Raw genomic sequence first — 45,551 nt, 5'->3', positions numbered from 1 at the left:
AATCCAGTCCGGCTTGCGCTCCACCGGGACAGCCGCATTACGCTGCTCGATCCGCAGCATCTTCCGGCCTTCAGGTGCCAATGTCACAGGAGAGCTCCTTCGGGGCTTGAAACGAGTGCTTCTTCATGCTTGCGGAACTCTTCCACAAGGCGGTCGACGATCCGGGCGGGGCGGATGTCCCGCCCGGTTTCCAGGGACATCGTGGTCACGCCGGCATCGGTAATTCCGCAGGCGATAATCTGGGCGTAGGGCGCGAGGTCATTGCTGCAGTTGATGGCAATCCCGTGCATGGTGACGCCGTTCAGGACGCGAATGCCGATGGCGGCAATTTTCCGGTCCGGGCCTTTGTCATCGGCCTTGATCCAGACTCCGGCCCTGCCCTTGATGCGTTCTGCCTTGATGCCGTAGTCCGCCATGACGGCGATCATGATGGCTTCCAGTCGCTCAACGTAGTCACGGATACCGGAGCGGTTCTTCAATTTCACGATGGGGTAGGCGATCAGCTGGCCGGGTCCGTGCCAGGTGAGCTTTCCACCGCGGTCCACGGCAACCACGGGGGTGCCGTCGAAAGGCCGCTCGTGGTCTTCGGTGAGCTTGCCGGCTGTGTATACGGCAGCGTGCTCCAACAGCAGCACCGTGCTCGGCGCTTCACCTGCGACCACTTTGCCGTGCAGCTCGCGCTGGCTGTCCCAGGCCTGCTGGTAGTCGACATAGTCGGGGGCGAGACCGAGCCTTGAAAACTCAAGAGTCATGCCTTCCAGCTTAGACCGTGGAGCGCTTCCGGCCGGGTTTAGTGCTTAAGCTCACCACTCTCCACGGGATGTGACCGGCGCGCGCCGGGTACCTGTGGATAACTTCTGCAGACCGTGGCGGATTCGGCTAGACATAGGGGATGGAAGATGCGAAGACTCCAGAGGTTTCCGGATACACCGTCGGGCGCCTGCTGGGCGAGGGTGGTACCGCTTCGGTCTGGTTGGCAACAGAGCAGCGCACGGGCCGCAACGTCGCGCTGAAGTGTTTCCGCGCAGGACCGGGCGGCGCCCATGGCAGCGAAGGCCTGGAGGACGAGGCGATCCGGCGCGAAATCCGCATCCTCTCCGTCCTTGACCACGAGCACCTGGTGAAGGCACACCAGGCCGTCCGGTACGAAGGAGGTCCCGGGGGCGCCGCCCTGGTCATGGACTACGCCTCCGGGGGCTCCCTCGCGGACCTCGTTGCCGCCCGCGGGAGACTCACCGTGGGGGAGACGGTCACGGTGCTGACCCCCATCGCCCAGGCGCTGAACTACCTGCATAACAACGGCTTCACCCACGCCGACGTCTCCCCGGGCAACGTTCTGTTCACCGGCCAGGGCAAAGCCCTGCTGTCCGATGTTGGCATTGCCAGGATGGCAGGTGAGGCCGGGCGTGCTGGAAGTTGGGGAACGGCCGGTTTCCTGGATCCCGCCCCGGTGGATGCGGTGCGGGCGGGGCTGCAGCCGGAACGTGATGTCTACTCGGCCGCCGCCCTCGGCTGGTATTGCCTCACCGGGGAAGTACCTGCGCGGACGGCCGACCGCCCGCCGCTCACCCTGCTCGTCCCGGAGGTTCCCAGGGACCTGGCCGCTGCCCTCGAATCCGGGCTCGCCGAAGACCGGCGGCTTCGACCCACCGCGGCTGCTTTGGCCACTGCCGTCTACCGCAGCGCACCACCCCGTCCGCTTGACCTGGCTGCTGCCGTCCATCCCACCGTCATGCCGGAGCTTGTGACGCGGAGGCACGTGCCGCCGTCGTCCGCTCTGGACAGGATGAACCAAAAGCTTGGCGTCGGGGAGAAACTCGCCGGCTTTCGCCGGCGCCTCCACACTGCCGGTGGGCAGCGCGCGCATCGGCTCCCGTTTCCCGCAGCCGGGGACGCCCCCGCCCACGGGAAACACGCGCTGAAGCCCGGAGCTTCTGCAATGGGCGGAAAAGCGCAGCGTTGGGCCCTTCCTGCAATGGCAGTACTGGCCGCAGCAGCGGCTCTGTGGGGGCTTGCGGGAACGCGGGACCCGCTGCCGCCTGCCTTGGGCAATGCAACCGCGTCCGCGGGAGCGCCGCCGGCGGCCACGGAAGCGCCGGCAGAAGAAGCGGACGCCACCGGGGCTGCCCGCGGGCAGGCTGCGGACAAAGATCCTGCCCGCGCGCTGGCCGGACTTGCAGCCCTGCGGAACCTGGCTTTCGCCAGCGGGAAGCTTGACCTCCTGGAAGAGGTGAACGCTGCAGGGTCACCGGCAGCGCAAGCGGACAAACGGACCGGAGACCGGCTGCGCGATGCCGGCCTTGTGCTGGGCGGTCTCTCAAGCACGCTGTCCGGCGTGGCCACCGAGGACGGGGCCACCGCTGACCGGGCAGTGGTCCGTGCTACCGCCGCTACGTCCGCCTACCAGGAACTGGATGCCCGGGGATCTGTGGTGGCCACAGGGGCGGCCAGTGCCGGCCGGCCCCTCCGGCTGGTCCTCGTGTCCGTGAACGGGGCGTGGCGGATCAGCGAGATCCTCCCGGGGTCGTGAGCGCAGCGTGGGACACCTGTCAGCTGAGCGCGTCCGCGCCTTCCCTGCCTGCCACCCACTGTGCCGCAGCCGCCAAAGTTGGATGCTGCCACCTGAAACCGGCAGCGGCCAGGACTGCCGGTTCCATCCGCTGGCTCGACAACAGCAACTCCTCGGCCAGGTTGCGCATCACCAGCCGGAGCACCGGCGCCGGAACCCTCAGCACGGCCGGGCGGTGCAGGGCGCGGGCAAGGGCAGCAACGATAGCGTTGACATCCCCATCTTCCGGCGCGCAGAGGTTGACGGGCCCGCTGATCCCTGATTCCAACAGGAAGAGAAAGGCAGCGGAAACGTCGGGCAGCGTGACCCACGGCCAGAATTGCCTGCCGTTGCCAAGGGGGCCGCCAACGCCGAGCTTCAGCAGCGGAAGCAGCCGGCCCAGGGCGCCACCGGTGCGGCTGAACACCACACCGGTGCGCGGAACCACCAGCTGCACCCCCGCAGGAACCGTGGCTGCAGCGGCCTCCCACTCCATGCAGATACGGGACAGGACGCCTGATCCTGCCGGCGCTGACTCGCGCAGGACGGTGTTTCCGGCATCGCCGTAATACCCGGAACCGGACTGGCTGATGAAGACCGCGGGGGGAACATCCAACTGCCACATGGCGTTGGCAAGCGTTACGGTGGGGCCCACACGCGAGCTGAACAGCTCCTCAACGCGCTTCCGCGTCCACGGCCGGTCCCCGATGCCGGCGCCAGAGAGATTCACGACGGCGTCCGCCCCGGCGAGGGCGCCTGGGTCCAGCCGCCCGGCCCCCGGGTCCCAGCTGATTTCATCCGCTGAGGCCGCCCCGCGGCGCACCAGGGAGACGACGTCGTGTCCGGCGTTGCGGAAGGTTTCGGACATGGAGGTGCCGAGCAGGCCGGAGGCTCCTGCGATGACGATGCGCATGGTCTATCTCACCACGGACCCGTGCTTCGGTACCTCCCGCAGGGCCGCAGGACGGTTGACTATGATCGAACGATGACCTCTTCGAGCTACTTACGTTTCCCGCATCTGCACGGCGATCTGGTCACATTCGTGGCCGAGGACGACGTGTGGGTCGCGCCCCTCGGCGGGGGCCGCGCCTGGCGCGTCTCCTCGCTGCAGCTGCCCGCCCGCAATCCCCGCTTCACCCCCGACGGAAAGAAGCTGGTGTGGACGGTGGTACAGGGGACGGCGCCGGAAGTGGTGGCAGCGGACGTCGACGGCGGAAACTACCGGCAGTTAACGTACTTCGGGCACAGCACCACCCGGGTCAAGGGCTTCACAGCCGGTGGGGCGGTCCTGGTGACCAGTGCCTTCCGGCAGGCTGAGAGCCGCCACACGCACGCCTACAGCGTTCCGGTGGAGGGCGGGTGGGCCGAAGAGCTGCCGTTTGGACCCGTGGAATCGGTGGCCTTCGGTCCCGAAGTAGGGGACGAGCGGCCCGTGGTGGTGGGCAGCGTACTGTCCCGCGAACCCGCGTGGTGGAAGCGGTACCGGGGCGGCACCGCCGGGAAACTGTGGATCGACACGGATGGCAACGGGGAGTTCGAGCGCCTGCTGCCCGACCTTGACGGCAACCTCGCCGATCCCATGTGGGTGGACGGCCGCATCGCCTTCCTGTCCGACCATGAGGGCTACGGGAACCTTTACTCGGTCCTTCCCGACGGGAAGGACCTGCGCCGGCACACGGACCATGAGGACTTCTACGTCCGTCATGCCGCCACTGATGGGAAGCGCGTCATCTTTGAGTCCGCCGGTGAGCTGTGGGTCCTGCATGACCTTAACTCGGAAGCCGTGCGCCTGGACATCACGCTGGGTTCCGCCTCGCAGTCCCGCCGGCCCGCCCTCCTGAAGGTTGCAAAGCACCTGGGCGCCGTGGTGCCGAATACTGCCGGTACCGCCAGCGCGGTGGAGGCGCACGGCACCATCCACTGGTTGCGCCACAAGGACGGTCCCTCCCGGATCATCGAGGCAACTCCCGGCGTCCGCGGCCGCCTGCCCAGGCCGCTGGCCGACGGCAGGATCGCCTACATTGCCGACCACGGCGGTGTTGAAGCCCTGCACATCCGGGACATTGTGGCGCCGGTGCCGCACACCGCCCCGGCCGCTCCCGGAAAGGACTCTGGTGGGGCTGCAGGCATGCCCGCAACCGAAGCCGACGCAGCCGATGCTCCGCTCCTGCCGCAGCCCGTCCCGGCTGCCGGTGCTGCCGTCCTGGCCGGGGGTGCTGCCTTTGTTCCAGCTGACGACCAGCACGCCGCCCAGGCAGCGGATGCCGGCCAGGCGGACGTTGCTCCGGAAGGTGCTGCGTCCGCGGCGGATGCCCAGTCTGTAGCGGAAGCGGCAGTTGTGGTCCCCCTGTCGTCGCGCGCGAGCTCGCTGGAGACCAGCCCGGACGGACGCTGGGTGGCGGCAGGCACGTCCTTCGGCGAGGTGCAGCTGGTGGACAGCCGGACAGGGGACGTGACGCTTCTGGCCAGCATTGGCGAAGGCACCATTGGGAACCTGGCCTGGTCCGCGGATTCACGGTGGCTGGCATGGTCCGAGCCCGTCACCTCCTTTGGCTCGCGCAGCAGGCTTCGAATGGCGAACGTCGGGCAACCCGGCGCGGACCCCGTGGACGTCACCGACGGACGGTTCTGCGACACGTCGCCGACCTTCACCCCTGACGGCAAGTACCTCGCCTTCCTGTCCAACCGCAGCTTCGACCCGGTGTACGACGGCCATTCGTTCGACCTGTCCTTCCCCAGCCCCATCAAGCCGTACCTTGTGGCACTCGCCGCCGGGACGCCGTCGCCCTTCGGCCCGTCGGTGGCACCGGACGGCGACGAAGCACCCGCCGGCGGCGAAGACGAGGGCACGCCGGAACCGTCCCCGGAAGTGGTGGTTGACCGGGACGGGCTGGCCCACCGCGTCATCAGCGTCCCGGTGCCCCAGGGTAACTACACGTCGCTGGAGGCTACGGACGGAGCCCTGCTGTGGCTGGACCGTCCCCTCGCCGGTGTCACCGGCGACGGCAAGGCGAGCCAGGAGGACAAGGACACCCGTCCCGGCCTTGTCCGGTACGACCTTGGCCGGCGGAAGAAATTCACGCTCGTGGAGGCGCTGGACAGCTACCGCCTCTCGGGCGACAGGGCAACCGTGGTTCTGGTGAACGACAAGCAGGTCACCGCCGTCCCTGCCGATGCCAAGGCGGACGAAGAGTCCGGAAAGCTCGTCAAGGTGGATCTCGGCCGGATCCGGGTGATGATGGATCCGCTCAGCGTCTGGGGCCAGGCCTTTGACGAGGCATGGCGGCTGCAGCGGGACTTCTTCTGGGCCGAGGACATGGCCGGCCAGGACTGGGAGTCAGTCCATCGGCGCTACCGCCCCCTGGTTGACCGCCTCGGCTCGCACGACGACCTGGTGGACCTCCTCTGGGAGATGCACGGTGAGCTGGGTACCTCACACGCGTATGTCCGTCCCGCGCCGGTAACGGAGAACGGCAGCCAGGGCCAGGGACGGCTCGGCGCAGACCTGTCCCACACCCCGGCCGGGTGGGAAATCACCCGCATCCTGGCCGGTGAATCCTCCGATCCGTTGGCTGACTCGCCCCTCGCCCGGCCCGGAGTGGATGCGAAGGCCGGCGACATCCTGCTGGCCATCGACGGCGTCCCGCTCTCCGCGTCCGTCACCCCGGCAATGCAGCTGGTCGGGTCGGCGGGCCGCGCCGTCGAGCTGACCCTACTCAACGGGCCGGGACACGGCGGGGCGGCGGGCACCCGCCGCCGTGTCGCCGTCGTGCCTGTCAAGGATGAGGAACGCCTGCGGTACCAGGAGTGGGTTGCCGCCAACCGCCGGACCGTCCGGGAAGCCTCGGGCGGAACGTTCGGCTACCTGCACGTTCCGGACATGATGGCCAACGGCTGGGCGCAGCTGCACCGGGACCTGGACACGGAGACGGCGCTGGACGGACTCATCGTGGACGTGCGGCGGAACCGCGGCGGCCATACGTCGCAGCTGGTGGCGGAACTGATCGGTCGCAAGGTGACGGGCTGGAGCATGCCGCGCGGGGAGAAACCGCGCACCTACCCGCACCACGCGCCGCGGGGCCCGGTGGTTGTCCTCGCTGACGAGTTTGCCGGCTCGGACGGTGACATCATCACCCAGGTTTCCAAGCTGCGGGGGATCGGGCCTGTTATCGGAACGCGGACATGGGGCGGCGTGGTGGGCATCGACAACAGGTTCTCACTGGCTGACGGCACCGGCGTCACCCAGCCGCGATATGCCAACTGGTTCAGCGGCGGCGTGGGATGGAGCGTCGAAAACTATGGCGTGGACCCGGACATTGAAGTGACCTTCCCGCCGCACGCCTACGCAGCCGGACGGGACCCGCAGCTGGAGTACGGCATCGGCGCGCTGAAGGAGATGATCCAGGAACTGCCCACCGACCGCCCCCCTGCCCGCGAAGGGTACCGGCGGCTGCGTCCGGCGCCGCTGCCTGCCCGCCGCCAGGGGAGCTAGGCCGCCGGTCTTAACGGAAAAGGCCCTGCGTGACCGGACAGACTCCGGCCAGGCAGGGCCTTCTAGGTGTCCGGCAACAGCCGGATCAGGACTGCAGCGTGGCGTCCAGGGTGATGTCGATGCTGGCCAGGGCACCGGAAACCGGGCAGCCCACCTTGGCTTCCGCCGCGATCTTCTGGAACTCCTCCTCGGAGATGCCGGGGATCTTTGCGGACATGGTCAGGTGGCTGCCCGTGATGCCGGTCCCGGGTACGAAGGTGACGTCAGCCTTGGTGTTGACCTCCTCGGGAGCGTGGCCGGCCTGCGCCAGCGCGTGGCTGAATGCCATGGAGAAGCAGGCCGAGTGGGCGGCGGCGATCAGTTCCTCGGGGCTGGTCTTGCCGTTGGCAGCCTCGGTGCGCGCCTTCCAGGTGACGTCGTAGGTGCCCAGGCCGGAGCTGTCGAGCGTAGTGTTACCCGAGCCCGACATCAGGTCGCCGTTCCAGACGGTGTGTGCGGTGCGTGTTGCTGCCATGTCCACTCCTCAAATCGATTTCTACCGGGGCCGGCTGCTGCCACACCCCGCCGTCTCCCATCCTAGGGACTTCACCGGGGGCGTGCATCCGGCATCCGCCGCTGGTGGATTATGACTCCGCAGCCCCGGGAAACGGCGGCGCTGTGTCAGTCCCAGATGGTGGCGATGGCAATGTTCAACAGCGCCAGGCCGCCCACCGCGTGTGCCAGGCCTGGGCTGACCGCCTCTCCCGCCTTGTACTTCCGGCGGCCGATGAAGGCCAGGACGCCGACAACCACGGCAATGACCAGCTTAATGCCGAGCTTGGCGTAGTTGGCGTCCATATCCAGTGCGGGGATGAGCCCCATCAGGACGACGCCGGTGAGGAGCTGCGTCATGGCGCCGTCGAACTGCCGGGGGTGGACTGTGGGCTTCTTCATTTGCCCGATCCAGATGCCCACGATCATTGCCGCGCCGACGATGTGCAGGAAGACCACAATGTTGTAGAGGATGTTCATGGGACCAGTCTAGCCAGTAGTTCTACAGCCTGTAGTAAGGCGCCGGGTGCCTCGGCGACTGGTGGTTAATTAACGACGGCGGCACGCACCGCAGGTGGTTTTCCCACCATTGGCGCGCACCGCCGTCGTCCGTGGCCGGCTGTTACAAACCGAGGTCCGCCTCGAAGGCGCCCTCTTCCAGGCGGGCCTTGAGGGTCTGGAGGAAACGGCCGGCGTCCGCGCCGTCCACCAGGCGGTGGTCGTACGTCAGCGACAGGTACATCATGGAGCGGATGGCGATCGAGTCGTCACCGTTCTCATCCGACACCACAACGGCGCGCTTGACGATGGCGCCGGTGCCGAGGATACCCACCTGCGGCTGGTTGATGATCGGGGTGTCGAACAGGGCGCCCACGGAGCCGATGTTGGTGATGCTGAAGGTGCCGCCGGACAGCTCGTCCGGGCCGATCTTCCCGTCACGGGTGCGTGCCGCGACGTCAGCGATCTTGCCCGCCAGGCCGGCAAGGTTCAGGTTGCCGGCATCGGAGATGACCGGGACCAGCAGGCCCTTATCCGTGTCGACGGCGATCGCCAGGTGCTCGGCGTTGTGGTAAGTGATCTCCTGCTTGTCCTCGTCGTACGCAGCGTTGAGCTTGGGGTGCTGCTTGAGGGCTTCGGCCACCGCCTTGGCGATGAACGGAAGGAACGTCAGCTTGGTGCCGTTCTGGGCCTGGAACGTGTTCTTGGCCCGGGCGCGCAGCTTGGCGATCTTGGTCATGTCCACTTCGTGGACCTGCGTCAGCTGGGTGGAGATTTCGAGGGATTCGCGCATACGGCGGGCAATGACCTGGCGGATGCGCGGTGCCTTCTGGGTGGTGCCGCGGAGCGGGGACGCTGCGGCGGAGGCTGCAGGGGCAGCAGCAGACGGTGCGGAGGCGGCCGGAGCAGCGGAGGCAGGTGCTGCCTTCGCTTCGGCAGCGGCCATGACATCCTGCTTGCGGATGCGGCCGCCGACGCCGGTGCCCGACAGCGACGCAATGTCCACGCCGTGCTGGTTGGCCAGTTTGCGGACCAGCGGGGTCACGTAGCCGGAGTCGGAACCTGCTGCCGGGGCGGCCTGCGGAGCAGACGGTGCTGCCGGAGCCGGAGCAGCCTGCGGCGCGGGGGCCGGAGCTGCAGCCGGAGCGGGGGCTTCCTGCTTGGGAGCTTCAGCCTTCGGGGCTTCCTGCGCGGGGGCAGGAGCGGGTGCTTCCTGCGCCGGCGCGGCCGGGGCGGGCGCCTCGGCCGGAGCAGCGGCGGCACCGGAACCAATGACGGCCAGGACGGAACCGACCTCGGCGGTCTCGTCCTCGCTGACGCGGATTTCCTGGAGCGTGCCGGCAACCGGCGACGGGATCTCGGTGTCCACCTTGTCCGTGGAGACCTCGAGCAGGGGTTCGTCCACCTCAACAGTGTCGCCAACGGCCTTGAGCCAGCGGGTAACGGTTCCCTCGGTCACGCTCTCGCCAAGGGCGGGGAGGGTGACTTCGTGGCCTTCACCGCCGCCGGCTGCAGGGGCTGACGGGGCGGGAGCTTCTTCAGCCGGTGCGGCGGCCGGTGCTTCCTGTGCCGGTGCTTCCGGGGCGGGAGCGGCTGCCGGTGCTTCTGCTGCCGGGGCGGAACCGCCGCCGGAGCCGTCGCCGATGCGCACCAGGGGTGCGCCGACCTCGGCCGTCTCGTCTTCGGCGACCAGGATTTCCTCAATCACGCCAGCTACAGGAGAGGGGATTTCAGTGTCTACTTTGTCGGTGGAAACCTCGAGCAGCGGTTCGTCCACCTCTACCCGGTCACCTACCTGCTTAAGCCAGCGGGTGACGGTTCCTTCGGTGACGCTCTCACCGAGGGCGGGCAAGTTAACGGATTCAGACATGTCGTCCCCGTTCTCCTTATTGGTCTTTAGTGCGATTGAATGCTGCCTGAGGGTATGCATGGTGCACCCGGCCAGCGGCGCCGGGGCACCATGCACGGTGGTGCTGGGGGAGACTAGCCGTGCAGCGGCTTGCCCGCGAGTGCCAGGTGGGCTTCGCCCAGGGCCTCGTTCTGGGTGGGGTGGGCGTGTACCAGCTGGGCCACGTCCTCCGGGTAGGCTTCCCAGTTCACGATCAGCTGGGCCTCGCCCACCTGCTCGCCCATGCGGGCGCCGATCATGTGGACGCCCACCACGGGGCCGTCCTTCTGGCGGACCAGCTTCACCAGGCCGGAGGTGCCCAGGATGGAGCTCTTGCCGTTGCCGGCGAGGTTGTATTCCTGAATCTGCACCTGGTCTTCGCCGAACTTCTCCTTGGCGGCCTTTTCGGTGTAGCCGACGGTGGCGATTTCAGGGTCGGAGTAGGTGACCTTGGGGATGTTGATGTCCTCGACGATCACGGGCTTCAGGCCGGCGATCTCTTCGGCCACGAAAATGCCCTGCTGGTAACCGCGGTGGGCCAGCTGGACGCCCGGGACGATGTCGCCCAGGGCGTAAATGTTGCCCACGCCGGTGTGCAGGCGCTCGTTGGTGATCACGAAGCCGCGGTCGATGGTGATGCCGGCTTCCTCGTACCCGAGGTTGGCGGTGACGGGCCCGCGGCCTACGGCCACCAGGAGGAGGTCTGCTTCGAACGTCTTGCCGTCCACGAGGGTGACCTTGACCCCGTTGTCGTTCTGCTCGACGCCCTGGAAGAAGACACCGGTGGAGAACTTGATGCCGCGCTTCTTGAAGGCGCGCTCAAAGTTCTTGACGATGGTGGCGTCCTCGTTCGGAACGAGGGAGGGCAGGCCTTCAACGATGGTGACGTCGACGCCGAAGGACTTCCAGACGGAGGCGAACTCGACGCCGATCACGCCGCCGCCCAGGATGATGGCGCTCTTGGGGATCGACTCCATGGTCAGCGCCTGGTCCGAGGTGATGACCTTGCCGCCGATTTCGAGGCCGGGCAGCGTGCGGGAGTAGGAGCCGGTGGCCAGGATGATGTTCTTGCCCTTGTAGGCGGTGCCGTTCACCACGATGGTGTCGGTGCCCTGCAGCTTGCCCTCACCTTCGATGACGGTGATGCCCTTGGACTTGATGAGGCCCTGGAGGCCCTTGTACTTGCCGGCGATGATGCCGTCCTTGTACGCGTTGACGGCCGTGATGTCGATGCCGTCGAGGGTGACGTTCACGCCGTACTTGGCGGAGTCACGGGCGTGGTCGGCCAGTTCGGCCGAGTGGAGCAGGGCCTTGGTGGGGATGCAGCCGTTGTGGAGGCAGGTGCCGCCCAGCTTTGCCTTCTCCACGAGGCCGACGGTGAAGCCAAGCTGTACCGCCCGCAGCGCGGCGGCGTATCCGCCGCTTCCGCCGCCGAGTACCAGGATGTCGAATTCTTGCGCAGTTGCCTGATCGGCCACTTAAACGCTCCCTCGCGTGAACGATGACGCGTTTCTGCCGCGCATCATCTGGTCTTGGATCTTGCCCTGCCGTGATTATGTCAGCAGGCCAATTCTCTTGCATTTGTGACTATCGTGGTTCACCTTAGCGAACCACCTATCCATGCTCCACCTTGGCACAGCGTTTGTGGAGCGCTTTGTGTCGAGTGTCACGCCGCTTAGTGGCGGAGGGATCACCCCCGCCACCAGGCGCGCGCACCGGCCGCAGCCTGCCTCAGGCGGCGGCGGCGATGACGTCCTCCACATAGGCCACCAGCGTGCGGACAGTGCACCCCGTTCCCTGCTTGTGGGTGTAGCCGTAGGGGCTTCCGGTGTTAAAGGAAGGGCCGGCGATGTCGATGTGGGCCCACGGGATCCGGCCGCCGTCCTTGTCCTTGCCCACGAACTCCTGCAGGAAGACGGCGGCCGTCATCATGCCGCCGTGGCGTTCGCCGATGTTGGCCAGGTCCGCCACCTGCGAGTCCAGGCTCGGGCGGAGCTCCTCCGGAAGCGGCATGGGCCATACCAGTTCGCCCGCACGGTCTGCGGCAGCCTTGAGGGCGGCAGTGACGGAGTCCGCACCCATGACGCCCGCGGTCCGGTTGCCGAGCGCGATCAGCTGGGCGCCGGTCAGCGTGGCCACGTCGATGATTGCATCCGGGTATTCCTGGCTTGCCGCCACGATGCCGTCGGCCATGACCAGGCGGCCCTCGGCGTCGGTGTTAAGCACCTCGACGGTCTTGCCGCCGAACATCGTGAGGACGTCGGCCGGGCGGGATGCGGCTCCCGAGGGCATGTTCTCGGCGATGCAGAGCCAGGCGGTCGCCTTGACCGGCAGGCCCAGGCCGGCGAGGGCAAGGACAGTATTAAGGACGACGGCGGCACCGGCCATGTCGCTCTTCATGTCGCCCATGCCCAGGGCCGGCTTGATGGAAATGCCGCCGGTGTCGAAGGTGATGCCCTTGCCCACCAGGGCGATTTTGGTGACCGGCCGGGCGGGGGAGTACTCCACCTTGACCAGGCGGGGCTGGCGGGCTGACCCCTTGCCAACACCCATGATGCCGCCAAAGCCTTCCTTTTCGAGCCGCTTCTCGTCCCAGACTGTCACCTTGACGGGAAGGCCCTTGGCCAGGTCCTTGGCGGCCTCCGCGAACGTCTCCGGGTAAAGGTGGCTGGGCGGGGTGTTGACCAGGGAGCGCGTGGCGTTGACCGCCTTGCCCACCAGGGCTGCGCGTTTCAGGGCCGCGGCGGTTTCCTGATGGTCAGCGACATCGGTGAAGATGATGGCCTTGCGGACGGGATCCTTCAGCCCTTCCTTTGACGAACGGAACTCGGTGAAGGAGTAGGCGCCCAGCGCGGCACCTTCGGCGACTGCCGCGACGTCGGCGGCGGACGCCGTCGGGAAGGCGAGCACGACGGTGCCCAGGCCGGCCAGCTGGCGGATGGCGGATCCGGCGGCCCGGCGGAGCGCTTCGCCGGTGGGCGGGGCGGCGTTGACCTTACCCACTCCGGCAAGGACCAGGATGCCCGCGCCGGTCTCGGGGAGGCCGGGCAGGCGGACGATCTGGTCCGCGGCGCCGGTGACGCCCAGTGCTTTGAGCGAGTCGGTGAGTGCTTCGGCGGACTTTGCTGCGAGCGGGTTGGCCAGCAGTACCGGTCCGTCGGTTCCCTGCCCCACGCCGACGACAACGGCGTCGCTTGGGCTCTTCTTCAGGTCGCGGGAGAGGGTACTAAGGTTGATTTCAGTATTCTTGACCACAGGGATGAGTCCTCAATTCTCGAGAGCTGGTACGGGCAGGGCTGCATGTTCGGCGCGCTGCCCCGGCTGCCGGGCACGGCCGTTCCGGACGCCGTCCGGGAATGTTCAGCCCGTGCGGCAGGCCAGTTCCGATCGTAGTCCCATGGCGCCCCGGCGGAAGAATCTTCTGAGATGTGCGCCACACCGCGCGGTGGAATGCCCTGCCGCCGGACCGCGTTGTAATTGATGTCCACCCGCATCCATGAAAGGAACATGCCGTGCTTGAACGGATCTCCGGCTCCCTGCTGGACCCTGACGCGCTCTACGCGAGCAACATTGAGCTGTTCCACAGCCCGGAACTCCGCGGGCTGAACCTGGTGATGGGTTTCACCGGTTTCGCCGACGCCGGGCACGTGGTGAAACAGATTAATGCCGAGTTGCTGGACTCCCTTGACGCCAAGCCCGTAGCTGTGTTTGATGCGGACCAGCTGATCGACTACCGGTCACGGCGGCCGCACCTGACGTTCGTCGAGGACCACCTGCAGGACTACCAGGAGCCGCGGCTGGCGCTATACCGGCTTGTTGACGGCCTGGGCAAACCCTTCCTGCTGCTGGCGGGATTCGAGCCGGACCTGCAGTGGGAGCGGTTCGCCCGTGCCGTGGTTGGCATCGTCGAGAAACTGGACGTCAACCTGGTTACCTGGATCCACTCCATCCCGATGCCGGTGCCGCACACCCGTCCCGTTGGCGTGACGGTGCACGGCAACCGTCCCGAGCTGATCGAGGGCATTTCCGTCTGGAAGCCTACCGTGGAGGTTCCCGCCGCCGTGGGCCACATCCTGGAGTTGCGGCTGGTCGAGGCCGGCCGGAACGTGGCCGGCTATGTTATCCACGTCCCGCACTATCTGGCCGAAGCCGAGTACCCCACGGCCGCCGTTGCCGGCCTTGAATACCTGGGCGCAGCGACCTCGCTGATGCTGCCCACCGACCGGCTCCGCGAGGCCGGCCGCGAAGTGACCCGGCAGATCGCCGAACAGATCGACGCGTCCGACGAAGTGCAGCAGGTGGTGTCCCGGCTCGAGACCCGCTACGACGAAAAGGCCGACGGCATTGTGCGCCGCTCGCTGCTCGCAAACGAAAACGACGAGCTTCCCGACGCCGACGACCTGGGGGCCGCCGTCGAGGCGTACCTGGCCCGGGAGAACCCGGCGCAGTAGGGCATTGCTGCCTGTTCCCCGCCCCGGGCTCAAGGGCGGGGGGAGGCATCCGGGCATAATGAAGACGTGACTGCACCCCGCGCTTGGCTTATCTGGACCGTTGGGATTTTCGGGTACCTGGTGGCGGTGTCGCAGCGGACGTCCTTCGGCGTCGTGGGCCTTGAGGCCACTGAGCGCTTCCATGCCACCGCCTCCGCGATCTCCTTCTTCACTGTCCTCCAGCTCCTTGTCTATGCGGGGCTGCAGATCCCCGTGGGGCTCCTGGTGGACAGGTTTGGTTCGCGGGCCATGATCGCGGGCGGTGCCGTCCTGATGGGCCTCGGCCAGCTCCAGCTCGCCTTTGCCGAGAGCGTCCCCGGCGGCATCCTGGGCCGGGTCCTCGTCGGCGCCGGCGACGCCATGACCTTTATCTCGGTGATCCGCCTGATTCCGCTGTGGTTCGCTCCGGCCCGCGTACCCCTCGTTACCCAGCTGACGGGCATGACCGGCCAGCTGGGACAGCTGGTCAGCGTGATCCCGTTCGCGTTCGTCCTGCACTCGGCCGGCTGGACCCCAGCGTTCCTGATGCTGGCAGGGATGTCTGCCGTGGCGGTGGTCCTGGTGGTCCTGCTCCTCAAGGACGTCCCGCCGGGCACCGACCGGCCGCAGGCGCAGCAGGGGCTGAAAGCTACCGGAGTCTCGCTTGCCCGGGCGTGGCGCCAGCCCGGTACCCGGCTGGGCATGTGGAGCCACTTCACCATCCAGTTCAGCGGCACGGTGTTCGCCATGACCTGGGGATACCCCTTCCTTATTTCCGGCCAGGGGCTGGACGGCGGGACGGTGGCCGCCCTCATGGGGCTGTACGTTGCCGCCGGGATGGCCGTGGGGCCGTTTATCGGACGCTTTGTGTCGCGGCATCCGCTGCGTCGTTCCACCATGGTCCTCCTGATCGCTGCAATCACTGCCGGAGCGTGGGCCGCCGTCCTGTTGATGCCCGGCCGGGCACCGCTGTGGCTGCTGGCGGGCCTGGTGGTAGCCCTTGCCATTGGTGGGCCGGGCTCAATGATCGGTTTCGACTTCGCCCGGACGTTCAACCCTGCGCACCGGATTGGAACTGCCACCGGCATCGTCAACGTGGGCGGCTTCATTGCCGCCCTGATCGCGATCTTCCTGATCGGGCTGGTACTGGACGTCCTTTACGCCAGCGGCTTTTCCAATGCCCTGTATGGCCTTGACCCGTTCCGCATCGCCCTGAGCGTCCAGTTCGTGCTGCTCGGCTCCGGAGCGGCCGCCGTTTTCGCCACCCGGCGCAAGGTACGCCGCCAGATGGCAGCCCAGGGCGTGGTGGTCCCGCCCTTGCGGACCGCCCTGGCCCGGCAACGCCGTGAAAACCTCGCGCGCCGCCGGCAGGCAACTCCTATCGACGGCGACTAGCCCTCCACAGGGCGGGTTGCGCACATAGCGGAATCTGCCGGGGACTGCCCGTAACGGCGGGGCGGAAGCTGGAGCCATGACAGCTCCAGAACGGCTTCGGATATCCGGGCCTGAAGACATCCTCGGGTTCATACCCCACTCGCTGGGCTACTGGCCAGAGTCCAGCCTCGTGGCCATCACGATGCACGGCAACCTGCTCGGCGCAACCCTGCGGCTGGACCTTCCGGGACCGGAGGTCCTGGCCGACCCCTGTAAGTACGTCCGCCTGGTCCTCGGGTACCTCGATGCGGACAAGCAGGCCGACGGCACGCTGCTGGCCTTCTTCACCAGTAAGGGCGGTTCGTCCCCCGGTCCCAAGGTGGTGGACTTCGAGTACGACGCGTTGCTGTCCGGGCTGGACTGCGTTTTGGAAGAGGCGGGTTTGCCCGTTCGGGAGGCCTGGTACATCGGCGATGATTACTGGCGGGACGCCTACTGCACTGACGCTTCCTGCTGTCCGCCCCAGGGAAGGCCGCTGCAGGCAATCCTGGACAGCACCCTGAATGCGGAGATGGTCTACCGGGGCAGCAGCGTGGGCCCTGCACCGGGCGCAAAGGGCGGACCTGTCCCTCCCGTTTCGAGCCTTTACCGGTCCGCCGTCCTGGAAGCACAGGAAGGATGGCGGAAAGTCCTGGACTGCCGCCGGGACAGCCGCGCGCAGTTTGTTGCTGTCCTGGAGGCGTGGGAAGTCCTGCTGTGCCGGCGGAGCGGAGAGCCTTGGCCTCCGGGCGTGGAACGTGACGCCTTCCTGCGGGCGTCCCTGTTGATTCCGGCCTGGCGGGATGCCCTGCTGGTCATGGCCGCGGCCGGAAAGCACGCCGCGGAAGCTGGTGCTGACCAGTTCGGGATCCTCCATGCCGGCACGGGCCCACACCCTGTTGCGCCTCCCGGCGAGCCCCTGGCGGGCAACAGGGCGAACCTCGATGCAGCGGATGCTTGCGCGGGGGACAGCCCTGGTCCCGGGTACGCGGAAGTGCTGATGGGTGTGGCCCCCGCTGTCCCTGACTGGGAACGGCTGAACGCACTGGATCTGGTCCTGGAGCAACTCGCGGCGCTCGGCGGTCCGGCCTCCGCAGCGTCATTGACGCTTCGCGGCTGGATCGCATGGAGCCGCGGCCGGGGATCGTACGCCGCCGCGCATCTGTCCGAAGCCCTTGACGTTGAGCCCGGCTACCGGTTGGCGGAACTGCTGCTGGAACTGGTGGGCCGCGGGGCCATTTGCGGCTGGGCGGCCAGGAAGGACGCAGCCTGGCACAAGTTCTGAGGTGGCCTTATCCGGAGTTGGGGCTACGGCACGTGCCGGCTAAAGAGGTGGCGCCGGGGCGGTCATGCCCGCGGCCGCAGCAGCAGCCGTAGCGGTAGTAATTGAAAGGCGGGGAGGCCCGCCGGGGCGAAAACATGAGACAATGGATGCCGAGACCCGGTTGGGTCCGTGTATCGGGTGCCTGCGAATGAGCCTTTCCGGGAACATTGCAGCCGCACCGGCAGTTGTCTTAACAGACTCTGCCGGCCGTGGTGGCGCCTGGTTTTCACCACGGACTTGACAGGGTCATAGTGGTGTTGCCCGTATGGTGATTCCACAGACCACCGCTAGAAAGGTTTTCTGTGACCCCGTCTTCCACGAAGAAGGACCCCGCCGCCCAGGACGAGCTGTCCGCCGAGGACAAGCAGGCTGCGACCAGCGCCAAGCGGGCGGCCACCAAGGCACCTGCCGGCGCGGACGGCAAGCGCGAGCCGAAGAAGCGCGGCCCGAAGCCGGGCGCCAAGGCAGCAGCGGAAGCCGCCAACAAGGCTTCCGCAGATGACGTTGACGCCGACGATGTCGAAGAGGATTTTGACGAGGCTGTCCTCGACGGGCCGGACTCGGTGGAGGACGCCGATGCGGACGTCGAGGGTGAAGCTGACGCTGACCCCGCCAAGGCCGTAGCCGGCAGCGGCAAGGGTTTCGTCTACTCTGACGCCGACGATGACGACGCCCCGGTGCAGCAGGTCATGTCTGCCGGCGCCACCGCTGACCCCGTCAAGGACTACCTGAAGCAGATCGGCAAGGTGGCACTGCTCAACGCCGAGCAGGAAGTGGACCTTGCGCTGCGGATCGAAGCCGGGCTGTTCGCCGAGGAAAAGATCGCCGCTGACGACGGATCCATGGATCCGAAGTACAAGCGGGAGCTCGAATTCATCATCCACGACGGCAAGCGCGCCAAGAACCACCTGCTGGAGGCAAACCTCCGCCTGGTGGTTTCGCTGGCCAAGCGTTATACCGGCCGCGGCATGCTGTTCCTGGATCTCATCCAGGAAGGCAACCTGGGCCTGATCCGCGCCGTGGAGAAGTTCGACTACACCAAGGGCTTCAAGTTCTCCACGTACGCCACCTGGTGGATCCGCCAGGCGATCACCCGCGCCATGGCCGACCAGGCGCGCACCATCCGTATTCCGGTGCACATGGTGGAAGTCATCAACAAACTGGCCCGTGTCCAGCGGCAGATGCTGCAGGACCTCGGCCGCGAACCCACGCCCGAAGAGCTGGCGCTCGAGCTGGACATGACCCCCGAAAAGGTCGTGGAGGTCCAGAAGTACGGCCGCGAGCCCATCTCGCTCCATACCCCCCTGGGTGAGGACGGCGACTCCGAGTTCGGCGACCTGATTGAGGACTCCGAGGCCGTGGTTCCGGCTGACGCCGTCAGCTTCACCCTGCTGCAGGAACAGCTGCACTCGGTGCTGGACACCCTGTCCGAGCGCGAGGCCGGCGTGGTGGCCATGCGCTTCGGGCTCACCGACGGACAGCCGAAGACTTTAGACGAAATTGGCAAGGTCTACGGCGTAACGCGTGAGCGCATCCGGCAGATCGAATCCAAGACCATGTCCAAGCTCCGCCACCCCTCGCGGTCGCAGGTTCTGCGGGACTACCTGGACTAGTCGAGGGCGAGCTCCACGAACAGGGGTTGTCCGCGGCGCATCGGAAGGATGGGCCGCGGATAACCCCTCCCTCGTTAAGCGGCGGCGTCAATAAACGAAGGTTTCGTTAACGAAGGATGGGACCCCTCCGGGCGGAGGGGTCCCATCCTTTACTGGTCCTGGTGAACCTAGTCGACGTCTACGGCGGCCTTTTCGTGAAGCTTGGCCGACTCATCGTGCCAGTCCGAGGCCAACGGCTTCAACGTGGCCTCCACCGCACGTGCGTGGTGGGCGCAGAACAGCAGCTCACCGCCGGAGGACTCGAGTACAACCCGGACATATGCCTGGGCTCCGCAACGGTCGCAACGGTCCAGTGCGTTGAGTGTGCGGTCTGCCACTGCTGTTGTCATATCGGCCTCCCTAGTAGATCTGTACGTCTATATAACCAGTATTCGTAACAAAACAATCGCAAGGATGGGGCAAGTTCGCTGTGCGCGTATCCACAAGGTTCAGTCAAGATCTGCCCGCGCCACGGACGGACAGCGGTGAGTGGCGCGGTGCACACTGCCTCCAGGGTGTGGCAGACCGTCCTCCGCGCCGGGGCCGATTACCCTAGAGGGAGCGCTTTCGGCGCCTGTTTCACCTGAAGGAGTTCAACACCCGTGGCACCAAGTTCTGAGTACACCGCCCGGCACCTTTCCGTGCTGGAGGGCCTTGAAGCCGTCCGTAAGCGCCCGGGCATGTACATCGGTTCCACCGACTCCCGGGGGCTCATGCACTGCCTCTGGGAGATCATCGACAACTCCGTGGACGAGGCATTGGCCGGGTTCGGCCATGACATCAAAGTCATCCTGCATGCGGACAACTCCGTGGAAATCCACGACGACGGCCGCGGCATCCCCATCGACAAGGAACCGAAGACCGGACTCACCGGCGTCGAAGTGGTCTTCACCAAGCTGCATGCCGGCGGCAAGTTCGGCGGCGGCTCCTACACCGCCTCCGGAGGCCTGCACGGCGTGGGCGCTTCAGTGGTGAACGCCCTGTCCTCGCGCCTGGACGTGGAAGTGGACCGCGGCGGCAAGACCTACAAGATGTCCTTCCGCCGCGGTGAGCCCGGCCGGTTCCAGGACGGCAGCCGGCCTGACCCGGCTGCGTCCTTCAGTCCGTTCATCGAGGACTCGGTCCTGGACGTCGTGGGCAAGGCCAAGAGGGGCATCACCGGTACCCGGATCCGGTACTGGGCAGACCGGCAGATCTTCACCCCGGACGCGAAGTTCCAGTACGACGAACTCGTTTCCCGCGCCCGGCAGACCTCGTTCCTGGTCCCCGGACTCAAGATCACCGTCCGCGACGAGCGCAGGATCGCCGGCACGCCCGGCGAGTCCGGCCCCCACGAGGAAGTGTTCCACCACGACGGCGGCATCTCCGAGTTCGTGGAATTCCTGGCGGCCGATCCCGCCGTCACCGATGTGTGGCGGCTGCACGGCTCGGGCAAGTTCAAGGAAACGGTCCCGGTCCTCGATGAGCGCGGGCACAGCCAGCTCGCCGAGGTGGAGCGCGACTGCGAAGTGGACGTCGCCCTGCGCTGGGGCATCGGCTACGACAGCACCGTCCGTAGCTTCGTCAACATCATCTCCACACCCAAGGGCGGAACGCACCAGTCCGGCTTCGAACAGGCCCTGGTGAAGACCTTCCGGAAGGCCGTGGAGAGCAACGCCCGCAAGCTGAAGGCCGGCAACGACAAGATCGAAAAGGACGACATCTTCGCCGGGCTCACGGCCGTGCTCACGGTCCGGCTGGCCGAGCCGCAGTTCGAGGGGCAGACCAAGGAGATCCTGGGCACTTCGGCTGTCCGCGCCATCGTTGCCAGGGTGGTGGAGCGCGAAATCACGGCCAAGCTCACCTCGTCGAACAAAAACGACAAGTCGCAGACCGCGCTGCTGCTCGAAAAGATCGTCAGCGAAATGAAGTCGCGGATCTCGGCCCGCGTGCACAAGGAGACCCAGCGGCGCAAGAACGCGCTGGAGACCTCCTCGATGCCCACCAAGCTGGCCGACTGCCGCACGGACGACGTCGAACGCTCCGAATTGTTCATCGTGGAAGGCGACTCGGCGCTGGGAACCGCCAAGCTCGCCCGGTCCTCCGACTTCCAGGCCCTGTTGCCCATCCGCGGCAAGATCCTGAACGTCCAGAAGGCATCGGTGGGAGATATGCTCTCCAACGCCGAGTGCGCCGCGCTGATCCAGGTGGTGGGGGCGGGATCGGGGCGCAGCTTCGACATCAGCGCCGCACGCTACGGCAAGGTCATCCTGATGACCGACGCCGACGTGGATGGCGCGCACATCCGCACGCTCCTGCTGACCCTGTTCTTCCGGTACATGCGCCCCATGATCGACGAGGGCAGGGTCTTCGCCGCCGTGCCCCCGCTGCACCGGGTGGAGGTGATCAACCCGGGCCAGAAGGCCAACGAGATGATTTACACCTACTCCGAGGCCGAACTGCACGCGCTGCTGGCGCGGCTGGCCAAGGAGGGCAAGCGGTACAAGGAACCCATCCAGCGCTACAAGGGTTTGGGGGAAATGGACGCCGAGCAGCTGGCGGAGACCACCATGGATCCGCGGCACCGCACCTTGCGAAAGGTGGGCATTGAGAACGCCAAGCAGGCGGAGGAGATCTTCGACCTGCTGATGGGCTCCGACGTGTCCCCGCGCAAGGACTTCATCATTGCTGGCGCCTCCAGCCTGGACCGGGAGCGCATCGACGCCTAGCCCGACGGCGGGGCGTCACCCGAGGAGGCCGGGCACCACCAGCAGGGCCGTCGGCAGCGCCAGCAGCAGGATGCAGCCGGCAAGGACAAGGTTCCGCAGTGCCGCCGGAAGCTGGGGCTGGGGCGACAGGAGCCGGCTGACCCTTGAGGCGGTGGTCCGGGCCGAATCCGAGCCTGCCCCGCCCGTCCCGTTGTCGAGCCCGGACAGTACAAGGCTGGACGTTGCCGGCTGCAGCCCGGTCGAACCGGCAGGTGCCGACCCGCTGGCCACGATGGCAATCGCCTTGATCAGCGTGGCCTTGCTCTCGGTCTTCAGCGCCACGTCGTCGGCGAGCATCTCAATAAGCGAGTTCACGGATTCCTGGGCAAGCCGCGTGGTGGGCAGCCAGGGCAGGGCCTGCCGCCAGGCCGCGAAAGCCCACAGGAGGAGATGGTGCCGCTGGCTGAGGTGGGCATTTTCGTGAATCAACACGGCGCGCAGCTCCGCCGGCTCCAGTGCCGCCATCAGGCCGTCGGACAGGACGGTCACCGAGCGGGAACCTCCGGGCAGGCAGTACGCGACGGGGGAGTCGTGGCTGATGACGAGGGTTGCGGCGTCCTGCCCCGAAGGCGAGGCGAGCAGGGCCAGCAGTTCGCGGTGCCGCCGCCGCTGGCGTTCGATTTTGTAATAGGTCAGCAGCAGCGTGAAAACCAGGTGGGCCGTCAGCAGCGCGGCTGCCGACAACGCAAAGATATGCCAGAACCCCAGCGCCGTGGTGGGGGCATTGAAGAGCACCATGCCGGCGAGGGCCCGGAGCCCGGCGATCAGGTTGTCGCCGATCGGCTCGAGTCCGTACACCAGCATGGCGCCAATCATTGACAGCCCGCCGGCAAGGGCGATGGCCTGCCAGAGCAGCATGGCGGTGAAAGGGGAACGTGCGGGCCATTGTGCACGCGAAAGCAGGATGGGTACCGGCCAGGCCAGTACTACCGCCAGGACCGCCAGCAGGTAAGAGGCCCAGAACATGGGTGGCTAGAGGTGGCCAAGCAGCTTGCGCAGTGTCTCGGCTTCACCCTCGGAAACGGAACCGATAAAGCGTGCCAGCACGGCTTCTCGGTCCGGAGCCGAACCCAGGACTTCATGCATCAGCTCCGCGGTGTGCTCTTCGCGGCTGGACACCGCCTGGTAGCGGTGCGGACGGGTGCCGCGTTCGCGCTCCACCAGCCCCTTCTTCTCCAGCCGGGACAGCACCGTGAGCACGGTAGTGACGGCGAGTTCCTTGCCCTCGTGGCCGGAGCCCGCGGAGGCCAACCGGTCCCGGAGGGTGTTCGCCGTAGCCGCTTCCTGGCCCGCCCAGAGCAGATCCATTACTGCCCGTTCCAGTTCACCAAGACTCGCCATTGCACTTTTCCTTTGTTTCCCCGCACCATGCGCCCTGTGGCACCGGTGACTGCACGCGGTTTCTTCAACTACAAGTACAAATCTACCGCGAATCCGCCGCACTTTCTACATGGAGTAGAACATGTCCCAAAGTTGTTCTACACTCGGTAGAAGTTGGAGTTCTACGAAGCGTAGAAGACCGCATCGGCTAACAGTAGGGACTGCCTTGGACGCCTTGGAAATCGCACGGTGGCAATTCGGTATCACCACGGTCTACCACTTCATGATGGTTCCGCTGACTATCGGCCTTGGCCTGGTGGTGGCCATCATCCAGACCGCCTGGCACCGCACCGGCAGACCCGAGTACCTGCGCATGACCAAGTTCTGGGGAAAGCTGTTCCTCATCAACTTCATCATGGGCGTGGCCACCGGCATTGTGCAGGAGTTCCAGTTCGGGATGGCCTGGAGCGAGTACAGCCGGTTCGTGGGCGACGTCTTCGGCGCCCCGCTGGCGTTGGAGGCCCTCCTGGCGTTCTTTGTCGAGTCCACCTTCCTGGGCCTGTGGATCTTCGGCTGGAAGCAGCTGAAGCCGGCCATCCACCTCGCCTGCCTTTGGGTGGCCGTCATCGGTTCGGTTTTTTCCGCCTACTTCATCATCGTGGCGAACAGCTGGATGCAGCACCCGGTGGGTGTGGAGATGGTGGACGGCCGCCCCGTAATGACCGACGCCTGGGCAGTCTTCACCAACAACACCGCACTGGTGGCCGTGCCGCACACCCTCTTCGGCGCGCTGGCGGTGGCCGGCGGTTTCCTGCTCGGCATTGCGTGGTACCACCTCTGGCGGCGCCGGCGCGACGGCGTCGACACCGTGGGTGCCGACGGCAGAGTGGTCCCCGGCGAGTCGGCAACCATCCCCGGCCGCGACCGCGGCGACCACACCGTCTGGATCCGTTCACTGCGGATCGGAGCCGTGGTGGCGATGATCTCCTTCGCCGGCACCGCCGTCACGGGCGACCTCCAGGGCAAGCTGATGTTCGAACAGCAGCCCATGAAGATGGCGGCGGCTGAAGCAGCCTGCCATGACGGTACCGGGTTCTCCGTCCTGAGCATCGGCAACCTGGGCGCACAGAACTGCGACGACATCGTGGCATTGATCGAAGTCCCCGGCATCCTCTCCTACCTCGCGAAGGGCGACTTCACCACCGAGGTCAAGGGCGTCAACACCCTGCTGCCCGAGTACAAGGAAAACTACGGCACCCACCTTCCCGACAACCCGATTTACGGCGAACGGGCCGGGCAGGAAATTGACTACCTTCCGGTCATGGAAGTCACCTACTGGGGCTTCCGCATGATGATCGGCTTCGGCGGCCTGGCCGCGCTGGCCGCGTTCGGGGCACTCTGGCTCACCCGGAGCGGAACCGTTCCCGAATCACGCTGGCTCATGCGCCTGGCCGTCCTGGGAATCATGGCTCCGTTTGGCGCCAACGCCGCCGGCTGGATCTTCACTGAAATGGGCCGGCAGCCCTTCGTGGTGGCACCCAACCCGGACCCCAACGGCATCGACCAGGTATTCATGTTCACCGCCGCAGCAGTTTCCCCCGGAGTCTCGGCCGGTGAACTGCTGGCCTCGCTCGTCACCCTGACTGGGGTCTACGCCGTCCTGCTGGTGGTCGAGGTCAAGCTGCTGGTGAAGTACGTCCGCGGCGGCGTCGTCTCCGCCATGCCGGAACTCGCGCATGCCCCGGCGGACGAAAACGAGGACCAGGCGCCCGCGGACAAGGGCGGCAACGGCAAACCCGCAGACGACGTCCTGGCATTCGCCTACTAAGAGCAGAGGAACTCGACAATGGAACTGCTGCCTACCATCTGGTTCATCGCCATCGCGGTCCTGTGGACCGGGTACCTCTTCCTTGAGGGCTTCGACCTGGGCGTCGGAATGCTGATGAAGGCCTTTGCCCGCAACAACACCGAGCGCCGCGTGCTCCTCAACACCATCGGACCCGTCTGGGACGGCAATGAAGTATGGCTGCTCACGGCAGGCGGCGCCACGTTCGCGGCCTTCCCGCTCTGGTACGCCTCACTGTTTTCCGCCCTCTACCTGCCGCTGCTGGTGGTGCTGGTGGCCCTGATCTTCCGCGCCGTGGCGTTCGAATACCGCGGCAAGGGGGACACCGACCGCTGGCGTGCCCGCTGGGACTGGGCCATCGCGCTGGGTTCCTTCTTCGCTGCCTTCGGCGTGGGCGCCGCACTGGCCCTGACCACCACCGGACTGCCCCTCAACGCCAACGGCGACCGCGAAGGCGGACCGTTCGCCTGGTTCAGCGGCTACGCCGTCCTCGGCGGGCTCGCCGTGGTGGGCTTCTCGCTGCTCCACGCCCTGGCGTTCCTGGCGTTGAAGACCGACGGCGACGTGCGGCACCGGGCACGCCGGTGGTTCGTCCGCCTCCTTCCGGTCCTGCTGCTTCCCATCGCGGCCTGGGCGCTCACCATCCAGGCACTGGACGGGAAGCCATGGACCTGGGCGGCCGTCCTGCTCGCCGTCACAGCAGCGGCAGCGGCGTGGACGCTGGCCCGTGCCGGAGCCGAAGGAAAAGCGTTTGTGGCCCTCGGTGCGTTCCTTGTGCTGGGCACCACGTCCATCTTCGGCGCCGTGTTCCCCGTGGTGCTGCCGTCCACCCTGGACGGGGCGTTCGACCTCACCATTTCGAACGCCTCCTCGTCCGACTACACTTTGGGCCTTATGAGCATTGCGGCCGCGTTCGGCCTGCCGCTGGTAATTGCCTACCAGGCCTGGACCTACTGGGTGTTCCGCCGGCGCGTCAGCGCCGCTTCCATCCCGGACGCCCACAGCTTCCTGCCCGCCGTCGCCGCCAAGGCGTTCACCACGAAGGGCTGACGTGCGGCCATCCTTCCCCGCAGGCCCGGCCACCCGGTCCGCCATCTATTGGCTTGGCTTTCTGGCGGCGCTCAAGGCGCTGTCGCTGGTGCTCATGGGCCAGGCCGTCGCCTCCGTCCTGGCCGGACTGGCCGCCGGGGAACAGGAGTGGGCCGGACAGCTGATTCCGGGGCTGGCCGGCGTCGTCCTCCGCTCGCTCACCGTGTGGGGCCAGGCGGTCGCCGCCCGGCGCGCCGCCCTGGGCATCAAGGAGGAACTGCGCTCCGGACTGCTGGAGCGCGCACTCCGGAACGGTGCCAGGGGCGCCGGCCCCGCGGACGGCGGCCTTGCCGTCCTGGCCACCCGCGGCCTGGACGCCCTGGACAGCTACTACACCCAGTTCCTGCCCGCCCTGGTCAACTGCGCCGCCATCCCGCTGCTGCTGGGCGCCCGGATCCTGTTCGCCGACTGGGTCAGCGCCGTGGTGATCGTCCTTACCGTGCCGCTGGTGCCGTTGTTCATGGTGCTGATCGGCCGGTACACGGAGGACAAGGTGCGCGAGGCGCAGTCCACCCTTGCCCGGCTTTCCGCCCATATGCTGGAACTCGCAAAAGGCCTGCCGGTCCTGGTGGGACTCGGCCGCGCCACGGCACAACGCAAGGCACTGGAGGAGATCTCCGAGGAATACCGCGCCCGCACCATGGGCACGCTCCGCACAGCGTTTATGTCCGCCCTGGCGCTGGAACTGATCGCCACGATTTCGGTGGCCGTGGTGGCCGTGTTCATCGGCGTGCGCCTGGTTCACGGCGGCATGCCGCTTGAGGCCGGGCTGCTGGCCCTGATCCTTGCCCCGGACTGCTACCTGCCCCTGCGCGAGCTGGGCACCGCGCACCACGCCAGCGACGACGGCCGCGTCGCCTTCGCAGAGGTCACCTCGGTCACTGAAGCGCCCGGGCCGCAGCCGCTGGCCGTTGTCCCGGCCGGCCGTCCCGGCGCCCCCATCACCGTCACCGGGCTTACAGTCAGCTACAGCGGAAGGTCGCACGCCGCCGTCGGGCCCCTTACCTTCGAGGCGCCGCAGAGCAGGATCACAGCCCTGGACGGCCCCAGCGGCGCCGGAAAGAGCACGGTTCTCGGAGTCCTGGCCGGAACCATCGGATCTGGTGGCGGAACGGAGACCACCGGCACGGTCAAGGGCCTGGACCGCAGCGCCGTGGCATGGGTTCCGCAGCATCCGGTGATGGTGGCCGGGACGGTCCTGGACGAAGTGCTGCTCTATCTCGCTGCACATGCCCGCAATTCCCGTGACCGCGCCCGGACAGAGGAGATTGCCCGGTCCTGCCTGGCCCGCGCCGCAGCCGTCCACCTGGCCGGAAAGCACCCGGCCGAACTGAGCCCGGGCGAACTCCGCCGTGTCGCCGTGGCCCGCGGACTGGCCCGGATCGAGGCCGGCGCCACCGTCCTGCTGCTTGACGAACCCACCGCACACCTGGATGACGGGTCCGCGATGCTGGTGGAGGACACCGTCCGCAGGCTGCGCGGCCAGGTGACCGTGATCCTGGTGGCGCACGGGGAACGCACCCGGAACCTGGCCGACCACGTGGTGAAGGTCGGACACGGTACAGAGGAGGGGCAGGAAGCAGCAGCCCCGGTGCTGCCTGCCGCCGTCACCGGTGCGGATGCGGCACCCGGACAGGATGCCGGCACTGGCAGCGCACACGCCGGGGCCCACAGCATGCCCGATGCCGCGCCGGCGCCACGGCACGGCCCCGCGCGGCTCCTGCGATCGCTCCTCGCCCCGGTGCAGGGCAAGTTTGCCGCCGCCGCGGTGGTCGGCACGCTGGCGGCCGTTTTCGCCGTCGCCTTGTCCGGCCTTTCGGGCTGGCTGATCATACGCGCCAGCGAGCAGCCGCCCATCCTGTACCTGCTCTCGGCGATTGTGGGCGTGCGGTTCTTTGGCATCGGCCGCGCCGTGTTCCGTTACTGCGAACGGCTCCTGCTGCACGACGCCGTCTTCGCGGCCCTGACCCGGCTGCGGGGCCGGCTCTGGGAGTCGCTGAGCCGGCGCGCCCTCTCGCTCCGGCGACTGCTGCAGGGCGGCAACGTGCTGGGGACCGTGATTGACGACGTCGATACCGTCCGTGACCTCCTGCCCCGCGTGGTCCTGCCGCCGGTCACCGCAGCGGCCGTTGCGGTGCTTGCCGTCACCACCACCTGGCTGCTGGTGCCCGCCGTGCTGCCGGCCGTTATCGCGGCAGGCATTGCCGGTGTTGTCGTAGCCCCGGCCGCTGCCCTGTGGGGCGACCGGAAGTCGGCCACCGCCGAGCGGCTCCTGCGCTCGGGGGTGCTGCGCAGCGTCGCGGCCGCGCTCGATGCCCGGGCGGAACTGCACGCCAACGGTGTGGCGCCCCTCGTGCTTGCAGACCTGAAGGCACAGGACCGCAGTGCCACCGCGGCATCGCAGCGGTCCGCGTGGGCAGACGGGCTGGGACATGCCATCACCACCGCAGCGTGCGGTGCCGCGGCCCTCGCGGGTGCCTGGCTGGCGGCACCGGCGGTGCTGGACGGACGCATCGCGCCGGCCACGGCGGCCGTGGTGGTCCTGCTGCTCCTGGCGCTGGTGGAACCTTTCGCGGCCATGACGACGGCGGTACGGCAGTTCCCCGCGCTGCGGACAGTCCTGCAGCGGGTGGGGGAGTCCGGCGCCCTGGACGCCGGGAATGCAGAGCAGGACAGCCGCGACGGGCTGCATGCGGTCCCCGCGCGCAGCGGCGGCCGGCCCGGCGTCGAACTCGAGGCCCTGGCAGCCGCCTGGCCGGGAGGAGCACCCGTATTCTCAGGCCTGGACGCCGTGGCGGAGCCTGGCCGCTGGCTGGCCGTCACCGGCCCCTCGGGCTCCGGAAAATCCACCCTGCTCTCGGTCCTCCTTGGCTTCCTTCCGCCGGCGGCGGGGAAGGCGCGCGTTACCGGCCCGGCTGCCTGGTGCCCGCAGGAGGCCCACCTTTTCGACTCGACCTTCCGAGGCAACCTGCTGCTGGGCCGGCCGGCAGCCGGAAACGGCAGTGGGGACGGTGCCGAGGCGGACATGCGGGCCGTCCTAAATGCCGTGGGCCTCGACGCCCTGCTGGAGCGGCTGCCCGCTGGCCTCGACACCCGGATCGGCCCCGGCGGCGCCTTCCTCAGCGGGGGAGAGCGCCAGCGCCTCGCCGTGGCACGGACCCTGATGACCGGGGCGGAAGTAATCCTGCTGGACGAACCCACGGCGCACCTGGACGCCGGCTCCGCCCGCCACATGCTGGCGGACCTGCGAACCGGCCTCAAGGACCGGACCGTGGTGCTGGTAACGCACAACCCGGACGACATCCATCCGGAAGACGCACGGCTCGTCCTGCCGGCCGGCGTCGAACGCCGCGCCCAGGGGCTGGCGGTCCCGGCCGGAACAAACGCGGGAGAGGCTTAGCCGTCCACGTCGTGGAGGTGGTGGACGACGTCGTGCAGGAAATACTGGGCCAGCGTCAGGACGGTGAATTCCGAGCCGTTGCTGCGCAGCCCCCTCCTGCCCCAGTCCGCTTCCCGGACACGGGCGAAGGACTCGGCCGCCTGCCTGCCCTCAGCGGTCAGCTCGGCACTGACCACCGCCGGATCGGCGCTGGCATAGTCCTTGTCCATGGCGGTCTGGTCCTGGTCCCAGTTTTCGAACCGGGCGTTGTCGGACTCGAGCATGAGGTCCAGGCGCTGGTCGAAGAGGCTGAAGACATCCCGCACATGGCAGGCGTACTCCAGCGCTGACCAGGTGTGGTCGTTGGGCCGTTCCGCGGCGTTGGGCCTGCGCAGGACTGCCCGCCACCGCGGCAGCATGTTCTCGATGCTGCCGGGGACCGTTGCCGGGGTGGCTGTGGAGGCATCAAAGGAGCACTCCGGGCATGGGCGGGTCAGGACCCAGGTCCAGTCCTTCTCATCAGGAACGATAGGCATGGCAGCAGTCTAGGCGGGATCAGGCCATGCCATGGCAGGACCCACCGCATCCACCGGCTGGGACAGCGGAACGCCGGACCCGTCGCGCCGGCCGTGCTCCTGCGGCAGGGACCGGGCAACGCCTGCGGAGGAGGACGCCTTGGCCGGGCCGTGTCCTGCCCACGCGAGCAGCAGCGTATCCTCGCCCTTCAGGAAGCGGTGCGCCCGGACACCCGCGGTGGCACGGCCCTTGGCCGGGTACTCGGCAATCGCGGTCACCTTGGCGGTGCCCGGCGCGGTTCCGGGAAGGGCGCCGTTGGTGCCGGCAATGGTCACCACGACGGCGGCCTCGTCCCTGGGCTGCACGGCACCGAAGAAGATCACGCGGTCGCCCGCGCCCAGCTTGATGCCCGCCATGCCGCCGGCCGTGCGGCCCTGCGGCCGGACGCTGGCCGCACTGAACTTCAGCAGCTGGGCCTGGGCGGTGAGGAACACCAGTTCGGCATCGTCCGCCCCGGCCGGCACCACGCCCACCACGAAGTCCTTGTCCTTGAGGGTGATGACTTCCCAGTCCTCGCGGTTCAGCGGGTAGTCGGGCTGCACCCGCTTCACCACGCCCTGGGCGGTGCCGATGGCCAGGACCTCGTCCAGCGGAACGAACGCCACCAGGGTTTCACCCTTCAGCAGCGTCAGGAATTCCTTGGCCGGGACGCCTCCGGCGAGGTTGGGCAGGCCCGCCACCGGCGGAAGCACAGGCATGTCCATGACCTGCAGGCGGAGCATGCGTCCCAGGGAGGTGACGGCCGCGATCTCGCCGCGCGCCGACGTCTTCACCACCGACGTAAACACATCGTGCTTGCTCCGCGGCCCGGATTCGGCCAGCGGCTCCTGGTTGCCCGTGCGGCCGATCTGCCCCGAGGCGGTGAGGATCGCCCAGCAGGGGTCGTCGGCGATTTCGAGGGCAAGCGGCGCAGGCTTGCCCTTCTTCCCGTTCGCACCTGTCAGTTCGGCGGCCACGGTGGGGGCCACCGCTTCCGATTCCAGCAGCACCGTCCGGCGGGGAGTGCCGTGCTTTTCGGCAATGTCGCCCAGTTCGTCCGAAACAACGCCGCGCAGCAGTTCCTCGGAGCCGAGGATTGCCTCCAGCTCCTCGATTTCGCGGCGCAGCTCCTCCTGCTCCTTTTCCAGCTCGATCCGGGAGTACTTGGTGAGCTGGCGGAGCCGCAGTTCCAGGATGTAGTTCGCCTGCACCTCGGACAGGTCGTAGATGGACATCAGCCGCTCACGGGCGGCCGCGGCCTCGTCCGAGGACCGGATGATCTGGATGACCTCGTCGATGTCCACGATGGCGATCAGGAGGCCTTCCACCAGGTGGAGGCGGTCCTTCTTCCTGCCCAGCCGGTACACGGTGCGGCGGCGGACAACGTCGATCCGGTGGTTGACATAGACGGACAGCAGCTCCACCAGGCCCAGGGTCTGCGGCTGGCCGTCCACCAGGGTGACGTTGTTGATGCCGAAGGAGTCCTCCATCGGCGTGTAGCGGTAGAGCTGCTGGAGGACGGCATTCGGGTTGAAGCCGTTCTTGAGCTCGATGACCAGGCGCAGCCCGTTCTTGCGGTCGGTCAGGTCAACGATGTCGCTGATGCCCGTCAGCTTCTTGGCGTTGACGGAGTCCTTGATTTTTTCGATCACCTTTTCCGGGCCCACCATGTAGGGGAGCTCGGTGACCACCAGGCCGGTGCGCCGTGCGGAGAGCTGCTCGATCTCCACCTTGGCCCGGGTCTTGAACGAACCGCGGCCGGTGGCGTAGGCGTCACGGATGCCGTCCAGTCCCACGATCCGGCCGCCGCTGGGCAGGTCCGGGCCCGGAACAAAGCGCATGATGTCATCCAGGCTGGCATCCGGGTGCGCGATCAGGTGCCGCGCGGCGGAGATGACCTCCACCAGGTTGTGCGGGGCCATGTTCGTGGCCATGCCGACGGCGATGCCGGTGGCGCCGTTGACCAGCAGGTTGGGGAACGCCGCGGGGAGGACCTCGGGCTGGGTCAGCTGGTTGTCGTAGTTGGGAACGAAGTCGACGACGTCTTCGTCGAGGTGGTCGGTGAGGGTGAGGGCGGCGGCCGCCAGCCTGGCCTCCGTGTACCGCGGAGCCGCCGGGCCGTCGTCGAGCGAGCCGAAGTTGCCGTGCCCGTCAACCAGCGGCAGACGCAGGGAGAAATCCTGCGCCATGCGCACCAGGGCGTCGTAGATGGCGGTGTCGCCGTGGGGGTGGAGCTTGCCCATGACCTCGCCCACCACCCGGGCGCTCTTGACGTGGCCGCGGTCCGGGCGCAGGCCCATGTCGCTCATCATGTAGAGGATCCGGCGCTGCACCGGCTTCAGCCCGTCGCGGGCATCTGGAAGCGCCCGTGAGTAGATCACTGAATAGGCGTACTCCAGGAAGGAGCCCTCCATCTCGGAAGTGACGTCGATGTCGACGATGTTCTCCGTGTAGGGGGTGGTGTCCACGGGGGCTGAACTTTGGCGGCGGGCCATGGGGTTGGTAAATCCTTCTGGGTACTGTGCAGCTTTTCCGGGGTGCTGCGGAAGTTTTTGGCTAGGCTAAGCCTATGGTGGATCAGCCCGGGGACGGCGAATATCCGGAACATTGGGAAGCCGATGTCGTCCTGCGTGACGGCGGAACAGCGCACCTGCGCCCCATCCATCCGTCTGACGCGGACGCCATCCAGGCCTTCCACATGCGGCAGTCCCAGGATTCAATTTACATGCGGTTCTTCGCGTTCAAGGCCAGGCTGTCCAGCAAGGAGCTCAAACGCTTCACGGAGGTCGACTACAAGGACCGCGTGGCTTTCGTCATCACCAGCCGCGGCGAAATCATCGGCATTGGCCGGTACGACCGCCTGGATGACCCCACCGAGGCCGAGGTGGCGTTCAACATCGCGGACGCCCATCAGGGCAGGGGACTGGGATCCATCCTGCTGGAGCACCTGGCCGCCGCGGCCCATGAGAACGGCATCAGCAGATTCAGCGCCGAGGTCCTGCCGGAGAACCGGAAGATGCTGATGGTGTTTTCCGATGCCGGCTATGACGTCCGGCGCCATTTCGACGACGGCGTGGTGAGCCTCGGGTTCAACATCGACCCCACCGAGAAATCCCGCGCCGTCATGGAATCCCGCGAGCACCGCGCAGAGGCGAGGAGCGTGCGCGACCTCCTGACGCCGTCGTCCGTTGCCGTCATCGGTGCCAGCCGCAAGTGGGGGACGGTGGGCTACCAGCTCCTCGAGCACATTATCGAGGGCAAGTTTCCGGGGCCGGTCTACGCCATCAACCCTGAGGCGCTGGAGCTGGCGGGGATGATGTCCTTCGGCAAGCTGTCCGAAGTGCCGGATCCTGTCCAGCTCGCCGTGATCGCTGTCCCTTACGAGGAAGTTCCCGCTGTGGTGGCCGAGTGCGCGGCTGCCGGCGTCAAGGGCCTGGTGGTTGCCTCGGCAGGTTTCGCGGACGACGGCGAACGCGGCCTTCAGCGGCAGCGGGACCTGGTGCGCCTGGCCAGGGCCAACGGGATGCGGGTCATCGGCCCGGCGTCCCTTGGCATCGTGAACACCCATCCTGAGGTCTCGCTCAACGCGTCCATGGCACCGTCCCTTCCCCTGCGCGGCGGGCTGGGCCTGTTCACCCAGTCCGCGGCAATCGGCGTCTCGCTGTACGCCGCCTCCAGCCGGCGCCGGCTCGGCCTGTCCACCTTCCTTTCGGCGGGAAACCGCGCGGACGTCTCGGGCAACGACATGATGCAGTACTGGGAGGACGATTCCGATACCTCCGCCGTCGGCCTCTACCTGGAGTCCATCGGCAACCCTCGCAAGTTTTCCCGCCTCGCCCGGCGGCTGGCACGCACCAAACCGGTCATCGTCGCCAAGTCCGACACCATGGGGCTCCGTCTGCCTCCCGGCCACGCCGTCCGCACCACCCAGGCGCCCGCCGGGGCGCTGGACGCCATGCTGCGCCAGTCGGGCGTTATCCGGGTGGAGACCATCGAACAGCTGGTGGACGTGGCGCAGGTTGTATCCGGCCAGCCCCTGCCGGCCGGACCGGGCCTGGCCATCTTCAGCAACTCCCAGGCGCTGGGCAAAGTGGTGGCGGACAGCGCGGAGGACCAGGGATTGACCGTGACGCAACTGTTGGCTGGAGTGGACCTGGACGCCGGGCGGTCCGTGGCCCTGCCGGCCCTGCGTGCGTCCCTCATGAAGACGCTGGAATCCGACGCCGTGCAAGCCGTCGTCGCTGCGCTGCTGCCGGCCCACGGGCTGACAGTGGACAGCATTGCCGAGGTCCTTGCCGACTGTTCGGCGGCGGCGGGTAAACCCGTGGTGGCCGCCTTTACCGGCATCCTGGATCCCTCGGTGTATGTGGAAGGGATGGTGGGGTCCCGGGACCGGACCGTACCCTGTTTCTCCAATCCGGGTGCGGCCGTGGCGGCGCTCGCCGCCGTCGTCCGATATTCGGAGTGGGCCTCCCGCGACCAGGGGCATTTTGTGGAGCCGGCCGGCTGCAACCCCGCCGGCGCCCGCGCCGAACTCGAGGTCCTGCTCCGGGACGTCCGGGGCGAGCAGCTCAAGCAGCTGGACCCGTCCGCCGCGGCATCCCTGCTGGGCCACTACGGCATCACCGTCCTGCCGTCCGTGGGTTTCGAGACTCCGGAGGAGGCTGTTGAAGCTGCGGAGGCCCTGGGCTGGCCGGTGGCGCTGAAGACCACCGCTCCGGCGCTGCGGCACCGGCTGGACCTTGGCGGGGTCCGGCTGGATATCCAGGATCCGGAGTCACTCCGGCAGAACGTCCTGCAGATGCGGCGGACGCTCGCCGCCTATGGAGATCCGGCGCTGGAGGTCCAGTCGATGGCGCCCGTGGGCCAGGCCTGCACTTTCCGGGCCATCGAAGACCCGCTGCTGGGACCCGTCATCTCGTTCGGTCTCGCCGGGGACGCCGTCAACCTCCTGGACGACTGGGCCCACCGGGTGCCACCGCTGTCCGCCGCGGACGTGCACGACTTCATCCGCGCGCCCCGGGCAGCCAGGAAGCTTTTCGCGTACCAGGGGCTGCCCGCCGTCGACGTTGCGGCCCTTGAGGACCTGGCAGGGCGGCTGGCCTGGCTGAAGGACAACCATCCCGAAATCGCCCTCGTGGAATTCAACCCCGTACTGTGCGGAACGTCCGGCGCAACCATACTGGCGGCGGACGTCCGGATCGGAAATGCTGCCCAGCGCACGGACAGCGCACGGCGGGCCATGCTGGGCTGAGGCGGTTCGCAAAGTGAGCGGGCGATCTGTGAAAATGGGCTCATGAGCTCTCAGCCTCCCGCTTCGGCACCCGAAACGCCCGGCAACGAAAACCAGGCAGTCCGCCACAACAGCTCACACAGCCACACCTCGCAGGGTTTGACCCTGGAAGGCGCGCTGCAAAAGGCGGGCTTCTACCCGCGCCTCGTGGCCGACGTGGTGGATGATGCCCTCGACGGCCGCGACTGCGTCGCCCACCTGGTGCACCTGGAAACCCACTTCGACCGGGCCGAGGTCCGCCGCCACATCACGGTGCTGGTGCTGACCTCGGACATGCTGGTGATCACCCACGTTGACGACCAGCAGCTCGACGATGCCGGCGAGCAGATCGTCGCGCAGATTTCCACGGAGTCCGTGCCCGTGGCCCAGATCCGTTCCGTGGTCCTCAGCTACATGTATTCGCAGCCGCAGAACTACAAGCCCTCCGATCCTGTCCGCGAACTGACGCTGTCCATCGCCTGGTCCGGCGGGCAGCGGCTGGACATGGGCCCGGCCAGCTGCGGTGATCCGCAGTGCGAGGCCGACCACGGCTACACCGGAACCATCGCGCAGGAGGACATTGTCCTGCGCATCAGTGCCGAGGCGGACGGGCTGCAGGCCGTCCAGGACGCAAAGCTCTTCGCCCGCGCGCTGCGCGCCGTGAACACCGGCTCCAGCAGCCCGGTGGCGCACGCACAGTCAATGCCGCCGCGGCCCCGCGCCGGCGTCTTCGGTACCCGGCTGAGCCGCGGCCACCAGCAGCGCTGATGCCGGAAGAACGGCACCCGGCCCCCAGCATCCCCGCTGCCCCCGCCAGCCAGGAAACCGGATTGCCTCCCGCTCCGGCCTACGGCCGGCGCTCCGTGGCTGAAGTGCTCACCAGCGCCGCGGCCAGCCTCGGCGTCGACGGCTTTTCCAACACCCTTGGCTTACCCGAAGCCTCGCGCGCCTGCGTGGTCCTGGCCGACGGCCTGGGCCGGAACCTGCTGAAGCAAAAGACGGCGCACACACCATTCCTGCGCACGGTCATCCAGTCCGGGCAGGGCGAGGTTCCCGTCTGGCTGGACTCCGCGTTTCCCTCGACGACGGCGGCTGCTCTCTCGAGCTTCGGAACCGGACTGCCGCCGGGCCAGCACGGCATGGTGGGCTACGACGTGCTCGATCCGGAGCAGGACAAGGTGGTTAACCTGCTGGGCAACTGGGATCCGGCGGTGGATCCGGAAGCGTGGCAGCCGTTTCCCACTGTGCTGGAACGCGCCGCGGAACAGGTGGATGTCACCACCATCAGCCTGCCGCAGTTCGGCAACTCGCCCATGACCCGCGCGGCCCTGCGCGGAGGACGGTTTGTGTCCGGGATGACGGCCCACGCGCGCACTGAAGCGGCGGCGGAAGCCATGGCTGACTCCGGGCGTTCGCTGATGTACTTCTACGTCAACGAGCTGGACAAGGCGGGGCACCGGTACGGCTGCCAATCGGAGCAATGGGAGCACCAGCTCGAGGAACTGGACGCCACCCTGAAGCGGCTGCACGCGTCACTGCCTGCAGGCACCACCATCCTGCTGACCGCGGACCACGGCATGCTTGATGTGCCGGAGCAGCACCGCATCGACTTTTCCGCCGATCCCGCGTTGGTGGACGGTGTCCGGCACACAGCGGGTGAGCCGCGGATGGTGCACCTGTACCTCGAGGACGGCGCGGACACAGCTGTCCGGGAACGCGTCCTGACGTCCTGGCGTGCCCGGTTCGGCGGCAGGATCTGGGCGTTCACGCGGGAGGACGCACTGTCCGCAGGCCTGTTCGGACCGGTACGTTCCGCCGTCGAAGGCCGGATTGGCGATGTGATGATCGCAGCCAGGGACAGCCTGGCGCTTTACGACGCGCGGCGCAGCCGCCCCACGGCGATGGAGGTGGTGGGCCAGCACGGCTCGCTGACCAAGGCCGAACGCGAGGTTCCGCTGTTGTGCTTTACGGCGGCAGGCAAGGGGCCGCGCCGTGGCTGAACTCGTCTTTTTCTCCGGCACCATGGACTGCGGCAAGTCCACGCTCGCACTGCAGATGGACCACAACCACCGGGCGAGGGGGCGCGGCGGGGTCCGTTTCAGCCGGGACGACCGTGCGGGCGAGTCCCGCATCTCCAGCCGCTTGGGCCTTCAAAAGGACGCTGTGGAGGTGGAGGACAGCACCGACTTCTGGGAGGAAGTCATGCGCCGGCGCACCCAGGGGCAGCGCGTTGACTACCTCATCTGCGACGAAGCACAGTTTTACTCTCCTGAGCAGGTGGAACAGCTCGCAAAGGTTGTCGACGAGATCGATGTGGACGTCTTCGCGTTCGGCATCAGCGCAGACTTCCGCACCCGGCTGTTCCCCGGCTCCCAGCGGCTGATTGAGCTGGCTGACCGGGTGCAGGTGCTGCAGGTGGAGGCGCTGTGCTGGTGCGGGCGGCGTGCCACGCACAACGCGAGGACGGTCGACGGCGTTATGGTCACGGAGGGTGCCCAGGTGGTAGTGGGGGACGTGGATATGGCTCCGGATCCTTTGGCCTCAGCTAGAAGTGGCCATGTTCCCGTGGTGGGGTATGAGACGTTGTGCCGGCGCCACTACATGCGCCGGGTCACGGGCCACGGCGCCCACCTGATGGCCGAGCAGGACCAGCTGCTGCCCTTCGAAGTGGACGCCTGCCTGTGGCAGGGTGCCAACGGAGGCGGAACGGGGCCGGGTACCGACTGAGTCTGTTGCAGCCCGGTGGTTGAGCTTGCTGACCAACCCGGTGGTTGAGCTTGTCGAAACCGGGATTTCCGGGCTCCCGGCCTCTGGCCAGGGATTGTCAGACCCTCTTGGCATGCTTGGGGTATGGAAAGTGGAGTAGCCGGGAGCGGAGCGACCTGGGGCGGGGGTGGCAGGGCCGGGATTCTGGCTGCTGTTGCGTCGGTGGCTGGTTTCGTGGATGAGCTCGCCCGTATTGTTGCCGGCGGCTCCGCTGTTGCAGGTAGTCCTGATGCTGACTCCTCTGATGCCGGTGCCCGTCTTGACCCGTTGCGGGTGTTCGCCGATGACTGCCTGGACGGTTTGGCGGTGCAGCGCAAGCTTGAGGCCGCCGCTGCCGCGGTGAAGGTGTTGCTGGTGGACGGGCACGTCGGCGCCGTCGCTGCGATGGAGGACCCGGCGGCGGGTCCGGAATGGGCCAAGGGCCGCGAGATGGCGTCCGTGGCCGAGGTCGCCTGCGTCCTGACCATCGGTGAACGCGCCGCAAGTGCCCTGATCGGTGAAGCCCAGGCCTTGACCAGTTCATTGCCGGCGGCGCTGGACGCGTTGCAGGCCGGGCAGGTGTCGTGGCAGAACACGAAGGTCCTCATCGATGAGACCACAGGGCTGGACCCTGCCGCCACTGCGGCGCTGGAGCGGCACTTTCTTGACCCCGATACTCCCGGCGCCGGCCCTGGTGGTGTCGCAGGTGTGCTGCCACCGGCGAGGTTGCGGCCAAAGGTGCGCTCCTGGCGGGAACGCCACCACCCCGACTCAATCGAGAAACGCCACGCCAAAGGTGCCGCGGACCGGCGGATGGAATACGCCCCCGACCGGGACGCGATGGCCTGGATCTCCATGTACCTGCCCGCAGACCAGGCCAACGCGGCCTGGAACCGGACCCGGGCCTTGGCCCGCGGACTGCAGGGACCGGACGAGTTCCGCACCCTTCCGCAACTGATGGCAGACATCGGCGTCACAGCCCTCCTCGACACCGGACAGCACGTTCACGCCGGTGGCCCCGAAACCAGCACCACTCCTGCCGAGCCACAGGCGCCGCGGGCGCAGGTGCTCGTCACGGTCCCGGTGTTCTCGCTCCTGGGCCTAACGGAAGAACCGGCGGTGCTGGACGGGCACGGCCCGATCCCGGCGTCGATGGCCCGTAGACTCGTCGCCGGCGGGGCGGACTCGTTCCACCGGGTCCTGGTCGATCCCAGGGACGGGGCGCCGCTGGAGATCGGGCGGAAGAGCTACCGGATCCCGGAAGCGATGCGCCGCTGGCTGAGGCTCCGCGACGGTAAATGCCCGTTCCCCGGCTGCAGCAACCACTCCCTCGACAACGAAGCCGACCACCTGCTGGCCTGGCACCACGGCGGAACCACCGGGATCACCAACCTCGCCCAGCCCTGCCCCAAGCACCACCGGATGAAACACACCAGCGCATGGCAACCCACCCCCGCCACCAAAAACGCACCACCCGGCTGGATCTCACCCGCCGGACGCCGCTACACCAGCGAACACCAGAACTGGGAACCACCCCACTGGCCACCCGCCCTGACTGAAGTCGAACCGGGCCGGGTGCGCGGCAATCCGGCTGAGACTGCTGGGCGTGAGCTTGCCCTGCAGACCAATCCCTTGCAACACCCGTAAACCCGCCCCAGACCCTTCAAAGACTGGGAACTGGCACTGCGTTTGCATGGGCGTTGCCGGCGGCCAGGGCAGCTTAGTTGCGGGTGTTAGTCGCCGCGGGTGCCGAAAACGATCTCGTCCCAGGAAGGGACGCTCGAGCGCTTGGGCCGCGAGGGCTGCCGCTCCGGGGCCTCCGTCTCAGGCAGTTGGCCTGTGACCGGTGCGCTGTCATCATGCCGGGTTGCCCTGCGCCGGGCGGTGCCGCCCAGCAACTCGTTCAGTCCGGCACCCGAAGACGCGCCCGGTGACGTGCCCGTACCAGTCGAAGGGGTGGCCTTTCCTCCGGCGGCTGATTCGGAATTGGCGGCAGCAGAGGGTCGTTCGGGGGACGCGACGATGGTGATTTCGCGCGTGTTGGTGCTTACGCCGTCGTGAAGCCGCAGCGCTTCTTCGGCGGGGTCGCGGTAGGGCGGGATAACGCTCAGCCTGGACAACATGGAGGGCCGGGTGTCGCGCTGGCGGATAAAAGAATCACCCTTGGCCGCCGGTGCCTCGCTGGTTTCTTCCCGCGGTTCGGCTTCCGGTTCCGGCTCCTCCTGCTCGGGAATGACCTCGGACGGGCGGGGGTGGGCGGCCGGAACGCCATGTGTCAGCAGCAGTGCTAGGGCATCGTCGGAATCTTCATCGACGCCCAACCGCTGTCCACGGCGGGAGCGGAGCATGTCCAGGAGCCCGTCGGCTTCCTTGCCGGAGGCCTGGTCGGCGGGGTGCCCGGCGTCGGCGTCGGTCTCGAAGTCGAACGGCCGGTCCGAAACAGCCGAGAGCCGGCGGGCCGGAACTGGACCGTCCAGCGGCTCCAGTTCACTCAGTTGCTGCGCCCAGCGGTTGGAGTTGTGCAGCGACTTCCGTGAAGGATTGAAGATCCACAGGGCGGGTGGCTCCTCGCCAATGCCCGGGGTGCCACCGGTCTTGGCTTCGAAGCTGGCCGACACGGTCCACGTGCCGTCCTGCCGCCGCCAGGAGTCCCACTCCACAGTCGACGGGTCGATGCCATACGCGGAGAGCCGGTGCGCCACCATGTCACCCAGAGTGGCTGCGTTGTCGCCGAAGGCTGCCCGGTAGATGTCGTGGCCGGGGGAAGGGGAAGCGACCTCCACCTTGCGTGCCTGCTGCGCCACGTATTCCCGCTCCGCCAGGACCGGGCCCTCGTAACGCTCAACCTTCGCCAGCGGCACGCCGGACAGTTCGGCCACCTCCGATGCTGTGGCGCCGGCACGGATACGGGCCTGGATATCGCGGGGGGACAAGGGAACGGAGGGCCGGTCAGCCGAAGGAGGCTTGGCCGTCGACCTGCTGGCTGTCCTCAGGGCTTCGTCGATCGGCAGCTGGAACATCTCGCCGCCGGCACCGCTCAACAGGAGGTGCATCCCGTCGTCGTGCACCCCCACAAGCCGTAGATCCTGCATACAATCCTCCACCCTGGCATTACTATCAATCGAAACTCTGCCACCCGGCGGTCCTGTTTTGGCTCAAGGGACCGGGCGTGCCGCGATTTTCAGGGCTGCACCCGGGCTTTCCGGAAGTGTGGGGGAGTTGCAACGGTTGCAACGGGGGGTATGCAGCTAGCTGCGGATCAAAGCTGCCGCCAGTTTGTCCGGGTGCCGGGTGGAGGCGAGCCAGTACGGCGTCCTGTCCGCGGGGTCGGTGATCTCGATTTTCACCACGGGATCTATCCAGCCGCGGATGCAGAGGTAGGCCAAACCGTTGAGCCTGGTCCCGCGTTCAGCCGTTGCTTCTTCGCCGCGAAACTGCTCGACGGCACCAAGGAACCTGCGCTCGATAGTGGCGCGTCCTATGGTCAGGGAGTCCTGGGTGACCACGATGCCCGGCGTGGAAAGCACCAGGAGAACAGCAATGATGGCAAAAAGCACTGCGGCGGCCGTGAATCCAGCGGCCGCGCTGATGGGGGCGAACACCAGGATGCCGGCACCCGAAATCCCGGCCGCGATGATCCAGATCCAGGCATTGGGCCAGAGCTTTTCCCTGTAAATCACCTGTGCTCCCGTGGATGGCGAATTGGGAACGGGCGCAGCAGAGCTTGATTCGGGCATAGGTCCAGCTTTCCACCTTTGCCTGGCTATTTCATCTTGGCTGATGCCGGTGAAGCCCGCGCGGGTTAGAGTGAATGACTGTGACTGATCAACCCGCCACGCTCGGCACTGCCCCCGGCGATGCACCCGTGGCCATAGAGGACCACGCCCCCACGCTCCAGGTCCAGCTGAAGATGCTTGACCCGGGTTTGGAACCACCCTCCTACGCCCATCCCGGCGACGCCGGCGCAGACCTTCGCGCGCGCGAAGACGTTGTCCTGCGGCCGGGCGAACGCAAGCTGGTTCCTACCGGCGTGTCGATCGCACTGCCCTATGGCTTCGTGGCCCTGATCCACCCCCGCTCCGGACTTGCCACCAAGCACGGCCTCACCGTCGTAAACGCCCCCGGAACCGTGGACGCCGGCTACCGCGGGGAAATCGCCGTCACGCTCCTGAACACCGACGCCAGCCAGCCCATAGAGCTGCGCCGCGGCGATAGAATTGCCCAAATGGTCATCCAGCGCGTGGAACATGCGCAGTTCGTCCCCGTCACCGAATTGAGCGGGTCCGTGCGCGGAACAGGCGGGTTCGGGTCCACCGGCGGCTTCACCCTTCCCTAGGCGGACTACCCCGCCGGCCCTTCCTGCCGGCGGACAGCACAAGCACGACGGCGGGGCCTCCTTGGGCCGGACCGGAACTTTCACAATAAAGGAGACACCCTCATGGTCTTTGGGCTCGGCAGGAAAGCCAAGAAGGAACAGGCAGCCGAACCGGATGAAGAGCTGACCGCCGCGGACCCTGCGGAAGCGGTGGCGGACGGCACCGGACTCCGCGCCAACGGTCCGTATGACGAGTCCGAGATCACCAGCCGCGACGGCTACGTTGACCTCGGCGCGCTCCTGATCACTCCCAGTGAAGGTTTGCAGCTGCGCCTTGAAGTGGAAGAGGCAACCCAGCGCGTGGTGGCGGTGACCATGGACCTCAACGGTTCCAGCCTCCAGCTCCAGGCCTTTGCCGCTCCGAAGACCGAAGAGCTTTGGGAGGAGATCCGGGGGCAGATTGGCCAGTCCGTAGGCGCCCAGGGCGGCCAGGTTGAAGAAATTGAGGGTGGATTCGGCACGGAGCTTGTCGCGAAGCTTCCCGCCGGCCTCCCGGACGGCAGCCAGGGATACCGGGTGGCACGCTTCATCGGCGTTGACGGTCCGCGCTGGTTCCTTCGCGGCGTCCTGGGCGGACCCGCGGCACTGGAACGCCAAGCAGCGGAACCCCTCGAGGCACTGTTCCGGCAGGTTGTGGTGGTCCGCGGTGACAGCCCCATGCCGCCGCGCGACCTCCTCCAGCTGCGCCTTCCCAAGGAGGCGACAGCAACCCCTCCACCGGCTGCTCCCCGCCTGCAGGAGCCTGAACGTGGTCCGGAAATCACACAGATTGGCTGAGCCCGTGCCGGGCGAAGCAGCCCGGCGCGGCCCCCGCCCCACACCTTTCAACGAGCTTCCGGCCAAGGGCAGGGTGTTCTGCCAGGGGCGGATCGAATCCATCACCTATGTCCCTGCGGACCGGAGCGCGGCCTTCAGCGCCATCGTCTCCGATTCCGATCCCGCACGCCGCGGCAGCGGCACAAGTACCCGGACAAGGATCCGCGTCGTGTGGCTGGGACGCAGGCGGGTGCCCGGTATCGAGGCAGGCACCGAACTGCGGCTCGAAGGGATGCTGTCCCGCAGCGCGGGCATGCCCACCATGTTCAACCCCCGCTACGAAATACTTTCCCGTCAGGAGAACGAATGAGCGCCTCCCAGCCCAACCCGTCACCCGGAGCATCCCGCCCGGAAAAGGGCGGCCCGGAACAGGACGGGAAGGCGGGTACGGAGCCTTCGCCGGTGGCCGGCCTCGCTGCCGGGTATGCCGCCAAAGCCGGGCTGCACAGGACACATGACGGCCGCGTGGACGTCCTGCGAAGCGCCGGGGGAGTCCAGGGCATCGCTGAAAGCATCCTGCCCGGCCTGGTGTTCCTGATTACCTTCACCATCACCCAGGACCTCAGCCCCTCCCTGGTTGCAGCCCTGGCGGCGGCCGCCATCTTCACGGTGGTGCGCCTCATCCAGCGCCGGCCCCTGACCCAGGCACTCGCCGGCGTGGCCGGCGTCGGGATTTCCGCCTGGCTGGCCAACACCACCGGGAAAGCCGAGGACTTCTACCTTCCCGGCTTCTTTACCAATGCCGCGTACATCGTCGCCATGGTGACGTCCATTCTGGTCAAGTGGCCGGTGGCCGGCCTGCTGTTCGGGTTCATCCGCAACGAGGGCCTGGACTGGCGCAAGGACCCGGCACGCCTCAAGGCCTACCGGCTGGGCACCTGGATCATCGTTGCGGTCCTGGCTCTCCGGCTGATCGTGCAGGTTCCGCTGTACCTGATGGGCCCGGACGGCCTGGCCGCACTGGCCACCACCCGGCTGCTCATGGGCGCACCGCTCTATATCCTGGGCGTCTGGATCGCCTGGCTGGTGACCCGGCCGGCGCCGGCCGCGGATCTGACTGGGGAGGAACCGGCGCCGAAGGGCTGACGGTTACCCGTCGAAGCCGTCGTCCTCCAGGGCCTGCTGCTCCAGCCTCCCTGCATTGGCAGGGACTCCGCCTTCCTGGGCCGTTCCGTTCCCGGTTTCTGCAGCGTCCCGTGACAGCAGCGCACGCAGGTGGTCTTCCGCCGCGATGGTGGTGACGAAAAACAGTTCGTCTCCGCCGTCGATGACGTCGTCACGGCTGGGGGTGATGGGTGCGTGGTCGCGCAGGATAGCCACCAGGGTGGAGTCCTCCGGCCACCGGATCTGGCCGACGGTCTGGCCGATGACGTGGGAATCGTGCGGGACGGTGAATTCGACCAGCGAGGACACCCCCGTCTGTAGCGTGAGGAGCCGGACCAGGTCGCCGATTTCCACGGCTTCCTCCACCAGCGCCGTCATGAGCTGCGGCGTATTCACCGCCACGTCCACTCCCCAGGAATCGTTGAACATCCAGTCGTTCTTCGGGTTGTTCACCCGGCCAACCGTCCGGCCAACGCCGAATTCAGTCTTTGCCAGCAGGGATACCACCAGGTTGACCTTGTCGTCACCCGTGGCGGAGACCACCACGTCCGCCTCTTCCACCTTCGCGCCCTGGAGCGTGCTCAACTCGCACGCGTCACCCACCAGCCAGTGCGCTCCCCGGAGTCCGCTCCGTCCGATCACTTCCGGCTTGAGGTCGATCAGCAAAATTTCATGCTTGTGCGCCAGCAGTTCCCTGGCAATCGACGACCCGACGCTTCCGGCGCCGACAATAACGACTTTCACTGCAACTCCTTGGCGGGGGCTTGGGCCAGGATCTGGGCGACTTGGGAGCTGCGGTCAACCTGCAGCATGGCGTGCACGGTATCGCCGTCCTGGTACGCAGTTCCCGCCTCAGGCAGTACGCCCTCACCGAAACGGGTGAGGTAGGCCACGCGCACGTCGGCCGCTTGCTCGATGCTGCTGATCCGGTGCCCGATCCAGCCCGCATCAAGGTCAAGTTCGGCCAAAACGAGGCGGCCGGACGGTTCACGGAAATCCCCGGCAAGGTGCTGCTCGGGAAGGATGCGGCGCAGCACCTGGTCCGCGCTCCAGCGCACCGCCGCCACGGTCGGAATGCCAAGGCGCTGGTAAATCTCCGCCCGGCCGGGATCGTAGATGCGGGCCACCACGTGCGGAACGTGGAATGTCTCGCGTGCCACGCGGGTGGCAAGGATGTTCGAGTTGTCACCGCTGGACACCGCGGCAAAGGCATAGGCTTCGGCCACCCCGGCCTGCTTGAGGGTGTCGCGGTCAAAGCCGACGCCCGTCACTTTGCGCCCGGTGAAGCCCTGCCGGAGGCGGCGGAACGCGCGGTCGTCCTGGTCGATGATGGCCACGGAATGACCGGCGTCCTCCAGCGTGTGCGCCAGCGTCGCCCCCACCCGGCCACATCCCATGATCACGAAATGCGCCACCGTATCTCCTCTGTCCTCCTGCGCAGGGTTGTGCAGCTAGAACTCTACCGCCACAGCGCGTGCGGGAAGTTGT

The 45,551-nt window shown here is 67.4% G+C and carries 35 protein-coding genes; 19 read left to right on the top strand and 16 right to left on the bottom strand.

Features of this window, described 5'->3' with window-relative positions; translation table 11 throughout:
• Positions 1-83: 83 nt before the first annotated feature.
• Complete coding sequence (gene lipB, locus FDW83_RS02870) at positions 84-752, bottom strand: lipoyl(octanoyl) transferase LipB (RefSeq protein ID WP_138136072.1); 669 nt, start codon at positions 750-752, stop codon at positions 84-86.
• A gap of 140 nt (positions 753-892) precedes the next feature.
• On the opposite strand from lipB, the gene FDW83_RS02865 reads away from it, so the two are divergent.
• Positions 893-2,530: a serine/threonine-protein kinase gene (locus tag FDW83_RS02865; RefSeq protein WP_138136071.1), complete on the top strand. Its 1,638-nt coding sequence runs from the start codon at positions 893-895 to the stop codon at positions 2,528-2,530.
• A 19-nt stretch (positions 2,531-2,549) separates the two neighbouring features.
• Here the strand turns inward: FDW83_RS02865 and FDW83_RS02860 are convergent, their stop codons facing one another.
• Positions 2,550-3,461 (bottom strand): TIGR01777 family oxidoreductase, encoded by a 912-nt coding sequence (locus tag FDW83_RS02860; protein WP_138136070.1) that lies wholly within the window; start codon positions 3,459-3,461, stop codon positions 2,550-2,552.
• 72 nt (positions 3,462-3,533) lie between these two features.
• Here FDW83_RS02860 and FDW83_RS02855 point away from each other — a divergent pair, with 72 nt between their 5' ends.
• Positions 3,534-7,040, top strand: coding sequence for a S41 family peptidase (locus FDW83_RS02855; RefSeq protein ID WP_138136069.1), 3,507 nt, complete (start codon positions 3,534-3,536; stop codon positions 7,038-7,040).
• Between the two features lie 85 nt (positions 7,041-7,125).
• On the opposite strand, the gene FDW83_RS02850 is transcribed toward FDW83_RS02855, so the two are convergent.
• The 5 genes from FDW83_RS02850 to FDW83_RS02830 form a co-directional block, all read right to left on the bottom strand.
• On the bottom strand, positions 7,126-7,554 hold the full coding sequence (locus tag FDW83_RS02850; RefSeq protein WP_138136068.1) for an OsmC family protein: 429 nt from the start codon (positions 7,552-7,554) through the stop codon (positions 7,126-7,128).
• A gap of 146 nt (positions 7,555-7,700) precedes the next feature.
• Positions 7,701-8,051: a hypothetical protein gene (locus FDW83_RS02845; protein WP_138136067.1), complete on the bottom strand. Its 351-nt coding sequence runs from the start codon at positions 8,049-8,051 to the stop codon at positions 7,701-7,703.
• 142 nt (positions 8,052-8,193) lie between these two features.
• Entirely contained in the window at positions 8,194-9,939 is a 1,746-nt protein-coding gene (gene sucB / locus FDW83_RS02840) for a 2-oxoglutarate dehydrogenase, E2 component, dihydrolipoamide succinyltransferase (protein WP_138136066.1), read from the bottom strand.
• A 113-nt stretch (positions 9,940-10,052) separates the two neighbouring features.
• Entirely contained in the window at positions 10,053-11,435 is a 1,383-nt protein-coding gene (gene lpdA / locus FDW83_RS02835) for a dihydrolipoyl dehydrogenase (protein ID WP_138136065.1), read from the bottom strand.
• Between the two features lie 253 nt (positions 11,436-11,688).
• The gene (locus FDW83_RS02830; RefSeq protein ID WP_138136064.1) at positions 11,689-13,212 is read right to left on the bottom strand and encodes a leucyl aminopeptidase; all 1,524 of its coding nucleotides are present in this window, start codon (positions 13,210-13,212) and stop codon (positions 11,689-11,691) included.
• A gap of 257 nt (positions 13,213-13,469) precedes the next feature.
• Here FDW83_RS02830 and FDW83_RS02825 point away from each other — a divergent pair, with 257 nt between their 5' ends.
• The 4 genes from FDW83_RS02825 (at position 13,470) to FDW83_RS02810 (ending at position 18,776) form a co-directional block, all read left to right on the top strand.
• On the top strand, positions 13,470-14,408 hold the full coding sequence (locus FDW83_RS02825) for a proteasome assembly chaperone family protein (RefSeq protein WP_138136063.1): 939 nt from the start codon (positions 13,470-13,472) through the stop codon (positions 14,406-14,408).
• Between the two features lie 66 nt (positions 14,409-14,474).
• The gene (locus tag FDW83_RS02820; RefSeq protein WP_138136062.1) at positions 14,475-15,821 is read left to right on the top strand and encodes a nitrate/nitrite transporter; all 1,347 of its coding nucleotides are present in this window, start codon (positions 14,475-14,477) and stop codon (positions 15,819-15,821) included.
• A 76-nt stretch (positions 15,822-15,897) separates the two neighbouring features.
• A complete protein-coding gene (locus FDW83_RS02815; RefSeq protein WP_138136061.1) occupies positions 15,898-17,124 on the top strand; it encodes a DUF4192 domain-containing protein in 1,227 nt (408 codons plus the stop codon).
• A 341-nt stretch (positions 17,125-17,465) separates the two neighbouring features.
• Positions 17,466-18,776, top strand: coding sequence for an RNA polymerase sigma factor (locus FDW83_RS02810; RefSeq protein ID WP_138136060.1), 1,311 nt, complete (start codon positions 17,466-17,468; stop codon positions 18,774-18,776).
• A 167-nt stretch (positions 18,777-18,943) separates the two neighbouring features.
• Here FDW83_RS02810 and FDW83_RS02805 read toward each other — a convergent pair whose 3' ends face one another.
• Positions 18,944-19,165 (bottom strand): hypothetical protein, encoded by a 222-nt coding sequence (locus FDW83_RS02805; RefSeq protein ID WP_138136059.1) that lies wholly within the window; start codon positions 19,163-19,165, stop codon positions 18,944-18,946.
• Between the two features lie 252 nt (positions 19,166-19,417).
• Here FDW83_RS02805 and FDW83_RS02800 point away from each other — a divergent pair, with 252 nt between their 5' ends.
• On the top strand, positions 19,418-21,523 hold the full coding sequence (locus FDW83_RS02800) for a type IIA DNA topoisomerase subunit B (protein ID WP_138136058.1): 2,106 nt from the start codon (positions 19,418-19,420) through the stop codon (positions 21,521-21,523).
• Positions 21,524-21,538: 15 nt separating this feature from the next.
• On the opposite strand, the gene FDW83_RS02795 is transcribed toward FDW83_RS02800, so the two are convergent.
• Both FDW83_RS02795 and FDW83_RS02790 read right to left on the bottom strand, forming a co-directional pair.
• Positions 21,539-22,528 (bottom strand): M56 family metallopeptidase, encoded by a 990-nt coding sequence (locus FDW83_RS02795; RefSeq protein WP_138136057.1) that lies wholly within the window; start codon positions 22,526-22,528, stop codon positions 21,539-21,541.
• Positions 22,529-22,534: 6 nt separating this feature from the next.
• The gene (locus FDW83_RS02790) at positions 22,535-22,903 is read right to left on the bottom strand and encodes a BlaI/MecI/CopY family transcriptional regulator (protein WP_138136056.1); all 369 of its coding nucleotides are present in this window, start codon (positions 22,901-22,903) and stop codon (positions 22,535-22,537) included.
• Positions 22,904-23,108: 205 nt separating this feature from the next.
• On the opposite strand from FDW83_RS02790, the gene FDW83_RS02785 reads away from it, so the two are divergent.
• From FDW83_RS02785 to cydD, 3 genes are read left to right on the top strand one after another with little or no spacing between them, the layout of a single operon-like run.
• Positions 23,109-24,710, top strand: coding sequence for a cytochrome ubiquinol oxidase subunit I (locus FDW83_RS02785; protein WP_138136055.1), 1,602 nt, complete (start codon positions 23,109-23,111; stop codon positions 24,708-24,710).
• An 18-nt stretch (positions 24,711-24,728) separates the two neighbouring features.
• Complete coding sequence (gene cydB / locus FDW83_RS02780) at positions 24,729-25,778, top strand: cytochrome d ubiquinol oxidase subunit II (protein WP_138136054.1); 1,050 nt, start codon at positions 24,729-24,731, stop codon at positions 25,776-25,778.
• Between the two features lies 1 nt (position 25,779).
• On the top strand, positions 25,780-29,217 hold the full coding sequence (gene cydD / locus FDW83_RS02775) for a thiol reductant ABC exporter subunit CydD (protein WP_138136053.1): 3,438 nt from the start codon (positions 25,780-25,782) through the stop codon (positions 29,215-29,217).
• Here the strand turns inward: cydD and FDW83_RS02770 are convergent.
• A complete protein-coding gene (locus FDW83_RS02770; protein ID WP_138136052.1) occupies positions 29,214-29,732 on the bottom strand; it encodes a DinB family protein in 519 nt (172 codons plus the stop codon). The genes cydD and FDW83_RS02770 overlap by 4 nt on opposite strands.
• 9 nt (positions 29,733-29,741) lie before the next feature.
• A complete protein-coding gene (locus tag FDW83_RS02765) occupies positions 29,742-32,246 on the bottom strand; it encodes a DNA topoisomerase (ATP-hydrolyzing) subunit A (RefSeq protein WP_138136051.1) in 2,505 nt (834 codons plus the stop codon).
• 74 nt (positions 32,247-32,320) lie between these two features.
• On the opposite strand from FDW83_RS02765, the gene FDW83_RS02760 reads away from it, so the two are divergent.
• From FDW83_RS02760 to FDW83_RS02740, 5 genes are all read left to right on the top strand, one after another.
• Positions 32,321-35,005, top strand: a complete 2,685-nt coding sequence (locus FDW83_RS02760; RefSeq protein ID WP_138136050.1) for a GNAT family N-acetyltransferase — start codon at positions 32,321-32,323, stop codon at positions 35,003-35,005.
• Positions 35,006-35,047: 42 nt separating this feature from the next.
• On the top strand, positions 35,048-35,791 hold the full coding sequence (locus FDW83_RS02755; RefSeq protein WP_138136049.1) for a DUF5998 family protein: 744 nt from the start codon (positions 35,048-35,050) through the stop codon (positions 35,789-35,791).
• Positions 35,791-37,023 carry an alkaline phosphatase family protein gene (locus tag FDW83_RS02750; RefSeq protein ID WP_138136048.1) on the top strand — a complete coding sequence of 411 codons (1,233 nt, stop codon included), beginning with the start codon at positions 35,791-35,793 and terminating at the stop codon, positions 37,021-37,023. Before FDW83_RS02755 ends, FDW83_RS02750 begins: the two co-directional genes overlap by 1 nt.
• The gene (locus tag FDW83_RS02745; RefSeq protein WP_138136047.1) at positions 37,016-37,750 is read left to right on the top strand and encodes a thymidine kinase; all 735 of its coding nucleotides are present in this window, start codon (positions 37,016-37,018) and stop codon (positions 37,748-37,750) included. The genes FDW83_RS02750 and FDW83_RS02745 overlap by 8 nt, the downstream gene beginning before the upstream one ends.
• Before the next feature lie 123 nt (positions 37,751-37,873).
• Positions 37,874-39,415 (top strand): HNH endonuclease signature motif containing protein, encoded by a 1,542-nt coding sequence (locus FDW83_RS02740; RefSeq protein WP_138136046.1) that lies wholly within the window; start codon positions 37,874-37,876, stop codon positions 39,413-39,415.
• Between the two features lie 86 nt (positions 39,416-39,501).
• Here FDW83_RS02740 and sepH read toward each other — a convergent pair whose 3' ends face one another.
• Both sepH and FDW83_RS02730 read right to left on the bottom strand, forming a co-directional pair.
• The gene (gene sepH / locus FDW83_RS02735) at positions 39,502-40,860 is read right to left on the bottom strand and encodes a septation protein SepH (RefSeq protein WP_138136045.1); all 1,359 of its coding nucleotides are present in this window, start codon (positions 40,858-40,860) and stop codon (positions 39,502-39,504) included.
• 156 nt (positions 40,861-41,016) lie between these two features.
• Complete coding sequence (locus FDW83_RS02730) at positions 41,017-41,505, bottom strand: DUF3093 domain-containing protein (RefSeq protein ID WP_138136044.1); 489 nt, start codon at positions 41,503-41,505, stop codon at positions 41,017-41,019.
• Between the two features lie 80 nt (positions 41,506-41,585).
• Between FDW83_RS02730 and dut the strand changes: the two genes are divergently transcribed.
• From dut to FDW83_RS02710, 4 genes are all read left to right on the top strand, one after another.
• Positions 41,586-42,104 carry a dUTP diphosphatase gene (gene dut, locus FDW83_RS02725; protein ID WP_138136043.1) on the top strand — a complete coding sequence of 173 codons (519 nt, stop codon included), beginning with the start codon at positions 41,586-41,588 and terminating at the stop codon, positions 42,102-42,104.
• A gap of 102 nt (positions 42,105-42,206) precedes the next feature.
• Positions 42,207-42,920: a DUF3710 domain-containing protein gene (locus tag FDW83_RS02720; RefSeq protein WP_138136042.1), complete on the top strand. Its 714-nt coding sequence runs from the start codon at positions 42,207-42,209 to the stop codon at positions 42,918-42,920.
• A complete protein-coding gene (locus FDW83_RS02715) occupies positions 42,913-43,269 on the top strand; it encodes an OB-fold nucleic acid binding domain-containing protein (RefSeq protein WP_138136041.1) in 357 nt (118 codons plus the stop codon). The genes FDW83_RS02720 and FDW83_RS02715 overlap by 8 nt, the downstream gene beginning before the upstream one ends.
• A complete protein-coding gene (locus FDW83_RS02710) occupies positions 43,266-44,045 on the top strand; it encodes a DUF3159 domain-containing protein (RefSeq protein WP_138136040.1) in 780 nt (259 codons plus the stop codon). The genes FDW83_RS02715 and FDW83_RS02710 overlap by 4 nt, the downstream gene beginning before the upstream one ends.
• 3 nt (positions 44,046-44,048) lie before the next feature.
• On the opposite strand, the gene FDW83_RS02705 is transcribed toward FDW83_RS02710, so the two are convergent.
• Positions 44,049-44,807 (bottom strand): TrkA family potassium uptake protein, encoded by a 759-nt coding sequence (locus FDW83_RS02705; protein ID WP_138136039.1) that lies wholly within the window; start codon positions 44,805-44,807, stop codon positions 44,049-44,051.
• A complete protein-coding gene (locus tag FDW83_RS02700; protein WP_138136038.1) occupies positions 44,804-45,478 on the bottom strand; it encodes a TrkA family potassium uptake protein in 675 nt (224 codons plus the stop codon). The genes FDW83_RS02705 and FDW83_RS02700 overlap by 4 nt, the downstream gene beginning before the upstream one ends.
• Between the last annotated feature and the right edge of the window lie 73 nt (positions 45,479-45,551).

The sequence above is a fragment of the Pseudarthrobacter sp. NamE2 genome (genome assembly GCF_005796205.1).
Classification (GTDB): domain Bacteria; phylum Actinomycetota; class Actinomycetes; order Actinomycetales; family Micrococcaceae; genus Arthrobacter.
This window is presented reverse-complemented; position numbering and strand designations above follow the sequence as displayed.

Bases quoted from the DNA above. Each gene is read 5' to 3' on its own strand.
- FDW83_RS02805 (WP_138136059.1), bottom strand. From the start codon at position 19,165: ATGACAACAGCAGTGGCAGACCGCACACTCAACGCACTGGACCGTTGC.
- FDW83_RS02795 (WP_138136057.1), bottom strand. From the start codon at position 22,528: ATGTTCTGGGCCTCTTACCTGCTGGCGGTCCTGGCGGTAGTACTGGCC.
- lipB (WP_138136072.1), bottom strand. From the start codon at position 752: ATGACTCTTGAGTTTTCAAGGCTCGGTCTCGCCCCCGACTATGTCGAC.
- FDW83_RS02845 (WP_138136067.1), bottom strand. From the start codon at position 8,051: ATGAACATCCTCTACAACATTGTGGTCTTCCTGCACATCGTCGGCGCG.
- cydB (WP_138136054.1), top strand. From the start codon at position 24,729: ATGGAACTGCTGCCTACCATCTGGTTCATCGCCATCGCGGTCCTGTGG.
- FDW83_RS02860 (WP_138136070.1), bottom strand. From the start codon at position 3,461: ATGCGCATCGTCATCGCAGGAGCCTCCGGCCTGCTCGGCACCTCCATG.
- FDW83_RS02730 (WP_138136044.1), bottom strand. From the start codon at position 41,505: ATGCCCGAATCAAGCTCTGCTGCGCCCGTTCCCAATTCGCCATCCACG.
- FDW83_RS02740 (WP_138136046.1), top strand. From the start codon at position 37,874: ATGGAAAGTGGAGTAGCCGGGAGCGGAGCGACCTGGGGCGGGGGTGGC.
- FDW83_RS02865 (WP_138136071.1), top strand. From the start codon at position 893: ATGGAAGATGCGAAGACTCCAGAGGTTTCCGGATACACCGTCGGGCGC.
- FDW83_RS02770 (WP_138136052.1), bottom strand. From the start codon at position 29,732: ATGCCTATCGTTCCTGATGAGAAGGACTGGACCTGGGTCCTGACCCGC.
- FDW83_RS02755 (WP_138136049.1), top strand. From the start codon at position 35,048: ATGAGCTCTCAGCCTCCCGCTTCGGCACCCGAAACGCCCGGCAACGAA.
- FDW83_RS02765 (WP_138136051.1), bottom strand. From the start codon at position 32,246: ATGGCCCGCCGCCAAAGTTCAGCCCCCGTGGACACCACCCCCTACACG.
- FDW83_RS02815 (WP_138136061.1), top strand. From the start codon at position 15,898: ATGACAGCTCCAGAACGGCTTCGGATATCCGGGCCTGAAGACATCCTC.
- FDW83_RS02760 (WP_138136050.1), top strand. From the start codon at position 32,321: ATGGTGGATCAGCCCGGGGACGGCGAATATCCGGAACATTGGGAAGCC.
- sepH (WP_138136045.1), bottom strand. From the start codon at position 40,860: ATGCAGGATCTACGGCTTGTGGGGGTGCACGACGACGGGATGCACCTC.
- FDW83_RS02855 (WP_138136069.1), top strand. From the start codon at position 3,534: ATGACCTCTTCGAGCTACTTACGTTTCCCGCATCTGCACGGCGATCTG.
- FDW83_RS02720 (WP_138136042.1), top strand. From the start codon at position 42,207: ATGGTCTTTGGGCTCGGCAGGAAAGCCAAGAAGGAACAGGCAGCCGAA.
- FDW83_RS02790 (WP_138136056.1), bottom strand. From the start codon at position 22,903: ATGGCGAGTCTTGGTGAACTGGAACGGGCAGTAATGGATCTGCTCTGG.
- FDW83_RS02750 (WP_138136048.1), top strand. From the start codon at position 35,791: ATGCCGGAAGAACGGCACCCGGCCCCCAGCATCCCCGCTGCCCCCGCC.
- FDW83_RS02850 (WP_138136068.1), bottom strand. From the start codon at position 7,554: ATGGCAGCAACACGCACCGCACACACCGTCTGGAACGGCGACCTGATG.
- sucB (WP_138136066.1), bottom strand. From the start codon at position 9,939: ATGTCTGAATCCGTTAACTTGCCCGCCCTCGGTGAGAGCGTCACCGAA.
- FDW83_RS02710 (WP_138136040.1), top strand. From the start codon at position 43,266: ATGAGCGCCTCCCAGCCCAACCCGTCACCCGGAGCATCCCGCCCGGAA.